We start from the raw sequence: 41,010 nt of genomic DNA, 5'->3' as shown, positions 1-41,010 counted from the left end.
ACTTATCGGTAGTTAACCCTTCCTCCTACACTCTCCACAATCATGTCCGAGCGTTGCACTTATTATCTGAATTCGCGCTGTATGGAATCTATTGATAACTGTGTCTGATTATTTCACGGCGCAGTGCGTTAACCTATTGATATCAAAATCGACACATAATCGCCCATACTCAGACCGGGAGCACGATATTGATGCCTGTCCTGCTATCTCCCGGAACGCTGTGTGCTATTTTAACGTACAAGTTAGCAACGTGCTGATGGGGGCAAAAATAGATGTTTATGTCTTTTACTACAACGATTCCACCGCGAAGATCTTCGCTAAAAACGATCTTACAGCCGACGATATCCAGCAGCTAAAGCAAGGTGGTTTTAAAAAATACCCAACCGAATTTACTGCTGAAAATAAGCAGGTGGCGATTGCACAACTTAACGCAAATAGCGAAGAAAACCTGGAAAACTTGAAAGAGTATTCCGGCGATATTCTTTTTTCTAATGTGATAGAAGCGTCGACATATTTACTGCGTTCATTGATTAAATAACGGCTATGAAAAAGCACAGAATCATCAATTGGTATGACGGTAAATCTTGTTGCTTGTCTGCGACCTCGCTACCTATATCTATGCGACATATGCAATGAAAATCTATCTTGTCCTACACGGTGAAACGCTGTGGAACGTTGAAAACAGATTTCAGGGACATCTGGACAGCCCGGTCACCGGGCGAGGGATAAATCAGATAGCTGCGTTGTGTCGGGATCTGGCGGACAAATCCATTGTGCGTATTGTGGCGTCACCGCTCGGCAGGGCGGTGGCGTCCGCCGGGCAAATCGCGAGCAGCTTAGGTTGCCCGCTCTATCTTGAGCCTGCGTTTGCCGAACGCCATTTTGGTTATCTGGAAGGCAAACGTATGGCCGAACTCACCCAGAAAGAGCGCTTAGAGGCCGAGGAGGTTTTCTCTGGCAGTACGGAGATCTCCCCACAGCATGGCAAAGCATTACGGGACGCCACTTGTAGAGTGATGACTGCTTTGTCAGGCTTATCGGTTAACCACGGTAATATCTGTGTCGTTTCCCACGGCCACGTCATCCAGGCGGTGATCGCTGCGCTGATGGACGCTGATTTGCGGAATTTTGAACGCTATTCCCATTTAAATGGCGGGTATTCGATTCTGGAATGTACGGGCAAGACATTAACCATAGAGAAATGGGGGATTTCAACCCATCTCTTATCCCGATAAATACGATGGCATAACGAGCGGGGGCAGACAGAGGAAACGCGACGTATCTCTTTGAAAGGTCGTTTTGTGACGCAGTTAACTTTTTGATATCAGGAAACGTTTTCGAAGAATCATTTTTTTGCATTCCTATCTCAAAAATAGGCATTGCCTATACATCTTTTACTTACGCACCTCATCTCCGTACCCGGTCATAAATAGCCATTATTTATCAAATCATTAAACTATTTTTTACTTATCTGTAAAGCCTTCGCACAGGGTCTATGCTTATACCATGTGCTTAAAAAACGGGCAGTACACGAATAACCCTTCGGAATAGAGGTTGAAGTGATAATCATTATCACTAACATAGTGTTATGTCCTTCGGGATTTATTACGTGAGGTAGACCAATGGAATCGCAATCAGAAACGTTCGATCCGGCCGATTTTGCCTGGCGCGGACTAACGATGACACCTGCTGCTGCGGAACATATTCGCGCGCTAACCAGTAAGCAACCCGAGCTGCTGGGCGTCCGGCTGGGCATTAAACAAACCGGCTGCGCTGGCTTTGGCTACGTGCTGGGCACGGTAACCGAGCCGGAAAAAGGCGACCTGCTTTTTGAAAATGATGGCGCACGCCTGTATGTGCCGCTTGAGGCTATGCCGTTTATCGACGGCACTGAAGTGGACTATGTGCGCGAAGGTTTAAACCAATTATTCAAATTCCATAACCCGAAAGCCCAGAACGAATGCGGCTGCGGCGAAAGCTTTGGGGTATAGGCGGTACTATGTCTCGTAATACTGAAGCAACTGACGATGTCAAAACCTGGACCGGAAACCTCAATTATAAAGAGGGGTTCTTCACCCAACTGACCACCGACGAAATCGCGAAGGGCATTAATGAAGATGTCGTGCGCGCGATTTCGGCCAAACGTAACGAGCCGGAATGGATGCTGGAATTTCGCCTGAGCGCCTTCCGCGCCTGGCTTGAAATGGAAGAGCCACACTGGCTGAAAGCCCATTACGCGAAGCTCGACTATCAAGATTACAGCTACTATTCCGCGCCGTCCTGCGGTAGCTGTGATGACACCTGCGCCTCGCAGCCGGGAGCCGTGCAACAAACCGGCGCAAATGCGTTTCTGACCAACGAAGTGGAAGAGGCATTCAACCAGTTGGGCGTGCCGGTGCGTGAAGGGCGTGAAGTGGCGGTCGATGCCATTTTTGACTCCGTGTCCGTTGCCACCACCTACCGGGAAAAACTCTCCGAACAGGGCATTATTTTTTGCTCGTTTGGCGAAGCGATCCACGATCATCCGGAGCTGGTGAAGAAATACCTGGGCACCGTCGTTCCCTCTAACGACAACTTTTTTGCGGCGCTGAACGCGGCGGTCGCCTCTGACGGCACCTTTATCTACATCCCGAAAGGGGTGCGTTGTCCGATGGAACTGTCGACCTATTTCCGTATCAACGCCGAAAAAACCGGGCAGTTTGAGCGCACCATTCTGGTGGCGGATGAAGGCAGCTATGTCAGCTACATCGAAGGGTGTTCTGCTCCCGTGCGCGAAAGCTACCAATTGCATGCGGCGGTGGTGGAAGTCATCATCCATCGAGATGCGGAAGTGAAGTACTCCACCGTGCAGAACTGGTTCCCGGGTGATAACAACACCGGCGGGATCCTCAACTTCGTGACCAAGCGTGCGCTGTGCGAAGGCGAGAACAGCAAAATGTCCTGGACCCAGTCGGAGACCGGTTCGGCAATTACCTGGAAATACCCTAGCTGTATTCTGCGTGGCGATAACTCCATCGGCGAGTTCTTCTCCGTAGCGCTGACCAGCGGCCACCAGCAGGCGGACACCGGCACCAAGATGATCCACATCGGCAAGAACACCAAATCGACCATTATCTCGAAAGGGATCTCTGCCGGGCACAGCCAGAACAGCTATCGCGGGCTGGTGAAAATCATGCCGAGCGCCACCAACGCGCGTAACTTTACCCAATGTGACTCCATGCTGATTGGCCCGGATTGCGGTGCGCATACTTTCCCGTATGTCGAGTGTCGCAACAACAGCGCGCAGCTGGAGCATGAGGCGACCACCTCGCGTATCGGTGAAGATCAGCTGTTCTACTGTCTGCAGCGCGGTATCAGTGAAGACGATGCGATTTCAATGATCGTTAATGGATTCTGTAAAGACGTGTTCTCCGAGCTGCCGCTGGAGTTTGCCGTTGAAGCACAAAAATTGCTGGCTATTAGTCTTGAACACAGCGTCGGTTAAGAATTAAGGAACAAACATGTTAAGTATTAAAGACCTGCAGGTAAGCGTTGAAGATAAAGAGATTCTGCGTGGCCTGAGCCTGGACGTGCGTCCGGGTGAAGTGCACGCGATTATGGGGCCGAACGGTTCCGGTAAAAGTACGCTATCTGCGACGCTGGCAGGACGTGAAGACTATGAAGTCACCGGTGGCAGCGTGGAGTACAAAGGCAAAGATTTGCTGGAGCTCTCCCCGGAAGACAGAGCCGGGGAAGGGGTGTTTATGGCCTTCCAGTATTCGGTCGAGATCCCCGGCGTCAGCAATCAGTTCTTCCTGCAAACTGCCCTCAATGCCGTGCGCAAATACCGTGAGCAGGATGAACTCGACCGCTTTGATTTGCAGGATCTGATGGAAGACAAAATCAAACTGCTGAAAATGCCGGAAGACCTGCTGACGCGTTCGGTTAACGTGGGCTTCTCCGGTGGTGAGAAGAAGCGTAACGACATTCTGCAGATGGCAGTGCTGGAACCGGACCTGTGCATCCTGGATGAAACCGACTCCGGGCTGGATATTGATGCGCTCAAGATTGTTGCCGAAGGCGTCAATGCGCTGCGCGACGAGAAGCGCTCTTTCATCATTGTGACCCACTATCAGCGAATCCTGGATTACATCAAGCCGGACTATGTCCACGTGCTGTATCAGGGGCGCATTGTGAAATCCGGTGATTTCACGCTGGTTAAGCAACTGGAGGAGCAAGGTTATGGCTGGCTTACAGAACAGCAGTAACGCGCTGCAACAGTGGCATCACCTGTTTGAACAACATGGCGGGGCACGCTCTGAGCAGGCACAGCAGCATCTGCAAAACATGCTGCGTTTAGGCTTGCCGACGCGCAAACACGAAAACTGGAAATACACTCCGCTCGACGGCTTGCTGAACAGCGAGTTCGTCACCACGGCGGGCGTGCTGAGCGCGCAAGAGTGTGATGCTCTGGCGTTGCCAGTGGATGCGCTGCGCCTGGTATTTGTCGATGGCTATTACAACGCGACGCTGAGCGACGATATCGCCGGTTCCGGTTTTACTGTGACCATTAACGACGACCGCCAGACGCTGCTGGCCCCGGTACAGCCGGAGGTGTTTTTACACTTAACCGAAAGCCTGGCGCAAAGCATTACTCACATCAGCGTCGGCCGTAATCAACGAGCGACAAAACCGTTGCTGCTGATGCATATCACTCAGGGGCTGGCCGGGTCAGAGATGAACACCGCCCATTATCGGCATCACATCTCGCTGGCCGAAGGGGCCGAAGCGACACTTTACGAACACTATGTCAGCCTGAATGCCCATCGCCATTTCACCGGCGCGCGGCTGACCATGGACGTGGCGGCCAATGCCCGGTTACAGCATGTCAAACTGGCGTTTGAAAACCCGGAAAGCTACCACTTTGCGCACAACGACATTCGTCTGGGCGCGGATGCAGCGGCGCACAGCCACAGCTTCCTGCTGGGTGGTGCCGTATTGCGCCACAACACCAGCACCCAGCTTAACGGGGAAAATACCACGCTGGGGATGAACAGCCTGGTGATGCCGGTGAAATCGGAAGTGTGCGATACCCGGACATGGCTTGAGCACAACAAAGGCTATTGCAACAGCCGCCAGCTGCATAAAACCATTGTCAGCGACAAAGGGCGCGCGGTATTCAACGGCCTGATTAATGTTGCGCAACACGCCATCAAGACCGATGGCCAGATGACCAACAACAACCTGCTGCTGGGACGGCTGGCAGAAGTGGACACCAAGCCGCAGTTGGAAATCTATGCTGATGATGTGAAATGTAGCCATGGTGCAACGATCGGGCGCATTGACGACGAACAGATGTTTTATCTGCGCTCGCGCGGTATCGACCAGCAGGCAGCGCAAAAGATGATCATTTATGCCTTCGCGGCTGAGGTTACCGAAGCCATCAGCGACGAAGCGCTCAGGCAGCAGGTGCTGGCACGTATTGGCCAACGCCTTGCGGGAGGCTTAGCATGAGTTTTTCCGTTCACAGCGTACGCGCCGATTTTCCGGTCCTGACGCGTGAAGTTAACGGATTGCCGCTGGCGTATCTGGACAGCGCCGCCAGCGCGCAAAAACCGAATCAGGTTATCGATGCCGAGGCGGAATTTTATCGCCACGGTTATGCGGCGGTGCACCGTGGGATCCATACCCTGAGCGCCGAAGCAACGCAGCGCATGGAACATGTCCGCACGCAGGTCGCTGGCTTCCTGAACGCCCGCACGCCGGAAGAATTGGTGTTCGTACGTGGCACGACCGAAGGCATCAATCTGGTGGCTAACAGCTGGGGTAACAGCCAGGTGCAGGCGGGTGACAACATCATCATCAGCGCCATGGAACACCACGCGAATATCGTTCCGTGGCAGATGCTGTGTGAGCGCGTTGGTGCCGAGCTGCGCGTCATTCCGCTTAACACTGACGGCACGCTGCAGCTTGATGCCCTACCAGGGCTGTTTGACGCGCGTACGCGCCTGTTGGCGGTCACCCAGGTCTCTAACGTGCTGGGAACGGAAAACCCGGTAGCGGAGATGATCGCGTTAGCTCATCAGCATGGTGCGAAGGTGCTGATTGATGGTGCGCAGGCCATCATGCATCACACCGTTGACGTGCAGGCGCTGGATTGCGATTTCTATGTCTTCTCCGGTCATAAGCTCTATGGGCCGACAGGGATTGGCGTGCTCTATGCCAGGGAGGACATCCTGCAGGCTATGCCGCCGTGGGAAGGTGGGGGCTCAATGATTGCCACCGTGAGCCTGACCGAAGGAACCACCTATGCTAAAGCGCCGTGGCGTTTTGAGGCGGGCACGCCCAACACAGGGGGGATTATCGGCCTGGGTGCGGCTATCGATTACGTCAGCGGGCTGGGGCTGGATGCAATTGCGCAGTATGAACAGACGTTGATGCACTATGCCCTGAACGCGCTGGCGGAAGTGCCGGATTTAACGCTTTATGGTCCACAGGACCGTCTGGGGGTTGTTGCTTTTAATCTGGGTAAACACCATGCCTACGATGTGGGAAGTTTCCTCGATAACTACGGTGTGGCCGTACGCACAGGACACCATTGCGCAATGCCGCTGATGGCGTTTTATAATGTGCCGGCAATGTGCCGTGCATCGCTGGTGATGTACAACACGGAAGAAGAGGTGGATCGTCTGGTGGCTGGCCTGAAACGTATTCATCAGTTGCTGGGCTAACAGAGAGGCAAACATGGCCGTTTTACCCGACAGAGACAAGCTGCTGCGCAATTTTGGGCGCTGCGCCAACTGGGAAGAGAAATATCTATACATTATTGAACTGGGGCAGCGCTTGCCCGCGCTCGGTGACGAGGCGCACAACCCGGATAACATCATTCAGGGTTGTCAGAGCCAGGTGTGGATTGTGATGCGCCGAAATGACGATGGCGTGATGGAACTGGCAGGCGACAGCGATGCGGCTATCGTCAAAGGACTTATTGCTATTGTGTTTATTCTTTATCAGCAGATGACCGCTCAGGACATTGTGGCGTTCGATGTGCGCCCGTGGTTTGAAAAGATGTCCCTGACTCAGCACCTTACCCCTTCTCGTTCTCAGGGGCTGGAAGCGATGATTCGCGCAATTCGCTCCAAAGCCGCCAACATTAGCTAAACTAAATAGACAGCTTTCATCCTGTTACGCGAGGTGCATCCGTGCCTCGCTGGTTATTCAGCTTTCGGCCTTTGCCGTGATACAGGACATTCAGCATGAAACGCGCGTCTACTATTACACTGTCTCTTATTGGCGCTTTTAGCGCTATCCAGATGGCCTGGGCCGTGGATTATCCGCTCCCGCCGGTCGGAAGTCGTCTTATCGGTCAAAACCAAACTTACACCGTTCAGGAGAGCGATAAAAATCTGCAGGCCATTGCCCGTCATTTTGACACGGCGGCAATGCTGATTATTGAAGCCAACAACACTATCGCACCGGTTCCCAGAGCTGGTACGGTCGTCACGATCCCATCGCAAATGCTGCTGCCGGATACGCCACGGGACGGAATCGTGGTCAATCTCGCCGAGTTGCGGCTTTACTACTACCCACCGGGCAAAGACATCGTGCAGGTCTTTCCGCTGGGGATTGGTCAGCAGGGGCTGGAAACGCCGGTGACCACCACGCGCGTTAGCCAGAAGATCCCCAATCCCACCTGGACACCTACCGCAGGCATCCGTGCGCGTTCTCTGGCGCAAGGTATTGAATTGCCCGCTGTCGTACCCGCCGGGCCAAATAACCCACTGGGGCGCTTTGCACTGCGTCTGGGAATAGGGAATGGCGAATACCTCATCCACGGTACCAGCGCACCTGACAGCGTCGGGCTACGCGTGAGCTCCGGGTGTATACGTATGAACGCAGCAGACATCCAGTCGCTCTTCTCGCAGGTGAATACCGGTACGCGGGTGACCATCCTCGACGAGCCGGTCAAATACGCCGTAGAACCCGACGGACGCCATTATATTGAGGTGCACCGACCGCTGTCGCAAAACGTTGATGAGAACACGCAGACGCTGCCTATCGCATTCTCAACGACTCTGGCGAGTACCATTGAGCAAGGGGGTGGCGACAGGGCGCTTATCGACAAGGCGCTGTACCGTCGCGCGGGTTATCCCGTGACGATCCCGGTGGGGAAAAGCGGGAAGGTAACAACGGAAAGCGTGCTGTCAGTGCAGAACCGTGACGCAGGGGCAGATGTGAATACGGAAGAGGTGGGGAAGACTGTGACGCAGTAAGAACAGAGAAGGTAAATCGCAGGCAAAAAAATGGCGCACAGTGTGCGCCATTTCATCACAGGTACTCTTACTTACGGTAAGAATGAGCCTGGTTGTCCAGACGCTGGTTAGCGCGAGCTGCGTCGTCTTTAGCAGCCTGAACGTCGGAACGGATTGCGTTCACGTCGTTGCTCAGCTGGTCAACTTTAGCGTTCAGAGTCTGAACGTCAGAAGACAGCTGATCGATTTTAGCGTTGCTGGAGCAACCAGCCAGCAGAGTAGAACCCAGGATTACCGCGCCCAGTACCAGTTTAGTACGATTCATTATAAATACCCTCTAGATTGAGTTAATCTCCATGTAGCGTTACAAGTATTACACAAAGTTTTTTAGGTTGAGAATATTTTTTTGATGGGAATCCACTTAAATTTGATCGTTCGCTCAAAGAAACACCTACTTTGAATAAAACGTTAAAAAAAGTGTGATAAAACAGCAAGCTTCCATCGGATTCATCTTAGATAATAAGCAGTTTAAATAGTGAAATCCGATTTGCTTTTTTATTCGCAGTGACTTAGAGATATATAAAAAAAGCGCCCGAGGGCGCTTTTTTAAACGAATATTCGTCCGGGTATTATTACAGGACGTGTACAGATGCCGTGTTGGTGGTGCCGCTGGAGACCAGAGCGCCAGAAACCATGACCACAACGTCGCCTTTCTGTGCCAGACCGCTCTGTACGGCCAGCTCTTTGCCCAGACGGTAGAAGTCGTCAGTAGAGGCGATTTCTTCAACAAGCTGCGCCACAACGCCTTTGCTCAGTACCAGCTGACGTGCAGTCGTTTCGTTGGTGGTCAGTGCCAGGATGGTGGCATCCGGGAAGTATTTACGTACTGCACGCGCAGATTTACCGCCCTGGGTTGCAACCACGATCAGCGGCGCATCCAGTTTCTCAGCAGTTTCTACCGCACCACGGCAAACCGCTTCGGTGATACGCAGTTTACGGCTGTCGTTGTTGAAATCCAGACGGCTGGTCATCACGCGGTCGGTACGTTCGCAGATGGTCGCCATGATGGTCACAGCTTCCAGCGGGTATTTACCTTTTGCGGATTCACCAGACAGCATCACTGCGTCGGTACCGTCGAGGATGGCGTTCGCAACGTCGCCTGCTTCCGCACGGGTCGGACGCGGGTTTTTGATCATGGAGTCCAGCATCTGGGTCGCAGTGATAACCACTTTACGCGCGCGGATACATTTCTCGATCATCATCTTCTGCGCGAAGATCACTTCTTCAACCGGAATTTCAACGCCCAGGTCACCACGCGCAACCATGATGCCGTCAGACGCTTCGAGGATTTCGTCGAAGTTGTTCAGGCCTTCCTGGTTTTCGATTTTGGAGATGATCTGGATGCTTTCGCCGCCGTGCGCTTTCAGGTGCTGGCGAATTTCTTCAACGTCAGAACGCTTACGGATGAAGGAGGCAGCAACAAAGTCAACGCCTTGTTCGCAGCCGAAGATCAGGTCTTGCTTGTCTTTTTCAGCCAGGGCTGGCAGTGCGATGGAAACGCCCGGCAGGTTAACGCCTTTGTTTTCGCCCAGGTCGCCGTTGTTCAGCACTTTACAGATAACTTTGTTACCTTCGATGGCAGTCACTTCCATGCCGATCAGACCATCGTCGACCAGAACGGTGTTGCCAACCTGCAGATCGCTGGTGAAGCCTTCGTAAGTTACAGCAACGGTTTCGGTGTTGCCGACAACGGTTTTGTCAGTGGTGAAGGTGAAAGTCTGACCTGCTTTCAGCGCAACGTCATTCCCGCCTTCCAGTTTGATGGTGCGGATTTCCGGACCTTTGGTGTCCAGCAGAATCGCCGCTTTTTTACCGGTTTTGCTCATCACGTTGCGCAGGTTCTGGATGCGCTGGCCGTGTTCAGCATAGTCACCGTGAGAGAAGTTCAAACGCATAACGTTCATGCCTGCGTCCAGCATTTTGGTCAACATCTCTTCGGATTCGGTTTTCGGACCGATGGTGCAAACAATTTTGGTCTTTTTCATGACAGTCTTAGTCTTTAAGTTGAGAAGGATATGGAAATCACGCTCCGGTTAGCGCGGGGCTTCGGAGTCAAACCTGTATTACGAAAGTTGCGATGCCACTGCCTAATGATAGGTGACATCAAAAAAGCGTGCAGAGTAATGTGTGCCTGTGTTTCAGCCCAGCCGGGTAAGTCGTAATGTAATGGTTGAGTTTTACAGTTCAATGAGCTGAAACCATTCAAGAGAGAATAGAATGCCATTATACGACGAAAAAAGAGCAAAAGGAAAATGAAAACACTGTTTCAAAAGTCATCTGGGCAGTTTCACAACGAAGTGTTATCAACGTGTTAAGTTCTCACAAAATTGAATTTGCCTGGTTGACGTCAAAGTAAAACCTTTGCCCACATAAAGGCAAAGGTTTAGGGGGAAATACTGGGAAAATAGCGGGCGATTTGCGCCAACAGATTTGAAACAAAAATTTTTTTATTTGCTGTCGCCGAATTTAGCTTAACCGATTTAGCTATTTAGCAATTGTAACGCCTGCGCATGGACCTCAGGGCAACCCGCCGCCAGGATTGTTCCTCCTGCCTCCGGGCGACCGCCGCTCAGGGTTGTCACAACGCCACCCGCCTGCTCAATAATAGGAATTAACGCCACAATATCATAGGGTTGTAGCGAATATTCCAGACACAGGTCAATCTGTCCGGCCGCCAGCATTGCCATGGCATAGCACTCACCGCCGTAGCGGGTCATCAGCGCGGCATCGTCTAACGCAGCAAAATTGACGTCCGGGAAGCGGGGGATCGGTTCGGGTGAGGTGATATGCAAAATCGCCTGATCCAGGGGAATGCCTTTGCGGGTGTTGAGCCGTGCGCTGCCCTGTGGACCGCTGCGCCAGGCCTGCTTGCCATCCGCCCAGAAACGTTCTCCGGTAAACGGCTGGCTCATCATGCCCAGATGCCCTCGGCCTTCAACGGTCAGACCAATGAGCGTTCCCCATACCGGAATACCGCACAGAAAAGGGCGGGTGCCATCAACCGGATCCAGCACCCATTGCAGTGGCCCGGATCCGCTAATCCCGAATTCTTCACCCATAATGGAATGGTCAGGGTAGCGGGCGTTGATGATGGCGCGAATGGCTCGCTCGGCTTCACGGTCCGCATCGGTCACCGGGTCGAAGCGATAACCTTCTTTCGGTTTTGTATCCACGTGCAGATTCAGCTGCGAGCTAAAACGCGGCAACGTCTGTTTATCTGCTGCATCAGCCAGTTCGTGCAAAAAAGCGATATCGGGTACAGCGTGGTTCATGATTCAGCCCTCGTTAATGAGAATACCGTAAATCTTCCATGTGCTCGTTATTGCTCGATTGTGCATTTTTATTGGCTTTTCTTCAAATTTATTGCCTGTGAAAGTTGCGCAAACAATAAAATCATGAGGTTGCTAGTATGAAATGAACATGAACGAGCGCGCCGGTCTCTTAGCATCACCCATTGCCGGATGACAGAAAGTGCAAAGCGCCGGACAAACAGGCAGTGGATACTCAACGGCACCACACGTAATGGTCGTGTGAACCGTCGCAGGACAACCCATCGGGCAATCATGCCAGAACTAGGAGTAATAACGATGACTATAAAAGTACTTGGCTATGCCGCGCAATCCAGTAAAGCACCGCTCGCGCCACACTATTTCGAGCGCCGCGAGCCCAGAGCGGATGATGTGATTATCGATATTCTGTATTGCGGCGTTTGCCACTCGGACTTACATCAGGCGCGCAACGACTGGGGCTTCAGCCAGTATCCGCTGGTGCCGGGGCATGAGATTGTTGGTCGCGTCACTCGCGTGGGGCCGAAAGTCAGCAAGTTCAAAGCCGGAGATTTAGTGGGGATCGGCTGCATGGTGGATTCCTGTCGTGAGTGTTCATCCTGTAAGCAGGGGCTCGAGCAATATTGCGAAGAAGGCAACATTCAGACCTATAACGGGGTTGACCGCCACGACCATCTGCCGACCTACGGCGGGTACTCACGCTCCATTACCTGCAGTGAAGATTTTGTGTTGCGCATTCCGGAGAATCTGGATGTGCAGGCCGTTGCGCCGTTGCTATGCGCGGGCATTACCACCTGGTCACCGCTGCGCTGTTGGGGTGTGAAAGCCGGCAGCAAGGTCGCGGTGATTGGGCTGGGTGGGCTGGGGCATATGGCGCTGAAACTGGCGCATGCGATGGGGGCGGACGTTACGCTGTTCACCCGTTCGCCGGGCAAAGAGGCGGATGCGCGTCAACTGGGGGCGCAACACGTGGTGCTGTCTACAGATCCACAGCAGATGGACGCCGTGAAGGGGCAGTTTGAGCTTATTATCGACACCGTACCCTACGCTCATGACATCAACCCCTATATGCCGACGCTGACCCTGGACGGCACGCTGGTGTTCGTTGGCCTGCTGGGGGATATCGAACCTGCGGTCAGCACGCTGCCGATGATTCTTGGACGTCGCTCTGTATCCGGTTCGTGTATCGGCGGCATTGCCGAAACCCAGGAGATGCTCGATTTTTGCGGTGAGCACAACATCACGGCGGATTCAGAAGTGATCCGCATGGATCAGATCAACGATGCTTTCGAGCGTCTGTTGAAAAGCGATGTGAAATACCGCTTTGTGATCGATATGCAGACGCTAACAGCCTGAGTCAACGCATACAACGGCAGGGGTATCCTGCCGTTTCTCATTAATGCACCGGGTAAGTTGACATCTGCGTCGCGAGGACAAATTTCGCCCACTCTTGTAGATACTGCTGGCTGGGATTGCACAAAACATACTGCCCGGCAGAGTTTATGCACTGTTCCACATCATTATTAAATGTCGAAATCCCACAAAGGTGCCATCGCGAGCCATTAGCGTTTCGAACTGATGCGTGGCCTTGAATCGCCCGGGTCCCTGCTGCTGTCTGCCGAAAAAATAGGCCTTCCGATTGACGACGAGACCATCAGAACGTTGCTGGGGTCCCCAGGTTGTTAACACCTGATCGGGGTATGCGCCGATATTAGGGGTGATTTTGGGGACGACAACCTGCTGCTCAAAGGCGATGGAAACCTGATTCACCTCCAGCTGGTTAGCTGCGGGGCTGGCCGAGATAACCTGTTCAAATGTCCCGTTCGACGTCGCGGCTATACAGACATTACCCTGTTGAGCGAGCGTCACATCATCCGGTACGGCAAGCGTGGCACCGCTTTCCAGATGCGTCCACAATTGAAAACGAAAGCCTTGCACTACATAAATCGGGCCGCCGGACATGCCTGGCAGTAGCGGAGATGAAAAACGGATCACCGATTGCTGGGTGTCGATGTCCGTACCGGAGAGGCTTTGGGTATTGGCAACCGGTAACCACTGGCCCAGAACAGAGCTGCCCGCAACGCCTATTCGAACATCCTGTTCAGCGATGGAAAGCATTCCCAGCCCATACCCCAGCGCCTGATAATCGCTATTTGGGTTACCCGGCGCGGTTTGCGACAAACTGTTTTTTGTGGGCGGGTCGTTCACGGTAAGCAGTGCCAGATCGTGGCGTTTCAGCACCCGCGCCAGTTGGGCAGTCTTGAACGGCTGTCCTGGGGCATTTTCATACCAGAGCTCGATGCTGCTGCACCCCCAACCACATGCCAGGCGGTAACCACATGTTTAGCATCGAGCCAGGCGAAACCGCTACCATTGCGCGCTGGCGTGTTGCCATTACAGGATTTGGCCTGAACCAACATCACCGATTGTTCAACTTGTTTAGTGATATTCGACGGAACCGGTGCTGAGAGGGCGCAAACCGGAGTAACCGCCGCCAGCAGAACGTAATAGTGGTATTTGCTCATCGTTATTCGACCCCACCAAAATAAAAAAGCGCGGCCTGACCTATTTTTTCACGCCTTTCCGGTGGTAAATGCATAATTTTTTCCGCTAGCGACTGCCAGTGCGTTCCCTGTGTTGCCAGCCATGCCATTTGATCGTCAATCGTGCCATTGCGGCGGCGGGCAAAGTCACTGCAAAAATCGGGAATGTCGGCATACAGGGTCGAATGAAACTGATTGTTGAGACCATCGATTTTTACTCCCTCGGCCACCAGACCGTATTTCATTCGCATCACAACCTGCTGGATTTGGCTTTCCTCGAAACCCAGCGATTGCAGTTCAGAGACAAGTTGTCCTGAGGTTGGTGAAAGGGCGTCATGGGTTCGAACCCAAATACTCGCCGGGAGCGTGACGATCATGGCGAGGGCAAAGGAAATAATCCGGGTGTAATTAAGTGCGCCTGCTGCAAGTTTTGTCGAGCCAGCAAGACCGAAGAAGGCGGTTGCCACCGCCAGTACCGTGGTTAATACCGTTGACGTCACACTGGCGGTTGTTAAGCCTGTGAGAAGCCCGGTGAGAACACCTAACGTCAGACCCGCAGCGATATCCGCCATCGTCTGTCTTGCCATACTTGCCTCCAGAACGTCTAAAGCTATGTACGCGTTACGGCCAGTTCCACACTGCCATTATTGTTGGCATACATCTGCCAGGCATCATTGGCGAAGACATACAAATAGCCGCTCTGTTTCGGCGTAAACGTACAGCCTGAGCCGATACGGAACACTTCATGAGGCAAATAGTTGGTGACGTTTTTCGGTGGCGTTTCGGGCAAGACGTCGTTGGCGACCATTCCCATCAGGGCAAACCTTCTTCGCGTTTTGTATACCGGAAATCCGCCTGGTGGTTATGCGTCAGTTTTTGATACAGCGCTTCGACTTTACCTAACAGCGAGGCGGCCATTTGTACCGCTTCACCCGGCTGGAATTTGCCGTCATTGGTTCCCTGTGGGCCACAGATAATGCTGCTGTCTTTCCACTCGCCGGTGGCGTTCAGGCGGTAGGGAACCCCGGCTTGCGGATAGATGCCGGTCGCGTTCCAGTGTTCGCGGGCATAAACCTTCCGGGTGGCAGTGTCGTCCGGGTTTTTTAGGATAACGCCAGGCCAGTAAACGCCCTGGAGTATCGAAGGGCTGGTGTGGCGAGCAACGGCAGACGCGTGGAAGGGGGATGTGGTATCTCAAAACAGGGCACATTCCGCGGACGGGTTTTCAGTGAGGCGAAGACACCGGTGACGGAGTCATGCAGTTGGTAGACCGGATCGGGTGTGAGTTGTTGCAGGACATCGTCACGGAACTGTAAACCCAGCGTCTGGGTTTCTTTTGTCATCCAGTTCAGCGCGCCGTCTGACAAGCCGCAGCGCGAGTAGACGCCGCCAATATCGGAATGGACGCCGGGAAACCACAGTTGGATAACATCCGCATCGGCAGGGACATCGGTCCACAGCGTAGGGATAAAGCTCTGCTTTTTTCATCTATGGCGATCGCATGGCGCGCGTGCTGGATATTGTGGCTCAGCGCGGTGTTATGGAAACGGTAGTTGTTGGGGTTGTCGATAAGATTCAGTATGACCATATCATCCGGCACGTCGAGCGCGCCGATGGTATCCCAGACGCCGATGAAATGGATTGGCAAATCGGTTCCACCTTGATGGACAGGCCATGCGGAGGCGTGAGTCGTCGGGTCGCGATAGTGGGCAAAAATGTCGCTGATGGCAGACCAGATCTCACTCTCACTCAATCCGGCAGGGTTCAGTAACCCACTGAGTGAGATCATGCCGGACAGGCTGCGGACGGTATAGGCCCCGCGGCTGAAACCAAACAACCAGATCGCCGCGCCGGGGTGGTAATAGACGTGTTGTTCGGGCATGACGACCAGGGCATTACGCATTTTTACGACGTTGGTGGGGGCCGGAATTCCATTATCCATTTGATCCGGCGTGTTCCATGTGCCGTCGCAGAATACGATCAGATGCATTGTGGATCTCCAGGTTAACCGGAGGAAAAGTGCGGCTAATGACGATCCAGTAATAGTGTATTGCGCAGTTTTTCGCGTATATCTTTAAAAGAAGACGCTAAGCTGTGGGAAATTTGCATTTTCACAGGTGAAACAGCGGGAAAGCACGATAAGCGAAAGGGTAAATGCTGATGTTGCGCAAAGGGAAATTCGAGGGAATGGAACGGGATACTACTGAGAATGGTGCGTCCGAGTGGACTCGAACCACCGACCCCCACCATGTCAAGGTGGTGCTCTAACCAACTGAGCTACGGACGCACTAAAGTGATGGTGCGTTCAATTGGACTCGAACCAACGACCCCCACCATGTCAAGGTGGTGCTCTAACCAACTGAGCTATGAACGCATTGTTGTGCCTGACAACGGGGACGAATATTAGCGGCAGCCTGGAGATGTGGCAAGCTGAAAATCGCTATTTTATGCCGGAATGCACGCGACTGCGGAACTTTTATACATGAAAGGCATATTTCACTGATGTTAAAGGATAATGATTGAGCAGGATGCGTTTTTTGGGCACTGGTGTGCTGATTATCTGTACAACGCAAAATTTCATTTCCTCCCTTTACCGTTAAATTTCATGGCGCAAAAAACATCATGCGCCATGGACATCGTTTAACGGATGGGGGTGAGCACCGGTTGACCGGCGAAATAAGCCTGTAAATTATTCAACACCAACTGGATGGTAGCCTCGGCAGCTTCAGGTGTGCGCCCGGCAATGTGGGGGGTGATAATGACATTGTCCTGTGCGCTAAGCTCCGCCGGGACGTTGGGCTCGCCCTCCACGACATCCAGCGCGACACCGCCAATACGTCCCTTTTTCAGTGCGTCAATCAAAGCCGCCGTATCGACCACGCTACCTCTGGCGATATTGATGAGAAAACCGTCCGGGCCGAGTGCATTAAGCACCGCGTCATCTACGAGGTGTCTGGTCATTGCGCCGCCGGGTGTGGCGACCACCAGAAAGTCTGACCACTGCGCGAGCGCAACAGGTGACGGGAGATAACACCAGGCGGAATCGGCACGTGGTGTGCGGTTGTGATAGGCCACCGACATACCAAAACCGGCTGAACCGCGCCGGGCTATCTGCTCGCCGATATTCCCCAGTCCTAAAATGCCCAGTTTCTTACCGGAGACCATTGGGCGCAGCTGTCGGGACGTTGCCCACTCACCGCGTTTGACCGCCGAATCAGATTGAACGATGCCCCGCGCGCTCGCCATCAGCAGGGCCATCGCATGGTCGGCGACGGAAGTGTCATTGGTCCCCGGCCCGTGGGTGATGATGATATTCCGCGCTTTCGCAGCCGATACATCGATATTTTCATACCCGGCACCGAGTGCGCAGATGATGTCGAGCTTCGGCAGTGCCGCTATCACGGAGGCGTCGAGGCCCGTTGAGCCGTTTGTGAGCACGGCGCGGATGCGCTTGCCGTTTTGCTCAACCGCCTGCGCGCGGTCTGGGGCTGTGGGGGCATAATGTGTTTCAAAACCCACCGCGGTAAGCCGGGAAAAATGCTCTGGTGCAAGTTCAATCGTAACAAGTAAAGGGATCGACATAACGGTGCCTTCGTATACTCAATTGACTTTATGGGAAGGGGTAACGCATTCAGTCATCTGCGGGAGATATAGCCTGAGAATGATCCTCATGCTGCACAAAATCAAGCGACGGCAGGGGCTGTCGCAAGACGATTGTGTGACAAATTATCAGCTGAGATAAAACAGATGAATCAGAACGGCGCCGATAAGCAGCCAGCAGGGCAGAGAGAAATAAAAGATGCCTTTGTTATCGCGAGGTTTTTTCACGATGAGCAGAACGAGAAAGGCGATGACCAGCAGCGCGATAAAGAGAAGTGTGAATGGCTGGCTGGCGGCAACAATCGTTAACGCGACAAACAGCAGCAGGCTGGAAGCAATAGCAAACAGTTTGATTTTGCGGGTGAAGGCCACGGCGCCCAGAACAAAGTAAACCAACGCGATAATGCCGGCCATCAGGCCTCTCCTTTTGCTGAGGTATCTGTGGTGTAACGTAGCCGCCCGAAGACGGCTACGGTGATATTAACGCGCCGCGCGTTGCAAAATAATGGACGACGGCTGGCGCTGCAGGAAACGCATTCTGAGCATCATCAAAATAGCAGCCGATGTCAGCCCGATAATAAAGCCCATCCAGAACCCTGCCGGTCCCATGCGGTCGACTACCAAATCGGTTAACGCCAGCACGTAGCCTGACGGTAAACCCAGCACCCAGTAAGCGGTAAAGGTAATAAAGAAGATAGAACGCGTATCTTTATAACCACGTAAAATCCCGCTACCGATAACCTGGATGGAGTCCGATATCTGGTACAGACCGGCTAACAGCATCAGTTGCGAGGCCAGAGTCACCACTTCCGGGTTGTCGTTATACAGCAGCGCAATATGCTCACGCAGCACCACCGTAAAGATAGCGGTCAGCACGGCCATGCACACGCCAACACCAAGCCCGGTACGTGCGGCTGTTTGCGCGTCCAGCGTGGATCCTTGCCCCAGACGGAAGCCGACGCGAATGGTCACGGCGGCGGCAAGCGACATCGGCAATACGAACATCAGTGAACTAAAGTTCAGCGCGATTTGGTGGCCTGCCACATCCACGATGCCCAGCGGTGAAACCAGCAGGGCTACAACGGCAAACAAGGTGACTTCGAAAAACAGCGCCAGTGCGATAGGCAGCCCAAGCTGTATCAGACGTTTCAATACGGTCATATCCGGCTTGCTGTAACGCCTGTCATTGCGAATATCGCGCATAGAGCTGGCACGCTTAACCCAGGAGATCATGGCTGCAAACATCACCCAATAGACCGATGCCGTTGCCACGCCGCAGCCGATACCGCCCAGTTCCGGCATGCCGAAATGACCGTAAATAAAGACATAGTTAACCGGTATGTTCACCAGAAGGCCAAGAAAACCCATCACCATGCCGGGTTTGGTTTTCGCCAACCCCTCACACTGGTTACGCGCAACTTGGAAGAACAGATAGCCCGGTGCGCCCCACAGCAGAGCACGTAAATAGCCCACGGCTTTATCAGCTAACTGCGGGTCAATGTCATGCATGGCGTGAATGATATAACCGGCGTTCCACAGCACGATCATGATCAGAACCGATACCGCGCCGGCAAGCCAGAATCCCTGACGCACCTGGTGGGCAATGCGCTCGCGGCGTCCTGAGCCGTTAAGCTGGGCAACCGTTGGCGTTAGCGCCAGCAGCAATCCATGACCAAACAGGATAGCGGGTAGCCAGATAGAGGTACCAATGGCGACGGCGGCCATGTCGGTGGCGCTGTAACCCCCCGCCATGACCGTATCAACGAACCCCATTGAGGTTTGGGCGACCTGCGCGAAGATCACCGGGATAGCCAGCGCTAGCAACTGGCGCGCTTCTGTAAAGTACTTCTGCACTGAAAACACCTTGATATTGTAGTTATATGCGATTAATGGTTAATTCATAAAAAAAGAGCGTAGATGTGTCTTCTGGTCCGGGACACTGCGGGGGATAGTCAGAAATCCAGCATTGAGTTAAGCATTGCGATCAAATCCTTGTTCATCTTGCTTTTCAGTTTGAGTAAACCATTCGGGCGATCGGTGCCCATTTGGTCGATTGTTAATATAAGGAATGGCGCTGGTAAAGGATCCAGCACGAAAACATGCGTCGGGGTACGTAACTGTGTGCCCGAGAAATGTATCGCCGTCTCCTGTTATTGCGGGAAAGTAATGCGAGGCGGTTGTTTCTTTATTCTGCGAATGAGGTTGCAGGCAAATCTTACATGCTGTCGCGCGTTTTTACCACGTTAACGATAATTGAACATTATCCGTCCCACTGTTTTTGGCAGGGGAAAACTGTGCGCCAGTTCGATACCCTCACATTTGGCATCAATAAGGAGAGGGAGAACATGACGGAATCACACGCGGCGAAGCAAATTTTGTCGATTTATGAACGGCATGCGGATGAGTTTGCCAGATTACGTTCTCGCAGCCTGTTTGAAAAAAAGTGGCTGGATAAGTTTACGCAGCAGCTTCACCCGGGTGGCAGCATCCTGGATATCGGCTGCGGGAACGGGCAGCCGATTGCGGAGTATTTTATTCGCAATGGCTTTCAGTTGACCGGCGTGGACGGATCGGCGGCGATGCTTGCACGCGCGCGGGCACATTTTCCGGCACAACGCTGGATCCATCATGATATGCGGCAGTTGCAGATGGCGGAGACTTTTGACGGGCTGGTTGCCTGGGACAGTTTTTTTCATCTGTCACAGGTGGACCAACGTGCCATGTTTGCCATTTTCGCCGCCCATGGCCATGCGGGCAGCACATTGATGTTTACCAGCGGTACCTCGAACGGCACGGCGATGGGGACGTTTGGCGGCGAGCCGCTGTATCACGCAAGCCTGGCGCCCGGGGAGTACCGCGAGATTCTGGCGGAACATCAGTACAGTGTCCTTGATGTGCAGTTTGAAGATCCCGAGTGTGGCAATCACTCTATCTGGCTGTGTAAGAAAGCGAATTGAGATTATCGTGTCGTTTTAGACCACCGGTGCCGTCATGCACCCCGTGAGGCTGGCAACATGATTTTCCTCCTGTTATTGTGCGTTTTAGAAAACGGCGGTGCCGTAAATGACATACAGGAGTGGTAGGCATGTTTACTGGTATTGTACAGGGCACGGCAAAACTGGTGTCCCTTGATGATAAGCCCAATTTCCGCACCCACATTGTTGAGTTACCGGAGCATATGCTGGAAGGGCTTGAAACGGGCGCGTCGGTGGCCAACAACGGTTGTTGCCTGACGGTGACGGAGATTAACGGCAGCCATATCAGTTTTGACCTGATGAAAGAGACGCTGCGTATCACCAATCTGGGTGAACTGGCGGTTGGCGATGCGGTGAACGTTGAGCGCGCGGCAAAATTCAGCGACGAAATTGGCGGGCATTTAATGTCCGGTCATATCATGACCACCGCCGAGATCGTCAAGATTCTGACCTCCGAGAATAACCGCCAAATCTGGTTCAAGGTGCAGGATCCGGCGCTGATGAAATACATCCTCTATAAAGGATTTATTGGCATTGACGGCATTAGCCTGACCGTAGGTGAAGTGACGCCTACCCGTTTCTGCGTGCATCTGATCCCGGAAACGCTGCAGCGCACCACGCTTGGCAACAAAAAATTGGGTCACCGTGTGAATATCGAAATCGATCCACAAACGCAGGCCGTTGTTGATACAGTGGAACGTGTTCTGGCGGCGAAAGAGGCGGCGGCTGCCGTGGTCAGTAGCGGCGAATAAGCGCGAAAGCACACCGGATTAATGAAGGGAGAATACGGCAACGTATTCTCCCTTTTTTACGCAAAGCGGATAATGCCGCGGAACCTGTCAGAAAAAGAAAACCCCGCCGAAGCGGGGTGGGATGTTAGCGTGCTACGCGAAGTCCGTGTTCAATACCCCGGCTGAATACGACCTGCCAGAGTTGAATATCCCGCGAGCGAAAAGCGCCTGCGCAGGCGTTCAGATAGTAGCTGAACATACGTTTAAAGCGTTCGGAATAGTTATCGGCGATTTCAGGCCAGCTGGCGAGAAAACGTTCGTACCAGGCCATCAGGGTTTTATCGTAATCTGCGCCGAAATTGTGCCAGTCTTCCATCACAAAATGCGACTCACTGGCATTGGCAATTTGCCGTACCGACGGGAGGCAACCATTCGGGAAGATATAGCGGTCAATCCAGGGATCCACATTATGATCGGTTCGCCGTGAACCAATGGTATGCAACAGGAAAAGACCATCAGGTTTGAGGTTACGGTCAACCACGGTGAAGTAGGTATCGTAGTTTTTCGGCCCAACGTGTTCGAACATGCCGACAGAGACAATGCGGTCAAACTGATCGTTCAGGTCGCGATAATCCTGCAGGCGAATATCGACATCCAGGCCTTCACAACGCTGTTGCGCCAGTTTCTGCTGCTCTGCGGAAATAGTGACACCCACAACGCTGACACCGTAGTTTTGCGCCATAAATTGCGCCAGACCACCCCAGCCGCAGCCGATGTCCAGCACGCGTAGTCCCGGTTTGAGCTGCAGTTTTTCGCAAATTAAGCGCAGTTTAGCGATTTGCGCACTTTCAAGTTGCTCAGCATCTTTCCAGTAGGCGCAAGAGTATTGCATCTGTGGGTCCAGCATGCGGGTAAAAAGGTCGTTACCTAAATCGTAATGCTCTTTCCCGACGATCCATGCGCGTTTTTTGGATTGCAGATTAAATAATCTTGCCCCGGCGATACGAAGGGTATCTTTGAAATGGTGCGGAAGCTGCTTTTCCAGTCCGGCACGCAGCACTTTACTAAAAAAAACGTCCAGCCGGTCGCACTCCCACCAGCCGTCCATATAACTTTCCCCCAGTCCGAGCGACCCCTCCTGCAAAACACGTTTAAAAAAATCAGGGTTTTTCACCTGAATATCAGATGCCGACGGTCCATTAACCTGGATACCGGCGCGGCTCAGCAGCTCGTTTGCTATACGGAACCAGTTATCATCCCGTACGCTAACCTCTTCTATACACGATGAACTCATAACTTCTCCACCACCAGCAAGTGATCAGAACCTTCAAAGAGCGTAGCTGCTTTTTGAGGCATGTGAGAAATCTCACGGTTTTGGGCCGTGAGGCTGATATCCGACGTAGAACAGAGGAAGGGAGATGACCCTTGCCAGAAAGGCCTTCCGTGGTCAAACGGGAGCGCTCCGGCCCCCGTTAATGCATAATATTTATCGTATTTGTAACTAGCCGAAAAAGAGTATAGGCCTCAAAATCCAGTGATACAACAGAAAACTCTTAGCAAGCTAATCACTAAACTGTAACATAGTCGCTGATGCAACTATGCGTGCGAGGACGATTCAGTGGTCTCATCTGTGTGATAAACATCACTTTCTTGCGGTTGCATACGGTAGCCCAACGTGGCCAGAACGACCGTTGACAGCATCACGCTGGTGGTGGCGAGAAGCGGGTGAGCAATCAGGCCTGATACCACCAGGCTTGCGACGAAACAGAGTCCCAGTTGCAGCGTATTCTGTAGCGCTGCCGCACGTCCGGTCGCGTGCGGGAAGGGGCGTAGCGCCTGAGCCACAACAATCGGATAGATTGCGCCGTTTGCCATCGCCATCAGGCAGAAGGGGATCAGCAGGGAGGTCAGCGAGGCGCCAGGCAGTAGTCCCACGCCCCAGGTTGCGACCACGCTCAGCGCAAACGCTGCCAGCAGCCACGGCAGTAAACGGGCACCGGACCATTTTTGCAGCGCGGCACGACAGCCGTAACCCCCGACTAAAAAGGCGATGGTCTGTGGCACATAGCTCAGGCCGATAATCGCCGGGCCATAACCCATCTCATGCAGAATAAACGGCGAACCGGTAAGCCAGGCAAAGAAGCTGGCGGAGCAGGCGGCATAAATCAGCACGTTACCACGGTAGGCTTTATCGCGTAGCAGAGCGCTAAACGTCAGCGCTTGCTCGCTTTGTGCCGGTTTGTTCGCGGCAGGGCGCAGACGCAAGGCCGGAAGCATCAAAATCAGGGTGATAACAAACAAGGTGGCGAAGATGGCCTGCCAGGAGAAATGCGCCAGAATCCAGCTGCCGAGCAGCGGTGCGAGGGCAGGAGATAACCCGACCAGCGGCATAATGGTGGCAAAAATACGGTTTGTACGCTGCGCTGGATAGTAATCCGTCACCAGCGCCTGCCAGGTGACGGCAGCCGCACAAACTCCCACAGCCTGCACAAAACGCAGCACCAGCAGCCAGACCGCATCCTGAACCCAGAGCATACCAAGACAACTCACGGCAAAAATGGCCAAACCGCTTAGCAAAATAGGCTTACGGCCGTAGCGATCCGACAGCGGTCCCCACACCAGTTGGGCGACGGCAAAACCAGCGAGAAACAGGCTCAGCGTGGCGCTGACCGCTGCGGCAGAGGTATGTAAATCTTGCTGAATGTCGGCAAAGGCAGGCAGGTACATATCGGTGGCTAAGAAGCCTAGTACGCTTAAGCCCGCGAGCCAGACTAAAAATCCTTTTCCAGGTTGCATGGCAGATCTCTTTTTTAGGCAGGTAAACAGGGCTCCAGAGTCTAAGGAGTGCAAGTCGGCTTGTGAAACGCTAATATTTGTCCGGTGGTTTCAAAATTTTTGCAGGCAGATTATGTGGTCAGAATATTCACTGGCAGTGGTTGATGCCGTGGCACGTAACGGCAGTTTTAGCGGTGCTGCGCAAGAGCTGCATCGCGTGCCTTCTGCGGTCAGCTATACCGTGCGCCAGCTTGAAGAATGGCTTGCGGTGCCGCTGTTTGAGCGCCGACACCGGGATGTTGAGCTGACGCCCGCCGGGGTGTGGTTTTTGAAAGAAGGGCGTTCTGTTATCAAAAAAATGCAGATCACCCGGCAACAATGCCAACAAATCGCAAATGGTTGGCGCGGTAAGCTCTCTATCGCGGTCGATAACATCGTCAAACCGGAACGTACCCGGCAGATGATCGTCGATTTCTATCGCCATTTTAGCGATGTTGAACTGCTGGTTTCCCAGGAGGTCTTCAACGGCGTCTGGGACGCGCTGGCCGACGGACGCGTTGAGCTGGCTATCGGCGCAACCCAGGCGATTCCGGTCGGGGGCCGTTATACCTTCCGTGATATGGGTATGCTGAGCTGGAAATGCGTGGTCGCCCGCCATCACCCGCTGGCCGCGATGACGACACCGCTCAGTGACGATACGTTGCGCAACTGGCCATCGCTGGTGCGGGAAGATACATCGCGGTCACTGCCGAAACGCATTACCTGGCTTTTAGATAATCAGAAGCGCGTTGTCGCTCCGGACTGGGAATCCTCTGCTGCCTGTCTGTCGGCCGGATTGTGTATTGGGATGGTGCCCGCGCATTTCGCTCGTCCGTGGATCGATCGCGGCGAGTGGGTGGCGCTGGAACTGGAAAACCCTTTCCCGGACGCCGCCTGTTGCCTGACCTGGCAGCAAAATGACGCCTCACCGGCGCTGAGCTGGTTATTGAGCTATCTGGGTGACAGTGAGACGCTGAATCGGGAATGGTTGCGGGAGCAGGAGTGAGCTGCTCCCGGCGAGATTAACGGCGGTAGTCGCGGAACGGACCGTCGGCAACCGAACGGCGTTCAATCAGGCGCGGATGCACTTCGATGGACTGCGACTCTTCACGTTTATTGACGATGCGGTCCAGCAGCATGTTAAACGCAGTCTCACCCAGCGAGTCTTTCGGCTGATGAATGGTCGTCAGCGATGGGGTGAAGAAACGCGAGTTGCGCACGTTATCGTATCCGATCACCGAAATATCCTGCGGTACGCGCAGGCCCATTTCGTCGGCGGCGCACAGCGCACCCATCGCCATAATGTCGCCACCGCAGAACACTGCGGTCGGGCGAGATGACTGGGTCAGCATTTGTTGCATCGCGCGATAACCGGACTCCGGCTCGAAGTCACCCTGCACGATCCAGTTTTCCGGTACCGTGATGTGGGCTTCTTCCATCGCTTTCATAAAGCCGCTAAGGCGGCCTGCACCGGTATTACGCTCAAGCGGGCCCGGGATCACGCCAATCTCGCGATGCCCACGTTCGATCAGATAGCGGCCAGCCATATAGCCACCGGCAAAGGCGTTATCAATTACCGTGTCGGTAAAGTCGGCTTTGGCTTCGCCCCAGTCCATCACCACCATCGGAATATGGCGATATTCTTCCAGCATGCTGAGTAACGTTTCCGGATATTCAGAACACATCACCAGCAGACCGTCGACGCGCTTTTGCGCCATCATTGACAGATACGCGCGCTGCTTTTCCAGGTTATTCCAGGCATTGCCGAGAATAAGGGTGTAGCCTTTCTGGAAACAATTTTTCTCAACCGCCTCAATGATCTCGGCGAAATAAGCCGCTTCGCTGCTGGTCGCCAGTAAGCCAATAGATTTTGTGTGATTGACTTTCAGGCTGCGGGCAACGGCGCTGGGCGAATAGTGTAGTTCTTTAATTGCTGCCCAAACGGCGTTACGCGTCTCTTCAGCAACGAAACGCGTCTTGTTAATTACATGTGATACGGTTGTGGTGGAAACGTTTGCTCGCTTCGCTACGTCTTTAATCGTTGCCATCAGATCTTACTCCAGACCATATCGTAAACTCCTGATAATACAAAAGGTAAACGTTTGCCTACCATCACCCTGTACCCATAGAAGGGATTGCATTACGCCGGGAAAAAGACACTGGACGTCAGGAGGGGAGTCAATGGCCGGTACGCTAATAAATTTAGCGTCGAATTTTGTCTTATCTTGAACAAAAGGGGAAGCGCTAAAACGTATATCAATCTAAATCCAGCAAGATTTTTACGTTTATTTATGCAAAAATGCGTTACATCACTTTTTGTGTGGAAATTAATAAGGGGAAAAATTGATGAGCACCGACCTGAAGTTTTCTTTAGTTACCACCGTTATCGTTCTCGCTCTGATTGTTGCTGGCGCGCTGACGGCGGCACTGCATTGATTTATCCAGGGGAGAGTTCTCTCTCCCTCATCTTTTCCCACCATTGTCATCAAATCAGCAATAGTCTTTTCGCATTTCGCTAACTTCTGTTTTTTGTGATTGATGTCATACTTTTGGCTTCTGTGACGGTGTCGCGCGTCGACACGGCAATTCCGGAGTCTATTTATGAAGATCAATTTCCCACTGCTTGCCCTGGCGATTGGCGCTTTTGGCATCGGTACAACCGAATTTTCACCGATGGGTTTACTACCCGTTATCGCCCAGGGTGTGGATGTGTCGATCCCGGCAGCGGGTATGCTTATTAGCGCCTACGCCATCGGCGTGATGGTCGGGGCGCCGCTGATGACGCTGCTGCTTTCACACCGTGCCCGGCGGAATGCGCTGGTATTTCTGATGGCGATTTTTACCCTCGGCAACGTGCTGTCGGCAATATCACCTGATTACACAACCCTGATGCTCTCCCGCATTATTACCAGCCTGAACCACGGTGCCTTCTTTGGTCTGGGTTCGGTGGTGGCCGCAAGCGTGGTGGCGAAAGAAAAACAGGCCAGCGCGGTGGCAACCATGTTTATGGGGCTGACGATCGCCAATATCGGCGGGGTGCCTGCAGCAACCTGGCTGGGTGGGGCGATTGGCTGGCGTATGTCGTTCCTCGCAACGGCAGGGCTGGGTGTTATCGCCATGGTCAGCCTCTATTTCTCCTTGCCGAAGGGCAGTGCAGGTGAACGGCCTGATGTGCGCAAAGAGTTGTCGGTATTAATGCGACCGCAGGTGGTCTCTGCACTGTTAACGACCGTGTTAGGGGCAGGGGCGATGTTCACGCTTTACACCTATATTTCACCGGTTCTGCACCGTATTACCGATGCCACGCCGGCCTTTATTACCGCGATGCTGGTGCTGGTGGGTGTGGGTTTCTCCATTGGCAACTACCTTGGCGGCAAACTGGCTGACCGTTCCGTCACCGCGACCCTGAAAGGCTTCTTGCTGTTATTGATCGTGATTATGGCTGCTATCCCCTGGCTGGCGCGCAGTGAAGTTGGTGCGGCTATCAGCATGGTTATCTGGGGAGCGGCAACCTTTGCGGTGGTTCCGCCGCTGCAGATGCGCGTGATGCGTGTGGCACATGAAGCGCCAGGATTGTCATCGTCAGTGAATATTGGGGCGTTCAACTTGGGTAATGCACTGGGTGCAGCAGCAGGCGGTGCGGTGATCTCGGGCGGCCTGGGCTATACCGTTGTGCCAGTTACCGGGGCGATTATTGCCGGGATGGCATTACTGTTGGTGCTGTTCTCCGGCAGAGCCAATGCAGAACGCAACTGCGCTGCGGCGGAATAAAAAACAGGAGGGTTTCCCCTCCTGATGATTACGCGGCGAGATTCTTCGCGACAAACTCCCAGTTGACCAGCGCCCAGAAATGCTCCAGATAATTTGGACGGGCGTTGCGATAGTCAATGTAGTAAGCGTGTTCCCACACATCCACAGTCAGCAGCGGTGTGGCGTCGGTGGTCAGCGGCGTTCCGGCATTAGAGGTCGAAACGATAGCCAGCTTGCCATCGGCGTTTTTCACCAGCCACGTCCAGCCTGAACCAAAGTTCTTCACCGCGGCATCCGTGAATTTCGCCTTAAACTCTGCGAAGCTGCCAAACGCATCGGCGATGGCGGCGGCCACTGCGCCTGTGGGTTCACCACCCGCGTTCGGGGCCAGACAGTGCCAGTAGAAGGTATGGTTCCAGACCTGAGCCGCATTGTTAAACACGCCGCCTTCGGAGCTACGAATAATCTCTTCCAGCGTTTTGCCTTCAAGCGGGCTGCCTTTAACCAGGTTATTCAGATTGGTGACATAAGCCTGATGGTGTTTGCCGTGATGGTACTCCAGCGTTTCCGCAGAAATATGCGGGGCCAGGGCGTCTTTTGCATACGGTAATGCAGGTAATTCGAACGACATTGCTTCTCTCCTTATTGTTTTAATGCACTCAATAACCTTATTGAGTGTAAGGGTAGGGTAGCAAATCGAAACGGGAGAAAAAAGAGAGAGTTACCTGCCACCGGAGCGGCAGGTAATGGGATTAGCGGATCGTTTTTGGCGTAACCATTCTGCGGGCACCCACATAATGACGCTGCCAGTAGTCTTCGCTTAATGAGGTAATCTGAATATCCTGGCCGCTGCGCGGTGACTGAATGAATTTGCCGTTGCCGACATAAACACCCACGTGGTCAGCAGTACCACGACCTTGCGTACGGAAGAACACCAGATCGCCGCTTTCCAGTTCCGCGACGTTGACCGGAGAGGCATCACGCAGGTGATACATTTCGTTTGCGGTGCGGGGAATGCGGAATTTCACCAGATCTTTATAGGCGTAATAGACCAGACCACTGCAATCAAACCCGGTCATCGGGGAGGTGCCGCCCCAATGGTAAGGTTTGCCAATCTGATTCATCAGCTTGGACATTGCGGTTTTCTGTACTTTCTGGATACGGACTTTGTGTGCTTCTGAAATGGCAACAGGTTTGCTGCCTTTCACTTTTACACAATGCGGCTTATGGCCTTTACGCTTTGTGCATTTTTCCGTCATAGCGGTAGCGGCGATGGGAGTCGGGCTGGTTTTACTGTGACGGGAGGAATTCTTACTGGTGGTTTTTTTGCTGCTGGTTGACGATTTTTTCGTCACTGCTACTTTTTTCGTTCCGGCTTTAGCCGTTGTTTTTTTTTCGGTGCGACTGCTTTTCTTTGATGTTTTTTCGGTGGTGGTTTTTTTCTTACTCTCGGATGCTTTCGCCAGATGCGTTGTCTTATGCACAGCCGAGTCTTGCGTCTGCTCGGAAGCATGCGTGAGTGGCGTGAACGTCAACGTGGTGAACAACAAAGCACAGAGCGTGATCGAAGCTTTATGAATTCGCGCCACTGAGCAATCCCCTGATAAGTGCAGGCATTCAATAATGCTTGCGTATGATTTAGAACCGCGTCGATTCTAATCTATAAAAAGCAGAAAAGTTAATAGGGTTTTTGCATCTAAAACTGTGTTTCGTTAGCGAGCGCAAAAAAAATAACCAATCGAGGCTGGAAGAAGCTCAAATGTTGAACTATCACCGTGCGGACAGAGGTAAGATAAGTCACATTTTGAAGGCAACTTATGGCGACAGGCGATAAAATAATGAGTGGTGAACAAAATGTTATTTTCGGTTAAGCACCTTAACCGTTACAATGACGACTATCTGCCGAGAAGAAGTTGAAGGAAGCAAGACAATGAGCTCTACCATTGAAAAGATCCAGCGCCAGATCGCTGAAAACCCGATTCTCCTGTACATGAAAGGCTCTCCGAAGCTGCCAAGCTGCGGCTTCTCCGCACAGGCTGTACAGGCGCTTTCCGCCTGTGGCGAACGCTTTGCCTACGTTGACATTCTGCAGAACCCGGACATTCGCGCCGAGCTGCCGAAATACGCAAACTGGCCGACTTTCCCGCAACTGTGGGTTGACGGCGAACTGGTTGGCGGTTGCGATATCATCATTGAGATGTATCAGCGCGGCGAACTGCAGCCGCTGATCAAAGAGACTGCAGCGAAGTACAAATCCGAAGAACCGGACGCGGAATAATCTCTGCGCAATAAAAAAGCGACCTTCGGGTCGCTTTTTTTACTCCTCGCTATCTGCGATGGGCAGCGGCCAGCCGCCCAGTCGTTTCCAGCGGTTCACTATCTCGCAAAACAGCTGCGCGGTTTGCTCCGTATCATACAGAGCGGAATGCGCCTGAGTGGCGTCAAATTTCATTCCGGCGGCGGCACAGGCTTTGGAGAGCACCGTCTGTCCCAGCGCCAGTCCGCTTAACGACGCGGTATCAAAGGTCACGAACGGGTGGAAAGGATTGCGCTTGAGCGATGCTCGCTCGGCGGCGGCCATCATAAAACTATGATCGAAAGTGGCATTGTGGGCCACCATAATGGCGCGATTGCAGTTCTGATCTTTAATGCCTTTACGCACCATTTTGAAGATGGCGTGCAGCGCGTCGTTCTCGCTCACCGCGCCGCGCTGCGGATCGTTTGGGTTTATACCGTTAAACGCCAGTGCTTCCGGCTGCAGGTTTGCCCCTTCGAACGGTTCAACATGAAAATGCAGCGTGCTGTCAGGCATTAACCAGCCTTGCTCGTCCATTTTCAGGGTGATGGCGGCGACCTCCAGCAGTGCATCGGTTTTGGCGTTAAACCCGGCGGTTTCAACATCAATCACGACAGGGTAAAAACCGCGAAAACGGTCGCACAGACCGGTAAGTTGGGCGTTATCGGACATCGGAGTCTCTTGCTAAGGGAAAATGGCAGCGCATTATGGCAAATTTTGCGAAGGGATGTAAAACAGCGGGCGCCAGCGGCGCCCGTAAAGCATTAATTGACCAAACCGCGTCCCGCGTCTTTGGCTTCAATCAGTTCGACTTTGTAGCCGTCCGGATCTTCGATAAAGGCGATAACGGTGGTGCCACCTTTGACCGGACCGGCTTCACGCGTCACGTTGCCGCCATTTTGACGAATGCGCTCACAGGCTTCTGCCGCATTATCCACTTCCAGCGCGATATGACCGTAAGCGCTGCCCTGGTCGTATTTATCCACGCCCCAGTTATAGGTCAGTTCGATAACGGCCGTATCGCTTTCCGGACCATAACCCACAAAGGCCAGTGAATATTTGTATTCCGGGTTTTCACTGGTACGCAGTAGCTGCATGCCCAGCACTTTGGTGTAGAAATCGATGGAGCGTTGCAGGTCGCCAACGCGCAGCATGGTGTGAAGTAAGCGCATAATGTCCTCTTAAGCGTCAATGAATTATCATTCGAAACAGAGTTTTAGTATAGCGGCGGATCCCTGCCGCTATCAATCGAGTGATTATAAAGAAGGGTAATCGGTATAACCTTCCGCGCCACCGCCATAGAAGGTTTCCGGGCGCTGCGGGTTCAGTTCGGCTTTGTGCTGCAGGCGTGCAACCAGATCTGGGTTAGCGATATAGGCGCGACCAAAGGCAACCGCATCGATCAACCCTTTCGCAATCAGATCTTCTGCTTTCTCAACCGTATATGCACCAGCGCCAATGATCGGGCCGTGGAAACGTTCACGCACTTTGCGACGGAATTCTTCGGTATAAGGCTGACCACCTGCCCAGTCCGGTTCGGACATGTGCAGATAGGCAATCCCGCGTTTGCCCAGCTCTTCGATAAAGTACAGTGCGTCTTCTTCTTCATTCGGGCCGTTGTCGGTGTTCTGGAAAGAACCGATAGGGGAGACGCGAATACCGATGCGATCCGCACTCCAGGCGGCGCTGACGGCATCAACCACTTCGAGCACCAGACGGGCACGATTTTTGATGCTCCCGCCGTACTGGTCGGTACGCTGGTTGGCAGACGGCGACAGGAACTGGTGCAGCAAATAGCCGTGGGCAGAGTGCAGTTCGACCAGATCAAAACCGGCATCACGCGCGTTGATTACCGCCTGGCGGAAATCATTCACGATGCCCGGAATTTCGCTGGTTTCCAGCGCGCGTGGCATAGAGGTGTCTTCACGGGTAGCGTTGCCGTTGGCATCACGCAGGGAAGTACGGGTACCGGCACTGATTGCCGAAGGGGCCACCGGTGCCTGGCCGCCAGGCTGCAGGCTGTTGTGAGAAATGCGCCCGGTGTGCCACAGCTGAACCGCCATATGGCCGTTTTCAGCATGAACGCCATTGGTGATTTTTTTCCATGCGGCAATCTGCTCCGGGCTGTGCAGACCCGGTGCGCCTGCATAACCTTTTGCCTGTGCGGAGATTTGGGTTGCTTCACTGATGATCAGGCCAGAGCTGGTGCGTTGACGGTAATATTCGCCCATCAGCGGGGTCGGGATATCGCCAGGCTCAATACTGCGCAGACGCGTCAGCGGGGCCATCAACACACGGTTTGGAACAGTAATCGCGCCCACTTTCAGCGGCGTAAACAAGTTGCTGGACATAGAATCTCCTGAATAGACCGGTCGACTAGTAATAAGGTAAATAAAAACGCCCGTTAAACAGGCGCTGCAATAATGGTTTGTGCATGGGCCAGTGCGCTTTCCAGCGGCACGGCACTGCGAGAAATCTTGGCCTGCAGATTGGCCCCCAGCCACAGGGAATAGAGCACCTGGGCTCGCGTCAGTGCATCACCAGCAAACGTCAGACACTGGTTACGGCGGCCGTTTTCCAGCGCCTGTGCCAGCAAGGTGATGATGCCACTTGCACCTTTATCCATGGCCTCACGCATCGTTTCTGACAGGTCACAGACCTCGGCAGAGAGTTTGACCGTCAGGCAACCGCTGATAATGCCCTGCTCGCAAAACTGCACCAGCGTATGCTGGTAGTAGGCGAGCAGGCGATCGCGATAGTTACCTGCGCCGCTGGCAAAATGGTCCGCCAGACGCTGGTGATAACCGGCATAATGACGTTCAAGCATGGCAACGCCAAACGCCTCTTTGGAGCGAAAATAGTGATAGAAAGAACCTTTCGGCACTTCCGCTGTTTTCAGTAGTTCGCTCAACCCCATGCCGGTAAAACCGCGGTGCATACATAAGCGCTCGCCAGTTTCCAGCAGGTGTTCGCGGGTATCGTGTTCGGTGTTTCTGCTCATGGGCACAATCTACTAGACCGATTGGTCTATTGCAAGTAGCAATAGATGCGCTTTGGATCTTGCAGGTTACGCGCGCGCAGTCTTCAATGAAGAGAGACCAACACCACAGGAGACAAGGCGTGCCAGAGCAACTGGAGTTTTTCCCCGTCCAGAGTCCGTGCCGGGGAATATGCCAGTCAGATGAGCGGGGATTTTGCCGTGGCTGTATGCGCAGCCGCGAAGAACGGTTCAACTGGCAAACCATGAATGATGCGCAAAAGCAGGATGTCCTGCGCCTGTGTCGTCAACGCTTCCTGCGCAAATTACGTGCGAACAAAGCCCTCCCACCCGAAGAACCTGAGCAACCTTCACTGTTTTGACGCCATAATTGCGTATACTCATGGCAAATTATTGTTGAGGAAGTGGTTATGGTTCAGAGAATTACCCTTGCACCACAGGGACCGGAGTTCTCCCGTTTTGTCATGGGCTACTGGCGTCTGATGGACATGGAACATGTCTGCCCGCCAGTTGGTGAGCTTTATTGAAGAGCACCTGGACCTCGGTGTCACCACCGTCGACCATGCGGATATCTACGGCGGCTACCAGTGCGAAGCGGCATTTGGCGAGGCGCTCAGGCTGGCCCCTCATCTTCGTCAGTGCATGGAAATTGTCTCTAAATGCGGCATTGCCACCACCGCTCGCGCTGAGAATGCGCTGGGCCACTACATCACCAGCCGCGATCACATTATTGCCAGCGCCGAGCAATCCTTGGTGAATCTGGCGACTGAACGCCTGGACCTGCTGCTGATTCATCGCCCGGATCCGCTGATGGATGCTGATGAAGTGGCGGAGGCATTCCTGCATCTGCACCAGAGTGGCAAAGTGAGCCATTTTGGCGTGTCGAACTTCACACCGGCTCAGTTCGCGCTACTCCAGTCGCGTCTGCCGTTCACGCTGGCGACGAACCAGGTTGAGCTCTCTCCGGTTCACCAGCCGCTACTGCTGGACGGTACGCTGGATCAACTCCAACAATTGCGCATTCGCCCGATGGCGTGGTCGTGCCTGGGCGGCGGGCGTCTGTTCAACGATGAGGCGTTCCAGCCCCTGCGCGATGAACTGACTAAAGTGGCGCAAGAGCTGAATGCGCAAAGTATCGAACAGGTGGTGTACGCCTGGGTGATGCGCCTGCCGTCACAACCGCTGCCGATTATCGGCTCCGGCAAGATTGAACGCGTGCGTTCGGCTCTGGGGGCGGCAAGCCTGGAGATGACGCGCCAACAGTGGTTCCGCATCCGTAAAGCGGCACTGGGTTATGATGTTCCCTGATTAGCGCTGGCTGACTTTCCGCAAAATCTTCTCCCCTGGTTTAAACTTACGGGGCAAAAGCTAAAAACGGAGGTCATATGAAGCGTTTTAGTCTGGCAATCTTAACACTGTTCGTCTGCGCCAGTGCGCAGGCGGCCAGTACCGAAGTGAAGATGAACCTCGTGACGGCCGAAGGGACCGGGCAGTCCATCGGTACGGTGAACATCAGCGAAACCGATAAAGGGCTGGAATTTACGCCCGATCTACACGGGCTTCCGCCCGGTGAACATGGCTTTCATGTTCATGCCAAAGGCTCCTGCGAACCCGCGATGAAAGACGGAAAACCGTCGGCGGCTGAGGCAGCCGGTGGTCATCTCGATCCCGATAAAACCGGTAAACACGAAGGCCCGGACGGCATGGGGCATTTGGGTGATTTGCCGGTGCTGGTGGTCAACAACGACGGTAAGGCGACCGACGTGGTGGTTGCGCCGCGCCTGAAAAAACTCAGTGAGGTGAAAGACAAAGCCCTGATGGTTCACGTTGGCGGCGATAACATGTCCGATTCACCCAAACCGCTCGGCGGTGGCGGGGCGCGTTACGCCTGTGGGGTTATCCGCTAGCGGAATCGGCCAGTGTGCCTGCTGCCGGGGCCTGTTCCAGCTGTGACAACGAGCAGTACAGTCGCCAGATGAGCGACGCCAGGTCCCGGGCGGCAGGCTGATGATGGCGTGCCAGCGTATCGCAAATCCGCTGCAATTCGCTGAGCGTCACCGCCAGCGGACGCTGCTGGACACCACGCTCACTCATCACGTCGCGCAACAGGCTCAGGCAGAGATCCCGCACTTTCGACAGCGGATCTGAGCGAGCCTCCCAGTCGCGCAGTTGCCAGACCACATGCGAGCAATTGAGCAACACCACGCCCCAGCGCAGCAGCCAGCGGCGGGCCAGCGCATCTTTGCTGTTACTCAACTGGCTGATGTGGTGATAGACCACGGACTCAAATTCACCTTCGCTCATGGTCGGGATACGGCTGAGCTGATCGACAAAACCGCGCCGCAGCGCGCGAATATGGCGGCGGCTTTTGCGCGCGTCTGAGCCTGGTCGCAAAACGGCAAACGACAGCCAGGCGAGCGCCACACCGAGGATCTTCGCCAGATCGTCATTTAAAAAATCCGCCAGGTCATAGACCGGAGGATTGGTCACCGAAATAAACGATCCCATAAATACAATCAACTGCCCCCAGAGGCCGGCCAGCTTCGGCATTTGCAGCTTAAGTAACTGCATGGTGGTCAACAGCGGCAGTAAAAACAGCAAGAACACCCATAAATCGCTGATCTGCACCATCAGGCCAAACTTCACGACGAAGCTGAACAACGTAAGCAACGTGAGGGTGCGTAGCAGCAGCGTCAGTGAGTTAAACGGGGCCGGAGAGACGGAATACAGCACGCAACTGATGGCAGCCAGAGTCAGTGCCGCATCGCCGTATTCCCACTGGCTGGTGATGGTCCATGCCCCCACCAGGCTCAGGGCGCAGAAGGTGCGGATCCCGCTCCACAGCGCTTCGGCGTTGTCCGTAAAGCGCGCCAGTGCCCGGCTTCTGGGGAGCGAAAACTCGGTTATCGGGGTGGCATTTTCCAGCCGCGCCAGCCAGCCACTGCTGGCAAGATACAGGCGACAGAAATAACGCAGCCGGTGCCAGAAGGCACGGTGCCGATAGCCATAATCATCCTTAGGGGCCAGCGGGGCAATAATGCGTGCCACAGTATAAAAATGGGCACCAGGCCGGGCAAGCTCTGCCAGTAAGGCGTCGAGGATGGCCCGCGTATTGCCCGGCGGATCTGGCCAGTTCAACAACAGCCGGCGCAGGCTGGATATCACGCTGGTCAGGCGCAGCTGCTGATGGAGCAGGTAATTGAGAAGGCGGTTCTGACGACGAAAACGGTAGTGGCTCCAGAAAGCCTGAATGCGCAATAAATTCATGGTCAGTATCTGGCCGATCACACTTTCATGCGCGGTGCGGATGGCGTCGGTTATCTCCGGTTGCCAGAGCAGGCTGGCATGTTCAAGCAGGCGGGCATGCATCTTTTTCAGCGCGGTGAGCAACGCGGTACCGTCCGAAGTACTCGGCATGATCATCATCATCATGCCGCCGCACAAAATACCCAGCAGCACCTCGCAGACGCGGGCCTGGGCGATGTCCCACAGTTCGGTGGTGTCCGTAATGTTGACCACCGGAAAGGCAATAATCGCAGCGGTATATCCGGCCAGCTGGAAGGCGTAGGCCACGTTATTACTGAACTGAGCGCAGGCCCAGGTGCAAAATCCGATCCACGCGGCCATGGCAAACAGGAACATCCACGGATCGTTAAGCGTATGCCCGGCAATGATCATCGCCGCCATTGCCCCAAGCAGACTGCCCGCGACGCGGCCAAGACTTTTACTGATCACCCCGCCCACGGTTGGAAAACTCACCACGGCGGCGGAGGTCATCGCCCAGTAGGGTTCATCCAGATTGAGGTAATAGGCGATGGTCAGGGCCAAACACATCGCCACACTGTTGCGGATGGCGTAGCGCCACTGGGGTCGTGTCGCGGTAAGCCAGGGCAGGGGGATGGCGATTTTCACTTCGCGCCGCCGATCGATACCGTGCAGGTGGTGCCGGAGACCAGCGTCACGTCTGTAGGCAGGGAAGCAAACTGAATGCGCACGGGCACACGCTGGGCCAGCCGCACCCAGGGGACGTTTGGCTTGATGTCCGCCACCAGGCCGCTATTGGTCTCCACGCTTTGGTCATAAATGGCCCGACCAATGCTGGAAACGTGACCCTGTAACGTTACATTCCCACTATAAAGAACGATTTGCGCCGCAGCACCCTCGCGAATATGACGCAATTTTGTCTCTTCGAAATAGCCCACCACGTAAAATGAGTGGCTATCGATCAGCGCAAACAGCGGCTGCCCGGCGGTGGCGTAATTGCCGGTGCGGGTGGATAAGTTCGTTATCCAGCCATCTACGGGAGCTTTTACGCGAGTCTGCGAAAGCTGCCACTGCGCCTGCTCAAGAGCTGCCTGAGCCGCATCGACGCTGGCCTGCATCGCCTTAACGTTGATATTGGCGGTATCGAGATCTTCTGCCGAAATGTAGTTCTGCGACAGATGACGGCGACGGTTGGCTTCATTGTTGGCTTTGGACAGATCGGTCTGTGCCCGCGCCAGTTGTGCCTGGGCATTCAGTACGGCGATTTTGTACGGTGTTTCGTCGATACGGAACAAAATATCGCCCGCTTTCACCAACTGGTTATCCCTGATATTCAGCTCAGTAATACTACCAGACACCTGCGGCGTAATACTGACCTGCTCGGCACGCACTTTGCCGTCGCGCGTCCAGGGCGCCTGCATATAGAAGTTCCACAACCACCAGCCTGCGGCAAGCGCCACGGCCAGAACCAGTAACGTAGAAAAGTATTTAAGTGATTTCAGGCGCATAGTTACCACATGATCAAAAAGCCGAGAGACAGACTGATAGCGATCACGAACAGTGAGAGATCCATCAGGATGGGATGCCAGATATCCCCTGCGTACATCCAGTCACGCAGTAAACGATGCAGAACCAGCCACAGCACAAACCCCAGCAACACCGCTTTAAAGATAGGGGGAAAATAGACCGAAGCGCCGAGGATCAGGTCCTGCAGGGGAAATTCCGGGGAGCGAATTGTCAACGTCACAAGCGTTAGTCCTTTGCAGAAAAGGTTCACCGGTTCGTTTTGACGGCGAAGACCGCCAGACGGAGGAATAGCAAGAGCGCGAACACGGTGAATGCAGCAATGCATTTGTTTTAGCAATATAAATGCTGCACACTATTCTAAAATGAGTATAATAACTTAGCAAGCTAATTATAAGGAGATGAAATTGGAATCGCCATTAGGTTCTGATCTGGCACGCTTAGTGCGTATCTGGCGTGCTCTGATTGACCATCGCCTGAAACCTCTGGAATTGACGCAAACGCATTGGGTTACGCTGCATAACATTCACCAGCTGCCTCCCGATCAGTCGCAAATTCAACTGGCAAAAGCGATCGGCATCGAGCAGCCTTCGCTGGTGCGTACGTTGGACCAACTGGAAGAGAAGGGCCTTATCTCTCGCCAGACCTGTGCCAACGATCGCCGTGCAAAACGGATCAAATTGACAGAAAAAGCTGACCCGATCATCGAAGAAATGGAAACGGTGATCAAGAAAACACGGGGGGAAATCCTTTCGGGTATTTCGCCGGAAGAGCTGGATTTGTTAATCAGCCTGATTTCCAGGCTGGAACAGAACATCATTGAGCTGCAGTCGCGAGACTAACGCTCAGCCGTAATTAAAAAGCCTCGCATAAGCGAGGCTTTTTTTATCTCCACGGTTCACGCAGTCACCTGCGAAAACCGCGCCGCGATTAACGCGGAGAGACGGTAACCTGACGACCGTTGGTTGCCAGTGCCACACGCTGGCCTGCTGCGAAACGGGAGTTACCCTGTTTCTGCACAACCATAATGCTGCTGCCATCGTCTTTACGAATTTCCAGTTCCACACCCTGTGATTTGTTCATCGCACCCTGCACGCTCTGACCGGCTACGCCACCTGCAACGGCACCTGCCGCTGTTGCGAGAGAACGCCCGGTACCACCACCAACGGTGTTACCCAGAAAGCCACCCAGTACCGCACCACCCAAAGCGCCAACAACGTTGTTTTCGTCGCCACCCTGGATCTGTACCTGACGAACGTTGACAATGGTGCCGTAAGTGACATTTTGTACCTGTTTGGCTTCCGAGGCGGAATAGACATCTCCGGAAAGAGTATTGTCATTAACACAACCTGCCAGAGTGAAACCAACCAGCGTAACTGCCAGTGCACGTAACATCATCTATGAATCTCCTGTTCACCAAAACATGCTCTGCTGAGCATTCGTCATGATTAAATTATATGGCATTTAGTCACACCGGGGCACATCTTCTGCCAAAACATGGCAAAAATATTAACGATGCTGAACTTAACCGGGCCTAAACGAGCCGATTATAAGCTGGCGGCGACTTTTTTCATTCAGCGAACTCCGATTCGATTGTTAAAAAGTATTTGTAATCGATAGCTTTACAAAACACTTTATGGTGGAGTGAGCGTCTTAAGCCCTGCAACGAGGAAGGCATATGAAATCGGGTCGCTTTATTGGCGTGATGTCCGGAACAAGCCTGGATGGCGTGGATGTTGTGCTTGCTGCTATTGATGACAAGATGGTTGCCCAGCAGGCCAGCCTGACCTGGCCGATGCCCATACCGCTGAAAGAGGCCATTCTGAGTATCTGTCAGGGCCAGCCGCTAACCCTGTCGCAACTGGGGCGTCTGGATAACCGTCTGGGTAAACTCTTTGCCGAAGCCGTCCTTGCGCTGATGGAACGCGAGCATCTCAGTGCGAAAGATATCGTGGCCATTGGCTGCCACGGTCAAACCGTCTGGCATGAACCCACGGGCGATGCCCCCCATACGCAGCAAATCGGTGATAACAACCAAATCGCCGCCTTAACCGGCGTGACCGTCGTCGGCGATTTCCGTCGTCGTGATATTGCCCTTGGCGGGCAGGGCGCACCGCTGGTGCCGGCGTTTCACCATGCGCTGTTGGCGCACCCGACCGAACATCGCATGGTGCTGAACATCGGCGGAATCGCTAATATCTCATTGCTCTTCCCCGACAAGCCGGTCAGAGGTTATGACACCGGGCCCGGAAACATGCTGATGGATGCCTGGATCTGGCGTCAGCTTGGCAAGCCGTATGACCAGGATGCCCAGTGGGCGAGCGGCGGTAAGGTGATTCTGCCGCTGCTGCAAAATATGCTGAGCGATCCTTACTTCGCCGCCCCTGCGCCGAAAAGCACCGGGCGTGAATACTTCAATTACGGCTGGCTTGAACGTCATTTAGCCCATTTTCCGGCGCTTGATCCGCGCGATGTTGAAACCACGTTAGTTGAATTGACGGCGGTGACGATTTCCGAACAGGTGCTGCTGTGCGGTGGCTGTGAACGTCTGCTGGTTTGTGGTGGAGGGAGCCGTAATCCGCTGCTGATGGCGCGTCTTTCCGCGTTGCTGCCGGGCACCGAAGTGACAACGACTGACGAAGCGGGTATCAGCGGTGACGATATGGAAGCGCTGGCCTTTGCCTGGCTTGCCTGGCGTATGCTTGCCGGTCTGCCGGGGAATTTACCGTCAGTGACGGGCGCGTCGCAGGCCAGCGTGTTGGGGGCGATTTATCCGGCCAATCCACGACAGAATCAGAGTTAACTGAATTTCACTTAGGCTGCGCACCGCTAGATAGTGTCGTCACAAGATTTTAGCCCGGAGAGCGATGCATCTGATCTGGACGGCAGCGAGAAATGAGGCCGTATTTTTTGCGTAGCGCGTTGCAATACCCCGCC

Annotated in this window: 45 protein-coding genes, 2 tRNA genes and 3 pseudogenes; 21 read left to right on the top strand and 29 right to left on the bottom strand. The window is 53.8% G+C overall.

Features of this window, described 5'->3' with window-relative positions; all coding sequences use genetic code 11:
* Positions 1-100: 100 nt before the first annotated feature.
* The 9 genes from ACSZPU_RS04425 to ldtE all read left to right on the top strand — a co-directional run bounded on the left by ACSZPU_RS04425 (position 101) and on the right by ldtE (position 8,252).
* Entirely contained in the window at positions 101-538 is a 438-nt protein-coding gene (locus tag ACSZPU_RS04425; protein WP_498995875.1) for a hypothetical protein, read from the top strand.
* A gap of 94 nt (positions 539-632) precedes the next feature.
* Entirely contained in the window at positions 633-1,235 is a 603-nt protein-coding gene (locus tag ACSZPU_RS04420; RefSeq protein WP_498995874.1) for a histidine phosphatase family protein, read from the top strand.
* Between the two features lie 387 nt (positions 1,236-1,622).
* Entirely contained in the window at positions 1,623-1,991 is a 369-nt protein-coding gene (gene sufA, locus ACSZPU_RS04415; RefSeq protein ID WP_498995872.1) for a Fe-S cluster assembly scaffold SufA, read from the top strand.
* Between the two features lie 8 nt (positions 1,992-1,999).
* Positions 2,000-3,484, top strand: a complete 1,485-nt coding sequence (sufB, locus tag ACSZPU_RS04410) for a Fe-S cluster assembly protein SufB (RefSeq protein WP_498995869.1) — start codon at positions 2,000-2,002, stop codon at positions 3,482-3,484.
* Between the two features lie 16 nt (positions 3,485-3,500).
* Entirely contained in the window at positions 3,501-4,247 is a 747-nt protein-coding gene (gene sufC / locus ACSZPU_RS04405) for a Fe-S cluster assembly ATPase SufC (RefSeq protein WP_498995868.1), read from the top strand.
* Complete coding sequence (gene sufD, locus ACSZPU_RS04400; RefSeq protein ID WP_498995867.1) at positions 4,222-5,493, top strand: Fe-S cluster assembly protein SufD; 1,272 nt, start codon at positions 4,222-4,224, stop codon at positions 5,491-5,493. The genes sufC and sufD overlap by 26 nt, the downstream gene beginning before the upstream one ends.
* A complete protein-coding gene (gene sufS, locus ACSZPU_RS04395; RefSeq protein WP_498995865.1) occupies positions 5,490-6,710 on the top strand; it encodes a cysteine desulfurase SufS in 1,221 nt (406 codons plus the stop codon). The genes sufD and sufS overlap by 4 nt, the downstream gene beginning before the upstream one ends.
* A 13-nt stretch (positions 6,711-6,723) precedes the next feature.
* Positions 6,724-7,140 (top strand): cysteine desulfuration protein SufE, encoded by a 417-nt coding sequence (gene sufE / locus ACSZPU_RS04390; protein ID WP_498995864.1) that lies wholly within the window; start codon positions 6,724-6,726, stop codon positions 7,138-7,140.
* Positions 7,141-7,235: 95 nt separating this feature from the next.
* Positions 7,236-8,252 carry a L,D-transpeptidase LdtE gene (ldtE, locus tag ACSZPU_RS04385; RefSeq protein WP_498995862.1) on the top strand — a complete coding sequence of 339 codons (1,017 nt, stop codon included), beginning with the start codon at positions 7,236-7,238 and terminating at the stop codon, positions 8,250-8,252.
* A gap of 67 nt (positions 8,253-8,319) precedes the next feature.
* Here ldtE and ACSZPU_RS04380 read toward each other — a convergent pair whose 3' ends face one another.
* From ACSZPU_RS04380 to ACSZPU_RS04365, 4 genes are all read right to left on the bottom strand, one after another.
* A complete protein-coding gene (locus tag ACSZPU_RS04380) occupies positions 8,320-8,556 on the bottom strand; it encodes a major outer membrane lipoprotein (RefSeq protein WP_007374746.1) in 237 nt (78 codons plus the stop codon).
* Positions 8,557-8,863: 307 nt separating this feature from the next.
* The gene (gene pykF / locus ACSZPU_RS04375; RefSeq protein ID WP_498995858.1) at positions 8,864-10,276 is read right to left on the bottom strand and encodes a pyruvate kinase PykF; all 1,413 of its coding nucleotides are present in this window, start codon (positions 10,274-10,276) and stop codon (positions 8,864-8,866) included.
* 14 nt (positions 10,277-10,290) lie between these two features.
* Positions 10,291-10,515, bottom strand: coding sequence for a protein YnhH (ynhH, locus tag ACSZPU_RS04370; RefSeq protein ID WP_498995856.1), 225 nt, complete (start codon positions 10,513-10,515; stop codon positions 10,291-10,293).
* Between the two features lie 256 nt (positions 10,516-10,771).
* Complete coding sequence (locus tag ACSZPU_RS04365) at positions 10,772-11,563, bottom strand: inositol monophosphatase family protein (RefSeq protein WP_498995854.1); 792 nt, start codon at positions 11,561-11,563, stop codon at positions 10,772-10,774.
* A 315-nt stretch (positions 11,564-11,878) separates the two neighbouring features.
* On the opposite strand from ACSZPU_RS04365, the gene ACSZPU_RS04360 reads away from it, so the two are divergent.
* Positions 11,879-12,934, top strand: a complete 1,056-nt coding sequence (locus ACSZPU_RS04360; protein ID WP_498995852.1) for an NAD(P)-dependent alcohol dehydrogenase — start codon at positions 11,879-11,881, stop codon at positions 12,932-12,934.
* A gap of 144 nt (positions 12,935-13,078) precedes the next feature.
* Here ACSZPU_RS04360 and ACSZPU_RS04355 read toward each other — a convergent pair whose 3' ends face one another.
* From ACSZPU_RS04355 to mdtK, 11 genes and pseudogenes are all read right to left on the bottom strand, one after another.
* A complete protein-coding gene (locus ACSZPU_RS04355; RefSeq protein ID WP_498995850.1) occupies positions 13,079-13,819 on the bottom strand; it encodes a S1 family serine peptidase in 741 nt (246 codons plus the stop codon).
* The gene (locus ACSZPU_RS04350; protein WP_498995849.1) at positions 13,813-14,103 is read right to left on the bottom strand and encodes a hypothetical protein; all 291 of its coding nucleotides are present in this window, start codon (positions 14,101-14,103) and stop codon (positions 13,813-13,815) included. Before ACSZPU_RS04350 ends, ACSZPU_RS04355 begins: the two co-directional genes overlap by 7 nt.
* Before the next feature lie 2 nt (positions 14,104-14,105).
* The gene (locus ACSZPU_RS04345; protein ID WP_498995847.1) at positions 14,106-14,708 is read right to left on the bottom strand and encodes a hypothetical protein; all 603 of its coding nucleotides are present in this window, start codon (positions 14,706-14,708) and stop codon (positions 14,106-14,108) included.
* Between the two features lie 23 nt (positions 14,709-14,731).
* Positions 14,732-14,935, bottom strand: coding sequence for a hypothetical protein (locus ACSZPU_RS04340; protein WP_498995846.1), 204 nt, complete (start codon positions 14,933-14,935; stop codon positions 14,732-14,734).
* A gap of 289 nt (positions 14,936-15,224) precedes the next feature.
* On the bottom strand, positions 15,225-15,464 hold the full coding sequence (locus ACSZPU_RS04335) for a hypothetical protein (protein ID WP_498995877.1): 240 nt from the start codon (positions 15,462-15,464) through the stop codon (positions 15,225-15,227).
* A gap of 48 nt (positions 15,465-15,512) precedes the next feature.
* Positions 15,513-16,063, bottom strand: a pseudogene (locus ACSZPU_RS04330) (phospholipase effector Tle1 domain-containing protein); the annotation flags it as partial.
* Positions 16,064-16,331: 268 nt separating this feature from the next.
* A tRNA-Val gene (locus ACSZPU_RS04325) sits at positions 16,332-16,408 on the bottom strand.
* 10 nt (positions 16,409-16,418) lie between these two features.
* A tRNA-Val gene (locus ACSZPU_RS04320) sits at positions 16,419-16,495 on the bottom strand.
* A 266-nt stretch (positions 16,496-16,761) separates the two neighbouring features.
* Positions 16,762-17,703 carry a 2-hydroxyacid dehydrogenase gene (locus ACSZPU_RS04315; RefSeq protein ID WP_498995843.1) on the bottom strand — a complete coding sequence of 314 codons (942 nt, stop codon included), beginning with the start codon at positions 17,701-17,703 and terminating at the stop codon, positions 16,762-16,764.
* Positions 17,704-17,850: 147 nt separating this feature from the next.
* Entirely contained in the window at positions 17,851-18,135 is a 285-nt protein-coding gene (locus ACSZPU_RS04310) for a hypothetical protein (RefSeq protein WP_498995840.1), read from the bottom strand.
* Between the two features lie 66 nt (positions 18,136-18,201).
* Positions 18,202-19,575: an MdtK family multidrug efflux MATE transporter gene (mdtK, locus tag ACSZPU_RS04305; RefSeq protein ID WP_498995838.1), complete on the bottom strand. Its 1,374-nt coding sequence runs from the start codon at positions 19,573-19,575 to the stop codon at positions 18,202-18,204.
* A gap of 491 nt (positions 19,576-20,066) precedes the next feature.
* Between mdtK and ACSZPU_RS04300 the strand changes: the two genes are divergently transcribed.
* Both ACSZPU_RS04300 and ACSZPU_RS04295 read left to right on the top strand, forming a co-directional pair.
* Complete coding sequence (locus tag ACSZPU_RS04300) at positions 20,067-20,678, top strand: class I SAM-dependent methyltransferase (protein WP_498995835.1); 612 nt, start codon at positions 20,067-20,069, stop codon at positions 20,676-20,678.
* Between the two features lie 128 nt (positions 20,679-20,806).
* Positions 20,807-21,448, top strand: coding sequence for a riboflavin synthase subunit alpha (locus ACSZPU_RS04295; protein WP_498995834.1), 642 nt, complete (start codon positions 20,807-20,809; stop codon positions 21,446-21,448).
* A 124-nt stretch (positions 21,449-21,572) separates the two neighbouring features.
* Here the strand turns inward: ACSZPU_RS04295 and cfa are convergent, their stop codons facing one another.
* Positions 21,573-22,721: a cyclopropane fatty acyl phospholipid synthase gene (gene cfa, locus ACSZPU_RS04290; protein ID WP_498995831.1), complete on the bottom strand. Its 1,149-nt coding sequence runs from the start codon at positions 22,719-22,721 to the stop codon at positions 21,573-21,575.
* Positions 22,722-23,023: 302 nt separating this feature from the next.
* Entirely contained in the window at positions 23,024-24,223 is a 1,200-nt protein-coding gene (gene punC, locus ACSZPU_RS04285; protein WP_498995828.1) for a purine nucleoside transporter PunC, read from the bottom strand.
* Between the two features lie 112 nt (positions 24,224-24,335).
* Here punC and punR point away from each other — a divergent pair, with 112 nt between their 5' ends.
* Complete coding sequence (gene punR / locus ACSZPU_RS04280) at positions 24,336-25,247, top strand: DNA-binding transcriptional activator PunR (RefSeq protein ID WP_498995826.1); 912 nt, start codon at positions 24,336-24,338, stop codon at positions 25,245-25,247.
* Between the two features lie 16 nt (positions 25,248-25,263).
* Here punR and purR read toward each other — a convergent pair whose 3' ends face one another.
* Positions 25,264-26,289: an HTH-type transcriptional repressor PurR gene (gene purR, locus ACSZPU_RS04275; RefSeq protein WP_498995823.1), complete on the bottom strand. Its 1,026-nt coding sequence runs from the start codon at positions 26,287-26,289 to the stop codon at positions 25,264-25,266.
* Between the two features lie 298 nt (positions 26,290-26,587).
* Between purR and cydH the strand changes: the two genes are divergently transcribed.
* Both cydH and ACSZPU_RS04265 read left to right on the top strand, forming a co-directional pair.
* Complete coding sequence (cydH, locus tag ACSZPU_RS04270; protein ID WP_498995820.1) at positions 26,588-26,677, top strand: cytochrome bd-I oxidase subunit CydH; 90 nt, start codon at positions 26,588-26,590, stop codon at positions 26,675-26,677.
* Positions 26,678-26,842: 165 nt separating this feature from the next.
* Positions 26,843-28,012 (top strand): MFS transporter, encoded by a 1,170-nt coding sequence (locus ACSZPU_RS04265; RefSeq protein WP_498995818.1) that lies wholly within the window; start codon positions 26,843-26,845, stop codon positions 28,010-28,012.
* A 28-nt stretch (positions 28,013-28,040) separates the two neighbouring features.
* Here ACSZPU_RS04265 and sodB read toward each other — a convergent pair whose 3' ends face one another.
* Both sodB and ACSZPU_RS04255 read right to left on the bottom strand, forming a co-directional pair.
* On the bottom strand, positions 28,041-28,622 hold the full coding sequence (sodB, locus tag ACSZPU_RS04260; RefSeq protein ID WP_498995817.1) for a superoxide dismutase [Fe]: 582 nt from the start codon (positions 28,620-28,622) through the stop codon (positions 28,041-28,043).
* Positions 28,623-28,743: 121 nt separating this feature from the next.
* Entirely contained in the window at positions 28,744-29,580 is an 837-nt protein-coding gene (locus ACSZPU_RS04255; RefSeq protein WP_498995815.1) for a C40 family peptidase, read from the bottom strand.
* Between the two features lie 341 nt (positions 29,581-29,921).
* On the opposite strand from ACSZPU_RS04255, the gene grxD reads away from it, so the two are divergent.
* On the top strand, positions 29,922-30,269 hold the full coding sequence (gene grxD / locus ACSZPU_RS04250; protein WP_498995813.1) for a monothiol glutaredoxin 4: 348 nt from the start codon (positions 29,922-29,924) through the stop codon (positions 30,267-30,269).
* 39 nt (positions 30,270-30,308) lie between these two features.
* Here the strand turns inward: grxD and rnt are convergent, their stop codons facing one another.
* The 4 genes from rnt to ACSZPU_RS04230 form a co-directional block, all read right to left on the bottom strand.
* On the bottom strand, positions 30,309-30,959 hold the full coding sequence (gene rnt, locus ACSZPU_RS04245; RefSeq protein WP_498995811.1) for a ribonuclease T: 651 nt from the start codon (positions 30,957-30,959) through the stop codon (positions 30,309-30,311).
* Between the two features lie 92 nt (positions 30,960-31,051).
* On the bottom strand, positions 31,052-31,459 hold the full coding sequence (gene gloA, locus ACSZPU_RS04240; RefSeq protein ID WP_498995809.1) for a lactoylglutathione lyase: 408 nt from the start codon (positions 31,457-31,459) through the stop codon (positions 31,052-31,054).
* Between the two features lie 84 nt (positions 31,460-31,543).
* Positions 31,544-32,638: an alkene reductase gene (locus ACSZPU_RS04235; protein WP_498995808.1), complete on the bottom strand. Its 1,095-nt coding sequence runs from the start codon at positions 32,636-32,638 to the stop codon at positions 31,544-31,546.
* Positions 32,639-32,691: 53 nt separating this feature from the next.
* Positions 32,692-33,288 carry a TetR/AcrR family transcriptional regulator gene (locus ACSZPU_RS04230; protein ID WP_498995806.1) on the bottom strand — a complete coding sequence of 199 codons (597 nt, stop codon included), beginning with the start codon at positions 33,286-33,288 and terminating at the stop codon, positions 32,692-32,694.
* Between the two features lie 119 nt (positions 33,289-33,407).
* Between ACSZPU_RS04230 and ACSZPU_RS04225 the strand changes: the two genes are divergently transcribed.
* The 3 genes and pseudogenes from ACSZPU_RS04225 to sodC all read left to right on the top strand — a co-directional run bounded on the left by ACSZPU_RS04225 (position 33,408) and on the right by sodC (position 35,192).
* Positions 33,408-33,647 (top strand): DUF1289 domain-containing protein, encoded by a 240-nt coding sequence (locus tag ACSZPU_RS04225; protein ID WP_498995804.1) that lies wholly within the window; start codon positions 33,408-33,410, stop codon positions 33,645-33,647.
* Between the two features lie 48 nt (positions 33,648-33,695).
* Positions 33,696-34,593: pseudogene (locus ACSZPU_RS04220) on the top strand (aldo/keto reductase).
* A 77-nt stretch (positions 34,594-34,670) separates the two neighbouring features.
* Positions 34,671-35,192 (top strand): superoxide dismutase [Cu-Zn] SodC, encoded by a 522-nt coding sequence (gene sodC / locus ACSZPU_RS04215; protein ID WP_498995800.1) that lies wholly within the window; start codon positions 34,671-34,673, stop codon positions 35,190-35,192.
* On the opposite strand, the gene ACSZPU_RS04210 is transcribed toward sodC, so the two are convergent.
* Genes ACSZPU_RS04210 through ACSZPU_RS04200 form a run of 3 tightly spaced genes read right to left on the bottom strand, consistent with a single transcriptional unit; the run spans position 35,182 to position 38,296 of the window.
* Entirely contained in the window at positions 35,182-37,197 is a 2,016-nt protein-coding gene (locus ACSZPU_RS04210; RefSeq protein ID WP_498995798.1) for an FUSC family protein, read from the bottom strand. The genes sodC and ACSZPU_RS04210 overlap by 11 nt on opposite strands.
* Complete coding sequence (locus ACSZPU_RS04205) at positions 37,194-38,057, bottom strand: efflux RND transporter periplasmic adaptor subunit (protein WP_498995796.1); 864 nt, start codon at positions 38,055-38,057, stop codon at positions 37,194-37,196. Before ACSZPU_RS04205 ends, ACSZPU_RS04210 begins: the two co-directional genes overlap by 4 nt.
* A gap of 2 nt (positions 38,058-38,059) precedes the next feature.
* Complete coding sequence (locus ACSZPU_RS04200; protein WP_498995794.1) at positions 38,060-38,296, bottom strand: DUF1656 domain-containing protein; 237 nt, start codon at positions 38,294-38,296, stop codon at positions 38,060-38,062.
* A 178-nt stretch (positions 38,297-38,474) separates the two neighbouring features.
* On the opposite strand from ACSZPU_RS04200, the gene slyA reads away from it, so the two are divergent.
* Complete coding sequence (gene slyA / locus ACSZPU_RS04195) at positions 38,475-38,915, top strand: transcriptional regulator SlyA (protein ID WP_498995793.1); 441 nt, start codon at positions 38,475-38,477, stop codon at positions 38,913-38,915.
* Positions 38,916-39,003: 88 nt separating this feature from the next.
* Here slyA and slyB read toward each other — a convergent pair whose 3' ends face one another.
* Positions 39,004-39,471, bottom strand: coding sequence for an outer membrane lipoprotein SlyB (gene slyB / locus ACSZPU_RS04190; protein WP_498995792.1), 468 nt, complete (start codon positions 39,469-39,471; stop codon positions 39,004-39,006).
* Between the two features lie 280 nt (positions 39,472-39,751).
* On the opposite strand from slyB, the gene anmK reads away from it, so the two are divergent.
* Positions 39,752-40,876: an anhydro-N-acetylmuramic acid kinase gene (gene anmK, locus ACSZPU_RS04185; protein WP_498995790.1), complete on the top strand. Its 1,125-nt coding sequence runs from the start codon at positions 39,752-39,754 to the stop codon at positions 40,874-40,876.
* Positions 40,877-40,915: 39 nt separating this feature from the next.
* On the opposite strand, the pseudogene ACSZPU_RS04180 reads toward anmK, so the two are convergent.
* Positions 40,916-41,010: pseudogene (locus ACSZPU_RS04180) on the bottom strand (IS5/IS1182 family transposase); the annotation flags it as partial.

The organism is Phytobacter sp. V69 (assembly GCF_965644215.1).
Lineage (GTDB): Bacteria > Pseudomonadota > Gammaproteobacteria > Enterobacterales > Enterobacteriaceae > Phytobacter.
The sequence above is the reverse complement of the archived record's forward strand: the minus strand, read 5'-3'. Positions and strand labels throughout refer to the sequence as shown.

Excerpts from the sequence above, each read along its gene's own strand:
- ACSZPU_RS04420 (WP_498995874.1), top strand. The coding sequence starts at position 633 with ATGAAAATCTATCTTGTCCTACACGGTGAAACGCTGTGGAACGTTGAA.
- sufA (WP_498995872.1), top strand. The coding sequence starts at position 1,623 with ATGGAATCGCAATCAGAAACGTTCGATCCGGCCGATTTTGCCTGGCGC.
- sufB (WP_498995869.1), top strand. The coding sequence starts at position 2,000 with ATGTCTCGTAATACTGAAGCAACTGACGATGTCAAAACCTGGACCGGA.
- sufC (WP_498995868.1), top strand. The coding sequence starts at position 3,501 with ATGTTAAGTATTAAAGACCTGCAGGTAAGCGTTGAAGATAAAGAGATT.
- sufD (WP_498995867.1), top strand. The coding sequence starts at position 4,222 with ATGGCTGGCTTACAGAACAGCAGTAACGCGCTGCAACAGTGGCATCAC.
- sufS (WP_498995865.1), top strand. The coding sequence starts at position 5,490 with ATGAGTTTTTCCGTTCACAGCGTACGCGCCGATTTTCCGGTCCTGACG.
- sufE (WP_498995864.1), top strand. The coding sequence starts at position 6,724 with ATGGCCGTTTTACCCGACAGAGACAAGCTGCTGCGCAATTTTGGGCGC.
- ldtE (WP_498995862.1), top strand. The coding sequence starts at position 7,236 with ATGAAACGCGCGTCTACTATTACACTGTCTCTTATTGGCGCTTTTAGC.
- ACSZPU_RS04380 (WP_007374746.1), bottom strand. The coding sequence starts at position 8,556 with ATGAATCGTACTAAACTGGTACTGGGCGCGGTAATCCTGGGTTCTACT.
- pykF (WP_498995858.1), bottom strand. The coding sequence starts at position 10,276 with ATGAAAAAGACCAAAATTGTTTGCACCATCGGTCCGAAAACCGAATCC.
- ynhH (WP_498995856.1), bottom strand. The coding sequence starts at position 10,515 with ATGGCATTCTATTCTCTCTTGAATGGTTTCAGCTCATTGAACTGTAAA.
- ACSZPU_RS04365 (WP_498995854.1), bottom strand. The coding sequence starts at position 11,563 with ATGAACCACGCTGTACCCGATATCGCTTTTTTGCACGAACTGGCTGAT.
- ACSZPU_RS04360 (WP_498995852.1), top strand. The coding sequence starts at position 11,879 with ATGACTATAAAAGTACTTGGCTATGCCGCGCAATCCAGTAAAGCACCG.
- ACSZPU_RS04350 (WP_498995849.1), bottom strand. The coding sequence starts at position 14,103 with ATGAGCAAATACCACTATTACGTTCTGCTGGCGGCGGTTACTCCGGTT.
- ACSZPU_RS04345 (WP_498995847.1), bottom strand. The coding sequence starts at position 14,708 with ATGGCAAGACAGACGATGGCGGATATCGCTGCGGGTCTGACGTTAGGT.
- ACSZPU_RS04340 (WP_498995846.1), bottom strand. The coding sequence starts at position 14,935 with ATGGGAATGGTCGCCAACGACGTCTTGCCCGAAACGCCACCGAAAAAC.
- ACSZPU_RS04335 (WP_498995877.1), bottom strand. The coding sequence starts at position 15,464 with ATGACAAAAGAAACCCAGACGCTGGGTTTACAGTTCCGTGACGATGTC.
- ACSZPU_RS04315 (WP_498995843.1), bottom strand. The coding sequence starts at position 17,703 with ATGTCGATCCCTTTACTTGTTACGATTGAACTTGCACCAGAGCATTTT.
- ACSZPU_RS04310 (WP_498995840.1), bottom strand. The coding sequence starts at position 18,135 with ATGGCCGGCATTATCGCGTTGGTTTACTTTGTTCTGGGCGCCGTGGCC.
- ACSZPU_RS04300 (WP_498995835.1), top strand. The coding sequence starts at position 20,067 with ATGACGGAATCACACGCGGCGAAGCAAATTTTGTCGATTTATGAACGG.
- ACSZPU_RS04295 (WP_498995834.1), top strand. The coding sequence starts at position 20,807 with ATGTTTACTGGTATTGTACAGGGCACGGCAAAACTGGTGTCCCTTGAT.
- cfa (WP_498995831.1), bottom strand. The coding sequence starts at position 22,721 with ATGAGTTCATCGTGTATAGAAGAGGTTAGCGTACGGGATGATAACTGG.
- punC (WP_498995828.1), bottom strand. The coding sequence starts at position 24,223 with ATGCAACCTGGAAAAGGATTTTTAGTCTGGCTCGCGGGCTTAAGCGTA.
- punR (WP_498995826.1), top strand. The coding sequence starts at position 24,336 with ATGTGGTCAGAATATTCACTGGCAGTGGTTGATGCCGTGGCACGTAAC.
- purR (WP_498995823.1), bottom strand. The coding sequence starts at position 26,289 with ATGGCAACGATTAAAGACGTAGCGAAGCGAGCAAACGTTTCCACCACA.
- cydH (WP_498995820.1), top strand. The coding sequence starts at position 26,588 with ATGAGCACCGACCTGAAGTTTTCTTTAGTTACCACCGTTATCGTTCTC.
- ACSZPU_RS04265 (WP_498995818.1), top strand. The coding sequence starts at position 26,843 with ATGAAGATCAATTTCCCACTGCTTGCCCTGGCGATTGGCGCTTTTGGC.
- sodB (WP_498995817.1), bottom strand. The coding sequence starts at position 28,622 with ATGTCGTTCGAATTACCTGCATTACCGTATGCAAAAGACGCCCTGGCC.
- grxD (WP_498995813.1), top strand. The coding sequence starts at position 29,922 with ATGAGCTCTACCATTGAAAAGATCCAGCGCCAGATCGCTGAAAACCCG.
- rnt (WP_498995811.1), bottom strand. The coding sequence starts at position 30,959 with ATGTCCGATAACGCCCAACTTACCGGTCTGTGCGACCGTTTTCGCGGT.
- gloA (WP_498995809.1), bottom strand. The coding sequence starts at position 31,459 with ATGCGCTTACTTCACACCATGCTGCGCGTTGGCGACCTGCAACGCTCC.
- ACSZPU_RS04235 (WP_498995808.1), bottom strand. The coding sequence starts at position 32,638 with ATGTCCAGCAACTTGTTTACGCCGCTGAAAGTGGGCGCGATTACTGTT.
- ACSZPU_RS04230 (WP_498995806.1), bottom strand. The coding sequence starts at position 33,288 with ATGAGCAGAAACACCGAACACGATACCCGCGAACACCTGCTGGAAACT.
- sodC (WP_498995800.1), top strand. The coding sequence starts at position 34,671 with ATGAAGCGTTTTAGTCTGGCAATCTTAACACTGTTCGTCTGCGCCAGT.
- ACSZPU_RS04205 (WP_498995796.1), bottom strand. The coding sequence starts at position 38,057 with ATGCGCCTGAAATCACTTAAATACTTTTCTACGTTACTGGTTCTGGCC.
- slyA (WP_498995793.1), top strand. The coding sequence starts at position 38,475 with ATGAAATTGGAATCGCCATTAGGTTCTGATCTGGCACGCTTAGTGCGT.
- slyB (WP_498995792.1), bottom strand. The coding sequence starts at position 39,471 with ATGATGTTACGTGCACTGGCAGTTACGCTGGTTGGTTTCACTCTGGCA.
- anmK (WP_498995790.1), top strand. The coding sequence starts at position 39,752 with ATGAAATCGGGTCGCTTTATTGGCGTGATGTCCGGAACAAGCCTGGAT.